Origin of the sequence: Virgibacillus tibetensis (assembly GCF_036026595.1) — a bacterium.
Taxonomy (GTDB): Bacteria; Bacillota; Bacilli; order Bacillales; family Amphibacillaceae; genus Virgibacillus_P; species Virgibacillus_P tibetensis.
The window spans coordinates 1-57,671 of the sequence record NZ_JARZFX010000015.1; the positions used below are offsets into that span (position 1 = coordinate 1).

Sequence of the window (57,671 nt, forward strand, 5' to 3'; positions counted from 1 at the left end):
ACCCTAGTATTGTGGTAACAGCAATACCGCCTGTTAGGCACATGTACACCGAGGGTGTATAGAACGAAGCAGGACGGGGTGATGACACACCCCTTAACTAAAGACTAGTACAAAACAGAAATGGACTGCGAACGGTTTGGTACTTTAGAATCCCATTGCTTCAGCTGTGGGAGTGTCAAAAGCATTAGAAAGCAATATAGATAAAAACGTAGTAATCGGTACTCATGGTAATATAATGGTGTTAATTATGAACTATTTCGATAATCAATATGGATTTGATTTTTGGGAGGAACTCGAAATGCCAGATATCTATAAACTATCATTTAACGAAAAGAAACTTATAGATGTTCAAAGGATATGGGGAATAGCCTCATGATGTCCAGAGACAAGAGAAGTAAGGACTTCATGGTAAAACGAATTTAAATAAAGTCACAAAAAAATTATGACTATTATTGTCTATTATCTCCCTTAACCCTTGCCTCTACAATGTCTCGAAATTAAATTATCTCTCTCCTTACACAATAACAACGTTCTTTAAATAAAAATAACATTCCTTGTACCGAAGATTTCCTGACGTGAATCAGCTGAATACTGCCATTAGAATTTACCACCCTTGACATGTTATTTACCACCAATTGCCACGGAATTTACCATCGATTGCCAATATATTTACCACAATTACCTGGAAGCCCTACGGGTATCATTTTGAGAGCTGTAAGGTTTTTTGACCCTTCAAATTAAACCAGGTATTGGAATACTAGATTCCAATACCTGGTTATTTCATACCGATCTTTTATTTGCTAATTCCCTATTAATTATCTCTATACCCCACCGAACAAGTTCATCAATATCTAAATCCTCGTTCTCTGTGTAGATACATGGGGGCAACAGTTTATCTATTATTTCGTACATCACTTCATTAGGTAAATAATTATGAAAAAAGTACTTTGCTATACGATTTTCAACTTCTTCTGGGATCATTTATACACCGCCAGACCATGACGTTCTCTCATTGAGACTTCTCCATCTATCATAATTTGATAGGAATCGTGGATAATACGATCTAAAATTGCTTCGGCAATAGTCTCGTTTCCTAATTTCACATGCCATCCATTGGGATCGATTTGTGAACAGAAAATAGTTGAAGCTACTTTATGACGAGATTCAGTTATTTCTAATAATATAGCTGCCTCATCCGATGTTAAATTCGTAAGTAACCACTCATCTAGTATTAGTAAATCGACTTTCGTATACTTTTTTAATGATTTTCCGATAACTTCCGTCAGCTGCTAGTTTTGCGAGCGACAATTCATCTAGTAATTCTGGTAAGCGGATATATTTTACTTTATAGTATTGCCGGCAGGCAGCTATTCCAAATGCAGTGGCCAAGAATGTCTTTCCTGAACCTGTTGGTCCTTTTAGTATAATATTATGGCTGTCATGTATATAAGTACAGCTGGCCAGCTTTAATATAAGCTCTTTATCTAGTTTGCGATCATTATGATATTCTATATCTTCGATAGATGGATTTGAATTTAAAAATGTTGCTGATTTTATTAAGCGTTGAAGCTTATTGTTTCGGCGACGAGATTGTTCTATGTCAACAAGTAAAGAAAAGCGATCTTCAAAACTCATCTTTTGAAACTCTTTGTTCGACGCCTGCTCTTTATACGCTTCAGCCATACCACTTAATTTCATTTCGTGTAGTTTTGACAACGTCTGTTCATTCATCATTTAGTTTACCTCCATAATATGCAGCTCCACGTGTGAAACCATAGCTATTTTTGTTTATTTCCGTTTTGCGTTTTAGCTCTTGCTCCGCATCATTCTTTTTATTATTCTTTAATATGGTTTGAATGCCTTTAACGGTCGGTCGTTTAGTCATTGAAATAATCATCTTACATGCACGTTCAATTTCATATTTTGAATAACGACGTTCAGACTTTTTTAGTGAGAATATAGATTGTACTGCTAGTTTTTCAGTTTGAGAGGCGTCAAGAATATATTGAACGACGTTCAATGTTGATGGACCAATACTCTCAGCCCATTCGTTCGCAGCCTCAGGTGTTTGATCTACAAACAATTTATGATTATCAGGCATATGATCATGAATGCTGGATAATTGACCAAATTTCCCATATAATCTTTTGTGAGAAGCTATTCGCATATGATTAAAATAAACTTCAACTAAATCATCTGTGAGCCTTACTTCCACTTCTCGATTGATGTATTCGTATGGAACCGAATAAAACATACTTTCGACAGATACGTGGTAATCAGGGCGTACTTTCACATTATTCCACTTAGACATTTTGTAAGGCGTGATTGGAAGGGTAGAAAGGGCGAATTTCTCCTCTTCTTCAAACGCTGACAAGCGACAACCTTTCTTTCGGGTAAAAGGTCGTTGATTAAATTCTTCTAATTTAATCCAAACTTCTTCATTCAATTCATCAATACTGAAGCATTGAGTATTCCTTAATGCTGCGATAATCCATGTAGAAATAACACCAACAGCTCCTTCGACATTTCCCTTATCTTTTGGTGAACGCACACGTGCAGGCATCACCACAGTATTATAGTAATCTGCCATTTCCCTATAAGTCGGATTAAGAATTAACTCCTTCAAAGTATGTTTTGTCACACCAGTCTTCAGATTATCAGGAACAATGATTTGTGTAACGCCACCAAAGTACTCAAATGCATGGTTGTGAACAGTTATCCATGAATGTAAATCCATTGATAAGGTAGCTTCCGCATATGATAATTGGCTACATGGCAAGGTAGCCACGAATACGTAGGCCTTTACCTTCTCCCCAGTATCTCTATCAACGATAAAAGCTGTTGAACCTGCCCAATCAACCTCCATGATTTCAGCTGGCTTCCTTCGAATACGTAACGTAGCTTTATACTTGTCCGCATAGTTACTGTAGTGGCGGGCAAAACTGCGATATGAGTATGGTATCTTTTCATTCGCTCGGCATTCAGCTTCATATTCATGGTGAAGAAGTGAAAGAGTCACATTCGGTTTCGCTAACTCTTCATGAATATAATCAAAGTTCAAAGGTTGCCTACCAGAACCCTCCATAGTCTTTTCCGGAAAGAGAAATTCTTCAATCCACTGATCCGTCATTTCCTCCTCTAAGGGACATCTTAATCCCTTCTTTTTAGCCCTCTCAATAACTTCTGTGACCTTGGGACGGGAGTTACCCGTACTTGAGGCGATACCTCTTAGACTGATTTTGTCGTGATATAATTCCAAAATCTTCCGATAATGAATCAAACAAAAAACCTCCTATATAAAAGTGTCACACCACCATAGGTGTGCTCACTAATTATATAAGAGGTTTGAGTTGGTAAACAGCTTGGCAATCGGTGGTAAATTTCGTGTCATTCAGTGGTAAATAATATGGCAGAGGTGGTAAATTTCAGTGGCTGTAATCATCAGCAGCCTTTCGGTCTTTCGATAATGATTTAAGGATCAGGGCTGTTAGGCGATGGCACGGTAAAAAAAGCAAGTAAAAATCCCCCTCGACACTGTTGAGAGGGATAAACGCTATAGGGATGATTTAAGGAAGTTTATTATTGTTTTAGAAAATCAATTTCTATTTCATTTTTTCGAGGTTCACGTTTAAACAGATATTCACCATTACGAATGGATGCAAGTACTTCTGCACGTTCACGAATTGCTTCATATGCATCTTGTGCATCTAAAACGATAAAGTTAGCTGGTTTTCCTACTTCAATGCCATACTTATCGTTAACTCTCATAATGTGTGCACCGTGGTATGTTATCAGGTCAAACGCCTTATTGATTTCATCAATGTGTGTATAATGTGCTAAATGGATACCATTGTCTAGAATGTTCATCATATTTCCATTCCCTAATGGATACCAGTAATCCGCAATGGAATCTTGGGCAAATGCGACATTATTTCCATTGTTTAATAACTCTTTTACTCGTGTTAAACCACGACGTTTTGGATAATTGTCGCCACGTCCTTGTAAATGTGCGTTTTCAGTTGGACATGAAATAAAGTTAATTTGTGATTCTTTAAATAAACCTAACATTTTATTTGCATAACTGTTTTCTACAGAACCAAAGCTACATGTATGACTTGCGGTTGTGTATTTACCATAGCTTTCTTCCATAACAAGCGCGTTTAATACTTCTAAAAACCGACTATTTGGATCATCGTTTTCATCACAGTGAATATCAATCATTACGTTATATTTTATTGCCATGTTGACAATACGCTTTAATGATTCAACGCCATGTTCATATGAAATTTCAAAGTGAGGAATTCCTCCCGCTACGTCAGCACCCATTTTAAGTGCATCTTCCATTAAACGTTCTGCACCTTTATATCTGAAAAATCCTTCTTGAGGAAATGCTACAAGTTGTAATGTAACGATATCTTTCAATTCTTCACGCAGTTTAATTAAAGCTTTCATCCCTGTTAGATTGGGATCAGTAATATCTACATGTGTACGAATAAATTGAACCCCTTTACTCACTTCTTTATGAATTCCTTTAATCGCACGCTCACGTACTATTTCTTCAGTCAATGTTTTCTTATTATCACTCCAACGCTGGATACCTTCAAATAACGTACCTGAAACATTTGCATTTCCTTCGCCCAGCCCTGAAAAGATGTAATCTAAGTGTAAATGTGGATCAACATATGGTGGCAACACCAAACGGCCTTTTAGATCAATCACTTCATCAGCGCTGTTTAAATCATTACCTATTGCTTTAAACCGATTGTTTTCTACTAGAATTTCATGAGATTCTGAATCTCCGTAGATAGTCGCATTAATAAATTTTTTCATATATCATTTACTCCTTTACATTATCACTTTATACAGTTTATCAAATTGTATCAATAGAACTCATTATTTTAAAATAATATGTGTTCCTTTAACTGTTAAAAGGCACTCCAATACTAAGGATTGTAATATACCCGTAATTCATTGAAGAATAGTATTTTCTATCCGAAGCAATTATATAAGGCGTTATCCCATTCTTTAATATAAGATGAATGAAATAGATATATTTCATACTGTTAAATGGAATGTTAAAAGGAAATTACATAACCGAATTATGATTAGATTCTACCAATTGGTGGTAAGCGATGATTGTACCAAAAATTAAACAATCTATTTTAGGAGGTAGCGATTTATGAAGAAAACATTATGTGGATAACTGCACCAACTTTAGCGCTCGGACTAACAATAGGGGTCAGTGCTGGCGAGACGCAAGCAGAAGAAAGAGATGATAATACAGAGGTAAAAGTACATCAAAATGCACAGGCGGAAGTGGAAGTAGATGCAGCTAATTTCAAGGATCAAAAAGCCGTTGAAAAAATTGAGAAGATTGATAAAAAAATAACTTCCATAAACGAAGAAACACAAATTATTTCTACAACATTGGAAAATGTTGAGCTTAGTAAAGGAGAAATTAATTCTACTGAGGGAGATCTCAGTTCATTGAATAATAGATTAGATGGCGTCGAAAACCAATTATCTGGTCTAACCAATAATAAGCTTGATCCTCAGTCCTTAGAAGTATTAGAAGTAGAAGAGGAGATAGAAGAGGCACGAGGTGCAGTATATACACTTCAAAGTATTCTTAGTTCGCTTACTCCAGTAGGATAAAATCAAGAAGCAGTTGAAGAGGAAGAAGATAACGTAGAAGAACCTGCTGAAGATGGCACAGAAGAAACAGAGGAAGAGGCAGAGGAGAACATTGCTGAAATTGAAGCAGCAATCGACCAGAAGCTAAATTCCATAAGTGAAGAAGCACAAATTGTTTCTACAACATTGGAAAATGGTGAACTTACTAAAGGAGAAATTAATTCTACTGAGGGAGACCTCAATTCTTTGACTAATAGATTAGATGGCGTCGAAAACGAATTATCTGGTCTAACCAATAATAAGCTTGATCCTCAATCGCCAGAAGCATTAGAAATAGAAGAGGAGATAGAAGAGGCACGGGATGAAGTATATACACTTCAAAGTATTCTTAGTTCGCTTACTCCAGTAGAAGAAAGTCAAGAAGCAGTTGAAGAGGAAGAAGATAACGTAGAAGAACCTGCTGAAGATGGCACAGAAGAAACAGAGGAAGAAGCAGATGAAAACACTGCTGACATTGAAGCAGATATCGAAGTTAACACAGCCATCCAAATTAATGCGTAAAAGATAATTTAGAATAAGGATAAGGTGAGCATCGAGAGGTGGATCACCTTATCTTTTCTTTTGTTATGGGGATTGGGATCGGTTACGGCGGGCCGACGATCAAACAGAACGGGCTGAGAGTTCGTTAGTAGAAGAAGGACTTACCTATTTTTACAGCAATACTGATACTAGTTTAAAATCGGAGCATTTTATTTCCAAGTGTTAAAGAAATTACTAGAAAAATATATGATTTCTTAAAAAGATGATTTCTGTCCTACACAGAGGTCATTTTTTTGTAAGTTTTTTTCGGAAAGGACTGGACTTTAGGTTTGCCATCTTTATGTGGAATAATAAAATAGCAGAAGTAGAGAATAAAAGAGGGTGGATCGTGTTGCATACAGGTAAATAGAAAATTTTTTAAAATGCCTTTGGGTTTATGTAAATGCAGAGGTGTGATACAACAAACATAAGAAGGAAGGGAGATACTAATGACAAGTGGAAAAGAAATAATAGAGACTGGATGGAACTTAGACAACAGTTATGCTGGCTTGCCGGAAATATTTTTTTCCAATCTTAGTCCCAATCCTGTACGCTCACCGAAATTGATTATTTTAAATGATATGTTGGCAGCATCTCTGGGGTTGAACCGACAGGCTATTCAAAGTGAAGAAGCTGTAGAGGTTCTTGCTGGAAACCGGGTTCCCGAGGGGGCACTGCCGATTGCACAAGCTTATGCTGGTCACCAATTTGGCCATTTTAACATGCTAGGGGACGGGCGTGCTCTGTTGGTTGGCGAGCAGCTTACTCCTCAAGGTGAGCGGGTTGATATTCAGCTTAAGGGTTCTGGTAGAACGCCATATTCCCGAGGTGGTGATGGCCGAGCTACACTTGGACCGATGCTGCGTGAATACATTATCAGTGAAGCAATGCATGGGCTTGGTATTCCTACTACCCGCAGCCTGGCAGTAGTGACAACTGGTGAGTCGGTAAGGCGTGAAACCGACCTGCCTGGTGCAATCATGACCCGTATAGCTGCCAGCCATTTGCGTGTCGGTACCTTTCAATACGCTTTGAATTGGGGTACATCTGAGGATATCCAGGTCTTGGCTGACTATACTCTTAATCGCCATTTTCCAGAAGTTGAAGCTGATGATAGTCGATATCTTTCCCTGCTGCAGGAAGTGATCAAAGGCCAGGCTGTACTGATTGCCAAATGGCAGCTTGTTGGATTTATTCACGGGGTAATGAACACCGACAACATGTCCATTAGTGGAGAAACAATTGATTATGGACCTTGTGCTTTTATGAATAACTACGATCCGAAAACTGTATTTAGTTCCATTGACACCCATGGCCGTTATGCCTTTGGCAATCAACCACCTATTGCAGGATGGAATCTTGCGCGATTTGCTGAAACACTAGTGCCACTGTTGCACGAAGATCAAGAGAAGGCGGTGGAAATTGCTCAGGATGAGATTTCAAATTTCCTGGTGTTATATCGATCTGAATGGCTCAACGGAATGAGAAGGAAACTGGGAATATTTAATGAAGAAAAAGAGGACGAGTCTCTGTTTGAGGATCTCCTTCGTATAATGGAGCAGTATGCTGCTGACTATACCAATACTTTTCGTGCATTAACTTTGGGTATTCCAGAGGATTTCGTTCTGTTCGGAACCCCGGAATTTATCGAATGGCAAGAGCGGTGGCGGGCAAGGTTAGGCAGGCAGGAGGAATCAAAGGATGCATCGCATCAGTTGATGCAAAGCAGCAATCCTACAGTAATCCCCCGGAACCATCGGGTAGAAGAGGCATTAGAAGCAGCTGTAGAACGTGAAGATTACAGTGTGATGGAGCGTCTTCTTGAAGTTCTATCTAATCCTTACGACCACACAACCGGGCAGGCTGAGTATGCCGTACCGCCTGCGGAATCAACCGTTCCATATCGAACCTATTGTGGGACGTAGTGAGAAGCATTAATACAGGCAGGTCTTGCACTAAAAAAGGAGTAAAAATAGATGAGGTTGGGACAAGAGAGGGATTATTCAGGAAAATCCGAACGTTAACGCCTGAGCAAATGTACCGCTTCGGCAAAATACTTCGCTTTTTCGTGGGCACGGCTTCAGCTAACTGTGTGAAGAAGAGCACTTCACACAGTGGATCTTCAGCTCGTGCTGTTCCCACAGGAGTCTGCGTATTTTGCCTACGCTAAGTTCCGATTGTTCGGATTCTCGTTCTTCCCATTTAGTTATGTCTCGGCCTTTATCTAAAGTTATAATTTCTTCTTTTTAGCTTTTGTTCGCTTACATACTTTTTTGATTCTGTTTTTCCATCTTATGCAACGTGTGTTTCGATCCCCATTCATGCATAGCTTCTAAAATAGGTTCCAAGCTTCTGCCATATTCTGAAATGGAATACTCAACTTTTGGGGGAACCTGGGGATATACAACGCGCTCTATAATGTCTTCGTCTTCTAATTCGCGTAATTGCTTTGTCAGCATCCTCTGTGTAATGCCAGGCATACTCCGTTTCAGTTCGCTAAAACGTTTTGTGCCTTCCTGTAATAAATACAATAAAATTACAGGCTTCCATTTACCAACTAAAATCCCCAATGCATCCTCGACACGACAATATTCTGGTACTTTCTCCATTTTTATCCCCTCCATAGTATCTTTTTATATACTATACCACTTAAAAGTGCGTACTTACTATATTGTTTCATATATTCTATAATTGTATTATACAGGTTTGTTATGCTGGCTGTTAAGTAAATCGACAATAAAGCAGCAATATATATTTTTAATTGAAAGGTTGAGAAATAGATGGAAAAATATCGCATTGATCAAAGTAAAGGAATGGAATTCGGACTTTATACATTAGGAGACCATATCCCAAATCCCTTAACAGGGGAGAGGATTTCTACAGAGCAACGTATCCATGAAATAATTGAATTAGCTAAGCTGGCCGAGCAGGCAGGGGTTGATTTTTTTAGTGTAGGTGAAAGTCATCAGGAGTATTTTACAACCCAGGCACACGCTGTTGTTTTATCAGCAATTGCCCAGGCGACAGAAAAAATCAAAATAGCAAGTTCCTCTACGATTATCAGTACATCGGATCCCGTACGTGTGTTTGAGAACTTTGCGACAATTGATTTGATTTCGAAGGGCCGTGCAGAAATTGTTGCTGGGCGCGCCTCAAGAGTAGGCCTCTTTGATTTATTAGGCTATGATATTCGTGACTATGAAGAGTTATTTGAGGAAAAGTTTGATCTATTAATGCAGATTAGTGAAAAAGAGGAGGTTAACTGGAGCGGTCAATTCCGTGCTCCATTAAAAGATGCAAAAGTTATTCCGCGTCCCCTAACTGGTTCGATGCCAATTTGGCGAGCAGTTGGTGGGTCACCTGCAAGTGCCCGAAAAGCGGGTAATGCTGGTGTGCCAATGTTCCTGGCTCATTTAGGTGGACCAGCTACTGTTTTTAAACGATCCATTGATGCTTATCGCGCTGCAGCAAAAAGCAGTGGCTTTGATCCATCCGAACTGCCAATTTCAACTGCCGGGTTTTTCTATGCGGCTGATACTACACAGCAGGCGCAGCGTGAGACATATCCGTTTATTAATGAAGGGATGAAGCTGACGAACGGACAAGGCTTTCCCAAACAGCATTTTGCACAGGGAGCAGACCCGCATGATGTAATGAATATTGGCAGTCCACAACAAATAATTGAAAAAATTCTCTATCAGCATGAACTATTTGGCCATCAGCGTTTTATCGGGCAAATGGATTTTGGTGGGGTTCCATTTGATAAATTAATGAAAAACATTGAACTGATAGGAACAGAGATTTTACCAGCAATCAAGAAGTATACGAAAGGTAAGTAGGGGGTAGAGACTATGAAAATCGTCGGTATATCAGGTTCAAAAGTAGGTTCGAAAACAAGAACAGCTATGAACTATACAGTTAAATCCATCAATGAAAATTACCCGGAGGCTGACGTAACATTGATTGATTTGGCTGACTATGACGTTCAGTTTAGCGATGGTCGTAATTATTTGGATTATGAAGGTGATACAGGCTTTGTAACGAAAGCAGTTATGGAAGCTGATGCAATTATTATCGGTACACCGATTTTCCAGGCATCTATACCAGCCACGTTAAAGAACATATTTGATTTACTTCCTGTAGACGCATTTCGCGATAAAGTGATTAGTATGCTTGTTACAGCAGGTTCGCAAAAGCATTATTTAATTGCAGAACAGCAATTAAAACCAATTTTATCGTATATGAAAGCCCAAATTGTTCAAACGTTTGTTTTTATTGAAGAAAAGGATTTGCATCGAAAAGAAATTTCAAATGATGACGTCTTATTTCGTATCGACCGTTTGATTGAAAATACAATAGTGCTAACGAAAACATTTAAGGAAATTCGTGAATCAAAAGAAGCAGAATATGGTTTTTGAAATGGAAGACACCTTTGAGCAGCAGTTAAAGGTGTCTTCCATTTCTTCTCCGACTAAAAAGCTCTGATGCATATTGCACATCAGAGCTTTTTTATAGAATGGGTTAATTTTAATAAAAAGTGCTAGCATAGGTTGCCGAGATCAGCAAAAAATGGTATGCTGAATAAGTCACTGTAAAATTATGAAAACGTATAAATGTATCCAATAATATTATACCATCTAAAATTATGGAAGTCAATAAAAAAAGAGTAATTTTGAGAATGGAGTCGATTTAATGAGTCACGATACAGACAATCGCGCTACCGAACAGAATCGGGTGGATCTTGTAATTCACGAAATTAATAAAAAAGAGGAGAAGATATATTCTAAATCTGCTGGCTTAAAAGACAGCGTGATTGAGCTGCGGAAAAGCTTCTGGGAAGATGTTACTGTCAATCTGGATGAGCCTGATGACGTGATTGAAACACAGGCGAGTATTAAGCAGCAAGCAGAGTTGTTATCGGAAAGAGAAAGATTTCACGGGAAACTTGGCGAAGAATTAAAAACGTTAAAACGGCTCAAGGACTCTCCTTATTTTGGAAGGATTGATTTTATAGAAGACCCAGGAGAGGAAGAGGATCATATTTATATTGGTATTTCATCATTGATGGATAATGACGATGAAAATTTTCTGGTTTATGATTGGCGCGCTCCCATATCTAGCCTTTATTATGATTACTCACCTGGAAGGGCTGCATTTGAAACAATCGAAGGATCTGTAACAGGCGAAATTTCACTGAAGAGGCAATTTATTATAAGACAAGGTGTAATTAAAGGGATGTTCGATACAGGGGTTACGATAGGCGATCACCTTCTGCAGCAGGTACTTGGGAATAACGCAAGTACCACAATGAAGAGTATTGTAGCTACCATTCAAAAGGAACAAAATAAAATTATTAGAAATGAACGAAGTGACCTTTTAGTTGTCCAAGGCGCAGCGGGAAGTGGGAAGACATCTGCAGCCTTACAGCGTATTGCCTATTTAATGTACCGTTACCGGGAAGAATTGAATGCAGCCAATGTAGTTCTTTTTTCACCAAATCCATTGTTTACGAGTTATATTTCCAATGTACTTCCGGAATTAGGGGAAGCAAATGTGAGACAAACGACATTTTTGAATTTTTTGGAAAGAGGAATTGGCGATAAGCTTGCAATTGAGTCACCATTTCACCAAATGGAATATGTATTAACTGAAGGTAATAATGCGGAATACGAAACCCGTATGAAGAGTATTGACTATAAATCAAGCTTGAAATTTAAAGAGCTTATCGATGAATATATTTCTTATTTACATGGACAGGGGATTCGATTTAAAAATATTACTTTTCGCAAGCAAATACTTATCTCCAAAGAGAAAATAAAAGATTATTTTTATGGATTAGATGAAAGTATAGCGATACCGAATAAAATGGAACTCGTCTCAATGTGGTTGCTTAAGGAATTGCGTCACTACCAAAGGGATGAAGTAGATAAAGATTGGGTGATGGAGCAAGTTGAATTAATGGATAAAGAGGATTTTCTAAAAGCCTATTATAAATCCCAGGATATAGACGATGAAAATGACGTTGTTGTCGAGGAAGAGATTCTGCGCAAAGTGGTGGTGAATCGGTATTTCTCATCCATTAAGAAGCGTGTGAAACAACTTCAATTTGTTCATGTACTAGCAACATATCAAAAACTTTTTACGGAATGGGATCCCCAGGAAAGTCCTGAGGATTGGGAGAGTATTAGCACATTAACGGCTTCTGATCTATCCCAATGGTCTTTAACGTGGGAGGATGCAACACCTTATCTGTATTTCAAAGATAGATTGCTGGGAAATCACGCTGACCGGTCTGTTCGTCATTTGCTGATCGATGAAGCGCAGGACTACTCAGCATTTCAATATGCCTATATAAAACATATATTCCCGTATACGAGATTGACGCTGCTCGGTGATATTAACCAGGCGATATACACGTATGCTACAAAAGAAAACCCTCTCGTCCCAGCTGGAGATCAATTAAAACACGAAAGAATTACCCTGACAAAAAGCTATCGTTCCACAAAACAGATCGTTGAGTTCACTAAATACTTTGCACCTGGTGAAGAGCTGATTGAGCCTTTTAATCGGGAAGGAAGTAAACCACGACTTTTAAAACTAAATAAAAAGGAAGATTTAGTTGAAGTACTGAAGGCTAATGTGGAAAATCTTCAGAGCATAGGGTATGAAACAATTGCGATCGTATGTAAGACTTTAAAAGAAAGTGAAATTATTTTTAATCTGTTGCAGGGTAAGGTTTCGGTGAAAAAGGTTAACGAGGAAACATACACTTTTGAAAAGGGATTGTTGGTGCTTCCTGTTTATTTGGCTAAGGGGATTGAATTTGATGCAGTTATTATTCCCGACGCATCGAAGGAACAGTATGATTTGCAGTCAGACCGCACGCTATTTTATACAGCATGTACAAGAGCAATGCATGAGCTTGTCATGATAACCGAGAGCGAGCCTTGTAGCTTTATCGAAGATTGTCCAAAGGAAACATATGAAGGAAGTCTTGTATAGAAAATCAAAAAAAAGCCTATTGCGGTTAATTGACCACAATAGGCTTACTTTCTAATTAATATGTCTGTTCATATTTATTTACTTCATATAAATCAATTAACTCGACTTTAGGATTATTGTCCTTGAACCACTGGAGGGAAAATTCATTTTTAAATAAAACAATAGGATTTCCTTCTCGGTCCCGGACAAGTAAATTCCGTTCATCATAAAGAGATTCATCCAGCTGCTCTTCCTTGAGCCAACGGGGGATCCTTTCGCCAACGGACTCCAGCATGACGTCCGTATTGTATTCATTCTTCATTCGATGCTGGAATACTTCATATTGCAGCTCACCCACGGCCCCTATAATATTGGAGTCGCTGCGATGCCCTTTAAATAATTGAATGGCACCTTCTTGTACCAGCTGCTCAAGGCCTTTTCTGAACTGTTTTGATTTCATGACATTTTTTGCAGTTACTTTTTTATAGAGCTCAGGTGGGAATTGTGGCAGTTCATCATATTCAAATTGTGATTTGCCTGCTATCAATGTGTCTCCAATCCGATAAATATTCGGATCATAAATACCTATAATATCTCCTGCGTAGGCTTCTTCTACGGTATCCCTGGATGAAGCAACAAACTGCTGTGTCTGTGACAATTTAATTGGTTTATTTGATCTTGCCAATTTTACAGTCATGCCTCGTTCGAACTTACCAGAGCATACTCGAAGAAACGCTACACGATCGCGGTGTGCTGGATTCATATTAGCTTGTATCTTAAAAATAAAACCGGAAAAATCCGGGTTATCAGGCTGAATGATGCCCTCTGTCGATTTCCTTGGTGCTGGTGATGGCGCCATGGTAATAAATGTATCGAAAAAGGTTTGTAATCCGAACGGTGCAAGAGCACTACCGAAGAAGACAGGCGTTTGTTCACCTGACATAACAGATTTCATAGAGAATTCATCGCCCGCTTCATCTAGCAAAGAGAGCTCATCCTCCGTTGCTTTGTAGGTTGCCTGTGATACTAATTCTTCGTGCTCAGCGTTATCTAATTCATCGTAAGGAATAGTCGTTTCTTCCTCATTTCCGTTGTACTTGATAAATTGTTTTCCTTGGCGGTCAAATACACCTAGAAAACGTTTGCCCATCCCCACCGGCCAGTTCATTGGGTATGTCTCAATATCAAGAACTTCCTCTATTTCCTCCAAGAGTTCGAGTGGCTCTCTTCCTTCACGGTCCAGCTTATTAATAAACGTAAAAATAGGAATACCGCGCATACGGCAAACCTTGAATAACTTCTTGGTTTGAGCTTCTATCCCTTTTGTAGCATCGATAATCATGACAACACTGTCCACTGCAGTTAACGTCCGGTACGTATCTTCACTGAAATCTTCGTGTCCGGGGGTATCCAGTATATTCACCTGGAAATCCTTATAGGGAAAGTTCATTACACTTGATGTGACTGAGATGCCACGTTGTTTTTCTATTTCCATCCAGTCAGAGGTAGCGAACTTGCCGGATTTCTTTCCCTTTACTGTACCTGCGGAACGAATCAATTTTCCGAACAGCAATAAACTTTCTGTTAATGTTGTTTTCCCTGCATCAGGGTGAGATATAATTGCAAACGTTTTTCGTTTAGTTACTTCATCATGTAGACTCATAAAAATCCCTTCCATTCATTCATTTATTTAGTATGTGCCCAAAGTCATTAAGCTAATAACGGGGATTTTTGATTTACATCGGTTTAATGCTCCTTAAAAACTAATTATTTATTGATAATACCATCAAAAGATATCATGTGTACAGGTTTCCAGTCAATAAACCAATGTGGATATAGTTCTAAAATTAGGGGCTCATTTCTCATGCTGTCCCTGCCTTCATTCAGCGTTCGCTCCGCTTTTTCCTGTGTTCGGCTTGGTTAATCCCGCGTTCGGACCACTTTATCCAGCGCTTGTTCAGCTTAATCCCGCGTTCACCCCGATTTATTCAGCGATCAACCCTCTGGACGAAGTGTATCTTCCGTAGTGGTAGCTAACGATCTATTCCAGAGTTACGCCGTCTTTTATATATTTTGTGTAAAAAAATTTCGGTGGAATGATTGTAACTGCAATTATGCTTTTATACCGAGTAATCACAGGTACAGTCCCAATCTCTTAGAAAACAGACTTATTTCCACCAAGGTTGACAAGGGAATAATCAGAGATTTTGTAAGTTTACCCAGCTAACTGTTTGAACTTATTTTACTGGTGCGTAAGTTAAGTAATAACTAATCTTAGTTTCTTCTATAGTAAGTCGTTTAATTTAAATGCAAGAATAATAGTGGTAAACTTCATATTAAATGCATGTTGCAACGGAATCAGTGGGAGGACACTTCATGATGAAAAATTTTTTCCAGAAGTTTTATTATGGCTGGTTCATTGTCATTATTGCCGGGTTGGGCGTATTCTTTTCGGGCCCCGGTCAAACATATTCGAATTCACAATTCATTGATGAGTACATACGGGAATTCGGCTGGTCGCGATCTCAGGTGTCAGGACTATATTCAGCAGCCACCTTGGTTGCCGGCGTAATCATGATTTTTGTTGGAAGGTTTATTGATCGATTTGGCCAGCGAACCATGATGGTAACTGTGGGATCGGTTTTCGGTATTGCTTGTTTATTCAACAGTATTGTTTCTAGTATGTGGATGCTTGCGGTAGGATTTTTTCTCGTGCGCTTACTGGGACAAGGGAGTATGTCGCTCATTCCGAATACATTGGTCGCGCAGTGGTTTATTAAGAAAAGAGGAATAGCATTTAGTATTATGACACTAGGAAGTTTTGCAAGTGCTATGTCGTTTCCGATTATTAATACATGGTTAATTAGCACCTGGGATTGGCAATTTGCCTGGAGGTTCTGGGGAATTCTATTACTGTTTGTGTTTGTACCAATTGCTTTATTTGGAGTAAGGAACAAACCTGAAGATATAGGACTGGAACCAGATGGGCTTTCCGTAAGTAAGGGAAGAAATGTCACACCGGTTATTGGGGGTGCAATTAACGAGCCCGAACAAAATTGGACGCTCAGTGAGGCAATGAAGACGCGGGCATTCTGGGCCATTCTAGTTTGTGTTGGGATTCCGGCAATGGTAAATACAGGAATCACTTTCCATATTATTTCTATTTTCGGAACGAACGAATTAGCACCGGGAATTGCTGCAATGGTATTAAGTTTAATGGCGGTGGTTGGAATTCCAATGTCTTTTGTTTCTGGTTATATCACACAAAAGATAAGAACCAACTATTTACTTGTCGTGATTTTTATAATTGAAATTGTATTATTACTGCTGTTATTAATAGTTAATAATTTAGCTGTTGCTATTTTATTCGGCACCCTTTGGGGGGTTGCCAACGGATTTGAGAGGATAGGATTGAATGTTATTTGGCCGAATTACTTTGGGCGAAGATATATTGGAAGTATAAATGGAGTAGGTGTGACAATGGGCGTGGTGGGGTCAGCGTTTGGTCCTCTTCCTTTTGGAATTGGGTTTGATATCTTCCATAGCTACACGCCAGTATTGCTTGCCACCCTGATTTTTCCGATTATCGGGGTGTTCTGTTCCTTAATTGCCAGAAAGCCTGATAAAGCTCAACTAGCTCATTAAGGCAGAATTGATTAGAAAAAGCCCCTCCGTGTAATCCGATAAGGACACATGAAGGGGGTTCTATTAATTATTATATTCTCTCACCATTTTTAAGTCGTTCTATAAATTCATTTAGATCCTCTTTTTTAACTCTCCAGTGTCTACCAATTTTAAAACCGGGTATTTTATTTTCCTGCACCAATTTATATGTAGTCACTTCACTTAACTGCAAATACTCTGCAACCTGCGAAACGGTCATTATTTCGTTCGTCATAAACATGCCTCCAAACTGTATGCATTATTTATCATACCATAAATAACGCCTGTTTTTCTAAAATATAGAATTAATTATAAATGAATGCACTCCATTATAAATGGTTTTACCCAAAGTCATTTAATTGTACATTTTGTGAAGTTGGGTATCTAGTTGACGTTAAACAAAGATAATTGTAGAAAAACATCAATGATCGCGTTTACATGGGGTTTTGAATTCATGAAATAATATGGTATGATTCGTCTTGTTGAAAACGGGACCAGCTTTTGTGAGAGTCAAAAGCTATTATACTATAAAACTTCAAAGAGGTGCTAAATTGGATATACAAAATTTAAAGCAGGAATGGTTTGGAAATATAAGGGGAGATGTGCTGGCGGGGATAGTTGTAGCTCTTGCACTCATCCCTGAAGCAATTGCTTTCTCTATTATTGCAGGGGTAGATCCGATGGTTGGTCTTTATGCTTCATTTTGTATAGCGGTAGTCATCGCTTTTGTGGGTGGTCGCCCGGGTATGATATCTGCTGCAACAGGAGCAATGGCGTTACTTATGGTAACATTGATCGCTGATCATGGTTTACAATATTTGCTGGCAGCAACAATTTTAACGGGAATTCTACAAATTCTATTTGGTGTTTTAAAACTGGCAAAAATAATGAAATTCGTTCCACGCTCGGTAATGGTCGGATTTGTAAATGCACTTGCAATCATGATATTCACCTCACAGCTACAGCATTTTGTAGACGAAACATGGGTGATGTATTCACTTGTCGCATTAACATTGGCGATTATTTATCTATTGCCTCGTATAACAAAAGCAGTTCCATCAACGCTTGTGGCAATTGTTGTTGTTACTGCCATTGCTATCTATGGTAATATTGGCGTTGGTACAGTTGGGGACATGGGGGCAATAACACAGCAGTTACCAGTGTTTTTAATTCCTTCGATTCCATTTACGTTTGAAACATTTATGATTATACTTCCATATTCTCTTTCGTTAGCGATTGTTGGATTACTAGAATCCCTATTAACTGCTAATATCGTGGATGATATGACAGATACAGGTAGTGACAAAAACAAGGAAAGCCGTGGACAAGGGATTGCTAACGTTGTAACAGGATTCTTTGGAGGGATGGCAGGCTGTGCAATGATCGGGCAGTCTGTGATTAATGTGAAATCGGAAGGATCTGGTAGATTATCTTCCCTTGTTGCAGGTGTATTTCTCATGTTTTTAATAATCGCGCTAGGCGGGATAGTTGTTCAAATTCCAATGGCAGCACTGGCTGGTGTCATGATTATGGTTGCTATTAGTACCTTTGACTGGTCATCGGTGAAAAACCTGAACAAACTTCCAAGAACGGATGCCATTGTTATGGTAACAACTGTTGGAATTGTATTAGTTACACATGATTTATCAAAAGGTGTATTGGCTGGCGTATTGCTAAGTGCTATCTTCTTTGCAGCAAAGATCTCCAAAGTAGCAGTCACTGAAGAACTCGTATTACGGGAACAGAAAAAACTTTATCGCATAGAGGGTCAGCTGTTCTTTGCTTCAGTAAGTGATCTTCCGGACAAATTTAATTTTGAGGATTCTGTAAAAGAAGTAGAGATTGACTTAACTTACGCACATTTATGGGATGACTCAGCAATTGGTGCTTTGGATAAAATTGAAATGAAATTTGAACAGAATAACATAAAAGTAGTGTATTCGGGGCTAAACAATGAAAGCATGCATTTGAAAAAGCGTATAGGTGGCTTATCAAAAGCATCAGGACATTAATTTTATAATTTTAATTGATAAGTGAATAAAATCCGTTCATAGAGGTGAAAGCTGTGTATAATAAAATACTTTTAGCAAGCGATGGTTCCGAGCACTCTATCAGATCTGCCAAACATGCTATAGAGTTGGCAAAGAATTTTAATGGGACAATAGAGGTTGTCTACGTAATAGATGGGCAAAGCTCCAAAAATGATGTCCTGCAGAGTGCAAGTAAATATGAGATTGAATTAAAAAGGAAAGAAAAAATTAAAGCCGTTCTCGATTTACTGGGTGAAAGCTCAGTAGAATATGAGGTAAAGCTACTTCACGGAGAGCCTGGACCTACACTTATAGAATTTGCTAATGCAAATAACTTTGACTGTCTTGTCATAGGAAGCCGTGGGCTAAATAAGTTGCAAACGATGATTTTGGGTAGTGTGAGTCATAAAGTGGCAAAACATGTAGAATGCCCTGTACTCATTGTAAAGTAATTATAAAGGACTGTTTTCGTCTCTAATTTGAGGCGAGAGCAGTCCTTTTGATTGTTTATCACTATAACTGTATATAACATATTATAATTGAGTTTAATTTAAGTGTTTATAGAATAAATGAGTTATACTATATATAATAGACGATATAATATAAGTGGTGAAAAAATGAAATTAACGGATACAGGAGAAAGAGTAATTCCCGAAAAAATGAAAATCACAAATGGATTATTGCTTGAACACATTGCTAGGTATCATTTTGCTGCCAATTATGTTCACGGTCGTGTACTTGATTTTGCAAGTGGCTCAGGGTATGGAAGCCATATTATTGCGAAGTTATGTAAAGATAAAGTAAATGAAGTTATCGGGATTGATGTTGATAAGGAGTCGGTGAACTACGCTAAAGGAACGTACTATCATCCGCTAACAACCTATCTAAATGGAGATGTTACAGATCCGCGCTTACCGGAAGAGTTAGGGGAGTTTGATTGTATTCTCAGTTTCGAGACAATTGAACATGTCTCCGAAGAGAAAAAGTTTATGGCTAACCTTTATAATCTATTAAAGCCAGGGGGTTTATTAATCCTGTCAACTCCTTTTGGTAAAGGAAGAGGTGTGCCATGTGGGTCTCCTTTTCATGTTCATCAGCTGACAGTCAATGAATTTAAAAATCTATTTAATGATTATTCAGCTACATCTTTTTATTTTCAAAAAGGGGTCTTAATTGAGCCGGCCGATTTTAATACAGATAAACACCATCCACTGGGTATTGCTGTATGCAGAAAATAGAGATGAGTACATAATGTAAAACCCTAAAAACGAACGTATATTGCTCATTTCAGGGCTTTTTGGATTACTTTTCTATTTTGTTTGATTGTATGCGCCATGCTTTACTGGGCCTACAAATTGGTTCAGTTTCCAGCCATGAGCAATTGCGGCAGCAGTAAATTCTTTTGCGGCGATAGTTGCTTCCTTAACGGATTTACCTTTAGCCAGGTTTGCTGTGATGGCTGCAGCAAAAGTACAGCCTGCGCCGTGTGTATAAGTTGTATCTACTTTAGCATTCTCCAGGAGTAAGAACTCACTTCCATCATAAAAAAGATCAACAGCTTTTTCATGATCCAGCGCTTTTCCACCTTTAATAACTACATTTTTTGCACCAAGTTCCAGAATTTTTTCTGCTGCATTTTTCATACCATCAATTGTTTTAATTGGTCCAGTCTTAGCTAACTGTCCAGCTTCGAACAGGTTGGGTGTCGTAATTATTGCAAGTGGTAAAAGCAGCTCACGCATTGCATTTGTATTTTCCGGCTGCAGCACTTCATCTTCTCCCTTACATACCATGACAGGATCTATAACAACCTTATCCAGGTTATACGCAGCAATTTTCTTGGCGCCGAGTTCAATTATATCAACCGATCCCAGCATGCCTGTTTTCATTGCATCAATGCCAACAGAAAGAATCGTGTTTAATTGTTTTTCTACGATTGCCACATTAATTGGGTCTACACTATGACTCCAGTTGTTATTCGGGTCCATGGTGACGATTGATGTAAGTGCAGTCATGCCGTATACGTCATTTTCCTGAAACGTCTTTAAGTCTGCCTGTATACCTGCGCCTCCGCTTGAATCAGACCCCGCAAGTGTTAACGTTTTATTCATAGTCATACTAATTCCTCCAATTGTAGCCTTCTGTAATTTATTTTCACTATTAGAATATAACAAATTTCGCGTAAATTAAAGAATAAAATCTTCTGTATACGCGATCCAAGCTAGTTTTCCGGTGTAGCGTATTGTTCTAATTCAAAACTGACATTATAATGGAAAAGCAGATGTTAGAAAATAAAATTTATTTTATTTCATATTGGAATTGTGCCTGTACCTGAGATTCCTCGGTACAAAAGCATAGCGATATTTCAGTGAAGCGTTTTGTGATTACTCGTCTCCGCCGAAAACATCTGTATACCAATTATTACTTAAATAGTTCGAAAGGGTGGCACCAATGCAAAATATAACATTTGAGAATATTTCTATACCTGGCCATGTTGAGTTCGAGAACAAACTATATCGGCATTACCATTATCCGAAAATGCTAAGTATGTATGATAGTAATTTTATTGAATTTAAGGTTGTGCCTTCTCTGTTTGAATTTAAAGAAGCTGCCATTTATTTGAGGGAATTTCATCTAAAAAAAGGTCAAACACATGTGAAATTTTATTTTCCAGATAATGAAAAGCTGAACGAGAAACTCATTAACTATTTGAAGGAAGCAGATTATGAATATGGATACAACGAATTATACGCTATTCACCCAAACGACTTCCCTATAGTAGACAAGCATCCGTATGTAGAAATAAAAGAAGTCACTAGTGAAAATCTGGATCTATTTCTTCAATTACAGTATGAGCAGGATTTAAAGTTTGGGGAAGAATTTGCAAAAGAGAAGGTTGGTCTGCATAAACAACATTTTAAGGATCCGAGTGTTTTACAGCTTATGGCTTTTTACAAGGGGGCTCCTGCAGGATCAGTAGATATATTTATTCGGGAGAATACAGTGGAAATTGATAGCTTAAATGTTCTTGTTGATCATCAAAGAAAGGGAATAGGTGGCAGGCTTCAACAATATGTTATGGAGAGATTTCCAAGCAAAATGGTGATCTTAGTAGCTGATGGGGATGACACACCGAGAGAAATGTATAGAAAACAAAACTACACGTATCTTGGATTCAAGTATGAAATACAAAAAATCTATCAAGAATAGTTAGAAAAGTAGATGGGAGGTGCACATTCATGTTAATCAAAGATTCATACACTTTTAATGTTTGAGGGTTAGGAAGAAGAAGCAATGGACTTTTATGCAAGTAAATCCAGACTAATATATAATAATATTTTTAGAAACATCCATTTTTTATTGCTTTGGGGTGTTTCTTCGTATTTGAAATGCTTTTTGCCAGTTCTGTTGTTTGCAGCAAAGCTTCATGAGCTTTAGCTTCCTCATATGTCGGAGGATGATCACGCATGCTTAATGAAACTTTACTGACTTTCCTTCGTGTTGAATTCTATTGTTCGAGCACTAATTTCCCTGAATAATTTCGGGGAAGTCTGTCCAGGTTACGATACGGTCCATATCCAAATCCTGATTATAAGACTGATCCTTAACGATTAGTTTTACTGGTTCACCAGTAAGTGTGTTTAGCACCGCAGGCTTATCATCAACATAATAATCAAGTTTCAATTGCTGAATTATATTTATTTTTTCATCGTCTTTCATTCCATAGAAGAACCGTTCATCCTGGATAGGGAATCCTTGCTGTTTCATCCAATCTTTCGTTCTTTCACCATGTTCCTTGGGTCTGGCTGTTATATAGTAGATTTCATGACCTTGATTATACAGTTCCTGCAATGTTTCAACAGCCCCTGTGAAAGGTGGACAGGTGGTAAAGTAAATCTCTTCCAATGAACTGTTCCACATCTCTTTACCCTGGTCTTCTGTTAAGCCAAATGGTTCGTGAATTTCCACTTTTTTAATTGCATGGAAAACATCCAGTGAAAGATCTTTGTTTAGTTTCTGCTTATACAGGGAGAAAGCATGCTCTCTCAAGTTAATTAATGTGTCGTCAATATCAAAACCGAATTTCATTTTTTCATCCCTCGTTAAATTAATTTTTATTCAGCGTTGGTTAGCGATTAATCAGTGAAATCAGCTGTTTATTCAGTGTTTTGTACGATTATAGCAGTGTTCAAGGTGGTTTTATCAGCGACTTCCCGCAATATATCAGCAATCACATTTATCAGTAAATCGGATAGCCGGTAAATTTGAAATCCGGGCCTATTTTTGTAATATCTGTATCCGTCAGCTCCACAGCATCATTCATCTGATCGATGCCGGTGCCTTCTAAGAAGGTTGGCGCATGTTGGCCGCCGATTAGCTTCGGTGCAAAATATAGAACGACCTTATCAATAAGTTTATTTTCCAGAAAAGAAGCATTGATAGACCCGCCCCCTTCAATTAATACAGAAGAGACTCCTTTATCACCTAACACATGCACAACATCATTTGGGTTAACAGATGTCAAACCGCTCGTTTCAAATACTGATATCCCCAGATCAATTAACAAGTTTCTTTTTTCCATATCGTAGTTTTGACTTGTAAATATCCATGTTTCAGCCTGCTTATCTGTTACAAGTTGATAATCCAGTGGTATTTTTAAAGATGAGTCAAGCACAATACGAATGGGATTTCGCCCATTTGGAATCCTTGTAGTTAATGCAGGATCGTCTTTTAGAACAGTATTAATGCCGACAAGAATCCCCATGTTTTCATTCCTTAGTAGATGGACATCATGTCTGGCTTCTTCAGAAGTGATCCACTTGCTGCTGAAGGAGTGGGTAGCAACTTTCCCATCAAGAGTTACTCCTGATTTTAAGGTGATGAATGGTTTCTTCTGTACAATAAATTTATTAAAGACTTCATTCATCTTTTGGGACTCCGCTTCACCTATTCCCACAACGACTTCTACACCCGCTGCTTCGAGTATTTTGACCCCGTTTCCTGATACAACTGGATTTGGATCGAGGGTGGCGATGACTGCCTTCTTAATGCCTGCTTCTACAATCGCTTCTGCGCAGGGCCCTGTTCTGCCGTGATGGGAGCACGGCTCGAGGGTGACAAAAATGGTGCCGCCTTTGGCATGATCACCAGCCATTTGGATAGCATGAATTTCTGCATGCGGCTCGCCAGCCTTTAAATGCGTCCCTATTCCTACTACACGATTATCATTAACAATGACCGAGCCAACTAGAGGATTTGGATCGGTTTGACCTTTCATAGCCTGTGCATTACTCAGAGCAAGCTTCATATAAAAGTCATGGTTAGTCATTTGGACAAGTACCTCCATCATCTATATGGCCTGACTTTGTGATTTTTGTCTGCAAATATTTCTCGTTATACTCAGAAACGTCACCCCATAAAGGTGTTCTGCCAGATAGATGTAAACCTGAGTTTTCCAGGGCCTTCAGTTTTTTGGGGTTGTTGGTCAGCAGGGTTACAGGCTTGGATCGTAATGTTTTAAGAACAAGAGCGGCGTCGTCATAGTTTCTGGAATCATCTACATACCCAAGAGCCTCATTTGCCTGAACGGTATCGTACCCGTTTTCTTGTAAAACATAGGCCATCGCTTTGCTGAACAGTCCAATCCCTCTACCTTCATGGTTGGCTAAGTAAAATAATGCACCAGTACCATGCTCAGTGATACGTTTCATGGATTGTTTTAATTGAAATCCGCAGTCACACCGTTTGCTTCCAAAAATATCCCCTGTATGACAGATGGAGTGCATTCGAATAAGGGCATCATCATCTTCTTCAAAATCCCCATAAACGAGAACACTCGATTGCTGATACTCTGCTAAATTTGAAGACGATAATTTATCGATTATTTTCTCGTAATCCTCCGTTACTTCGTCGTAGTTTAACCAGCAATACCACTGGAATACAATCGTTTCTCCATATAAGTTAACTGGGAGTTGGATAGGCCCCACTAGATAGATGGCGCGTTCATTTGCTTTTATTAATTGTATCTTATCTTTTAAAATAGAAAAGACTTTTGATTCAAGCTTCATTTGTTCCATTTAACTATCTCCTTCCACCTTACCTTAGTATAAATAAAGATTCCTATATCATCAATTTATCTTTCTCGGAAGCATCATAACTCTAATAAGATATTGCTTCTATAGTATGTACCTTACATTATTCTGTTTGGAAATAATACAACTAATTTATGTTGACCAGGATGGTCCAGTGGTGGTACGCTTAAATCGACCAGTGTGGTCTAAGTGGTTAGATGCATGAATAAAATGAAGCGAAAGAAGGTGGATAGCTATTACACCGCCGACATTTAATAACCTCGATGAAACTAAACAGAAACGTATTTTAAATGCGGCATTACAGGAGTTTGCAGAGAATGGATATGAGCAAGCTTCAACAAATCAAATTGTTAAACATGCTGGAATAGGAAAGGGAATGCTCTTTTATTATTTTAAAAGTAAAAAAGAACTTTATCAGTATCTAATTGATTATGCCATCAATATTATGACGAAGGAATTTCTCAGCCTGATTGATGTAAGCGAACCTGATTTCATTGATCGGCTCAGGCAGATAGCTAGTGTTAAATTAAAATTTTTCAATGAAAACCCTAGTGTTACTAATTTTATAGGATCGGTTTATTTAGCGGATGAAGTAAAGTTACCTGTACATTTGCAAAAACAGCTTACTGACTTACAATCTTATGGTTACTCGATGTTATATGAAAATATTGACCCTACATTATTCCGTGATGATATTAATGTAGATAAGGCTTTTAGACTAATACGATGGTCTATTGAAGGTTATCAGAACGAGTTGACTAATGAGTTTAAAGGAAAGCAAATTGCTTCAGTTGATTTGGATCCATACTGGGAGGAATTTTATGAGTATCTGGATGTGTTAAAAACAAGTTTCTATAAATAAGGGGGAGATTTGAATTGAGTATGCTGAAGATAACCAATTTGTCGAAAAAGTTCGGAAAGTTCACAGCTTTAGATGGGGTTAATATGGAAGTGAATGAAGGAGAAGTGTTTGGTTTCATTGGCCCAAACGGTTCTGGGAAATCCACAACTATTCGTGTGTTGCTTGGTATTTTAAAAGCAACTGAAGGTGATGTTAAAATTTTCGGCAAGGACGCTTGGAAAGATGCGGTTGACATTCACAGACGCATTGCTTATGTTCCTGGAGATGTCAATTTATGGCCAAACTTAACAGGCGGGGAAGTGATTGATCTTTTTATAAAATTACGTGGTGGCAATAATAAAAGCAGACGAGAAGAGCTGATCAAGAAATTTGATTTAGATCCATCGAAGAAATGTAGAACGTATTCAAAAGGTAATCGACAAAAAGTGGCGTTAGTTGCAGCTTTCTCATCAGGTGCAGATTTATACATTCTGGATGAACCTACGTCAGGGCTGGATCCATTGATGGAAAACGTTTTCCAGGAGTGTGTGGTGGATGCGAAGAAAGAAGGGAAGAGTGTGCTGCTTTCCAGTCACATTCTATCTGAGGTGGAGAAATTATGTGACAAAGTGGGTATTATTCGCCAGGGTCAAATCATTGAAACAGGGACACTAAGTGAGTTACGTCATTTAACACGTACAAATCTGTTTGTCGAAACAAAACAGCCAATGACTTCCTTAAGCGAATTAAAAGGGATACATGACATAGAAGAAAAAGAACAAGGTCAGGCGTTCCAAGTAGATACAGAAGAAATGGACAATGTAATGAAATACATTGCCCAATATGGAGTTATTAAATTAGAAAGCGCACCACCCAAGTTAGAGGATTTATTTATGCGGCATTATGAGGGGGCGGAAAACATTGCGGACACAGGAGCAGGAGGTGTTTCCTAATGACAGGAAACTTATTTAAGCAAACTGGTTCGCTGGCTCGGTTAATTGCAAGGCGGGATCGTATTCGAATTCCATTATGGTTGATTGGAATTACTTTCTTTACATTAATTGTACCTGTTTCTTTCATGGATTTATATGCCACGCAGACAGACAGAGATATTATGGCAGAAACGATGAAAAACCCCGCTATGACTGCAATGGTGGGACCAGGTGATTTGGATAATTATACCCTTGGTGCCATGACGTCACATCAAATGCTGCTATTAACAGCAGTTGTCGTTGGCCTGATGAGTATTTTACTGGTGACCCGTCACACAAGGGCCGATGAAGAGGATGGACGTATTGAAATGATTCGTTCTTTACCTACAGGACGCTTATCTAATTTAAGTGCAACGCTACTTGTATTATGTTTAACGAATGTGATATTGGCGTTGATCATAGGTTTTGGCTTATATGCATTAGGCATAGAAGGTATGAATCTTGGGGGCTCTCTACTATATGGTTCGGCTTTAGGTGCAACTGGTATTTTCTTTGCTGGTATAACTGCACTCTTCGCACAGCTATCTGAGAATTCCCGGGGTACAACTGGATTTTCAATAGCAATCCTGATTACTGCTTATCTAGTTCGGGCTATAGGTGATGTTGGGAATGAAACGCTGTCATGGATCTCTCCTTTGGGGTGGGTGACTCAGTCAGAGCCATACTCTAGCAATAATTGGTGGCCTATTGTATTGATGCTTGGTGTATCTATTATTCTATTTATTCTTGCAAGCTATTTAAATTCTATTCGTGATTTGGAAGCGGGGTTCTTACCTTCCAAACCAGGAAGAAAACACGCTTCTTCCTTCTTGCAGAGCCCACTAGGTCTTGCCTTAAGGCTACAACGAACCGGGACAATCGCCTGGGCTGTTGGTATGCTTCTCATGGGAATGTCTTATGGATCGGTCTTAGGTGATTTGGAATCATTCTTTGAAGGAAATGAAATGATGGAGCAAATGCTAGCTCCTGTTGAGGGGTATTCTTTAACAGAACAGTTTATTCCGATGCTATTGGTTATAATGGCGCTTCTATCAACAGTTCCTCCTGTAATGGCCATGAATAAACTATATGCAGAAGAGAAAAAGAATCGCATAGAACATTTGCTTGGTAGAGCGGTTTCGCGAAACCGTTTAATGGGTAGTCACCTGCTTATTTCCTTGGCAAATGGATTTATCATGATTTCACTTGCTACATTAGGGCTATGGGCGGCAGGAACTGCTGTTATGGAGGAAGGTTTCGACATAGGGATGATCTATGGGGCAGCACTTGTATACTATCCAGCAATAGCAATTATGATTAGCATTGCAGTGTTTCTTATAGGATTTATGCCAAAGTTGATTAGCTTAATATGGTTTTATATACTTTACTCATTTATTACGCTCTATTTAGGTGGCATATTCCAATTTCCAGAATGGGTTGGCCAACTATCCCCATTCGGACATATTCCACAACTTCCAATTGAGGAATTGGAAGTTATGCCGATTATCATTCTGACACTAGTTGCAGTTGTCTTAATCGTTGCTGGTTTTATTGGCTATAGAAACAGGGATATTGAAGGCTAGCAGGATGTAAGGTGAATACCTCCCGTTTAAACCTATGAAAAAGTTGCTTTTGCCGGCCGAGTGGTGGTGGTTGGAGAACGTGGTGTAAAATTATCAGGTGGACTAGAGGCAACGTACAAATATTGCGAGGGCATATTGTTGATGCGAATAAAGTAATTTCTATCGAGAATGGAAAAATGACAGGAAGTGGAACCCATCAGGAACTGACGTAAACCCATTGATTATACCGTGAATTCGCGGAGCAGCAGTTAACCTGAGATTACCCGTATTTAAATGAAGTTGGCTTAGAGGATGATGTGGAAATGAAAGAATATGAACAGAAAGTAAATCGTGAACTCCAAGCTTGGCGGAGAAAGGTTTTAAAACGTTCAGGTCTATTCACTCAATTATCAAAGAAAGCACAATCAAAAGTAAATGGGATGATCCCCGAAAAAGCCCATAAAGTAATAACAGATAGTATTAGAAACATGGTTAAGGCAACCTTGGTCGGCTCAACTATTACAACTAAAAAACAACAACCAATAGAAATGAGCTTGTTTGCAAGAGATGAACTTTTTAAAGAGAAGCTTACCTCATATCGTAAAACAGCAGTTATTGAAGGGGCTGGAACAGGTGCAGGGGGAATATTTCTTGGTCTTGCTGATTTCCCGTTACTGTTATCCATTAAGATGAAGTTCCTATTCGAAGCGGCTGCGATATACGGATATGATACGAAAGAGTATGAGGAGCGTCTCTTTATTCTTCATATCTTTCAGCTCGCTTTTTCAAGTGACGAAAAACGAAAAGAAACATTGCATATCATTGAGAACTGGGATAATGAGAAAGATGAATTAATAGATATGGATTGGCGTGTGTTTCAACAGGAGTATCGGGATTATATCGATTTGATTAAAATGTTTCAATTAATTCCAGGCTTAGGAGCAATTGTAGGGGCATATGCAAACCATAACCTTCTTGATACGTTAGGTGAAACGGCGCTGAATGCTTACCGTTTGCGATTTTTAACAATTAAATAATAGTGGAAACACGCCTGCTCGTCCCACCGAAAACATTTGTCCGTCGAAGCCGGACGTGGCTGTTTAATTGTAAGAATTAATTGCAGCCAAAATTTATGCTCTCCTATCTCTTGAAAAATGGCTTGAAACTCCTCAAGCCATTTTTTGCTGGAAATTATGTGATTATAGTTGATATCTAACTAGCGATTAACGTTTTGTACCTCATAAATGAAGTCGTTAAGATCATTTTATAACACTATAGGGGGATTTCCCCCACAAGATAAGGACTTTCCCTAATTACAAAAGAGGAGCTAAGTTCCTATAATGATGATAGAAGATAAAAATCAGCAAAAAAACTGGTGAAGGAGAGTTCAAATGGAAGCTACCAGCGTGGATAAAACAGTGAAAAGAACGAATTCAATAAATAATGCATTTGCATCGAAGTTTGCCAAGTCTATGTTTCTCGCAATCAGTGGTCTTGTAATTCTATCGTTTATAGGAACACGGATATTTACACATGTGGACTTAAATCTCTATGGATATATGGTAGGAACAATAGTTTTCCTTGGCGGTTTTTTCTACCGTTTTATCGCATGGGGAGAAAGACCACCAACAAAGATTTATATAAAAAAGGGAATTAAACTACTTTTCCGAAAATCAACACCAAAGACATCAGTGGAACACCTTGGTACATACAATTTTATTTGGAATAGGGGAATTTACCGATGGACCCAGCACGTATTGATCGGTTGGGGTGTCATTGTTTCATGTATGGTTACATTCCCGCTAGTGTTTGGGTGGATGTACTTTACGATGGCTGACAGTGGCTATTATACGATCGTTGCCATGGGTATAAATTTGATGACAGTCCCAGCAGATGGAGTCATTGCCTTTTTTTCCTACAATGCATTAAATTTTAGTGCCATCGCAGTAATTATTGGTGTTTGTATGGCGATGTATCGCCGGTTAAAGAATATGCAGGCAAGAGCTGAACAAAAATTTCTATATGACTTTTTGCCACTTTATCTCTTGTTATTTATAAGTATTACCGGTTTGATTTTAACGTTTATGAATGTGTTTTTACACGGAACTGGACACTACACCATGTCTCTTATTCACCAATACTCTGTTATTATCACACTAATTTATTTACCTTTTGGAAAACTTGCCCACATTCCGTTCAGACCACTTAGTGTTTTTGCAAGAAACTATCGCGAACATTATGCGGAACAGTCGATGAAGCAATGTAAGGTTTGTGGTTCTGAATTTGTGTCAACCGAGCAGACGAGTGACGTTATTGATGTACTGGAACAGAATCAGATCGAATTTAATATGAAAGACGGCTTTAATCTGGCAGAGCTTTGTCTGCCATGTCGAAGAAAGTACCGTATCTCAAGATTTTCAGGATTCGCTACACATGAAGTGCTAATCAAGGAGGCAAATCAAGATGCAAAAGGATAAATTTTTTCGGGACGTAGAGAATGTCAGGCATCCAAATGAAACACTAGTAAAAACGCACTGCAGCTACTGTGGTATGCAGTGCGGAATGAACTTACGTGTTAATACTTCAACAAATAAAATAATTGGTGTAGAACCAAGATACGACTGGCCAGTAACCCTTGGCAAAATGTGCCCTAAGGGTGTTACAGCATATCAGCAAACAAACCATGATGACCGTATCCTTAAGCCGTTGATCCGAGATGATGCTTCCTTGAAAGGTACGAAAGAAGGGTTCCGTGAAGCGAGCTGGGATGAAGCATATGATTTGATTGCCGAGAAATTTGGTAAGCTGCAAGCTGACTATGGCAAAGACAGTTTATCCGTTTTCAGCGGGGTTTCGATGACAAACGAAAAATGCTACCTTACAGGTAAATTTGCCAGAGTTGCGATGGGAACCAGATATATTGATTATAACGGGCGTTTTTGTATGTCCAGTGCTGCAGGTGGTTTCTTAAGAACATTCGGCGTTGATCGTGGATCAACGCTTCCTTGGACAGATGTTCATGAAACGGATTGCTTATTCATTGCAGGAAGCAACACGGCAGAATGCCACCCTACTTCTATGTTCCGTGTTTGGGCTGTCCAAGAGCGGGGCGGTTATCTGATCGTGGCAGACCCAAGAGAAACACCGGTTGCCAGAAGAGCTGATGTTCACTTGGATTTACGTCCGGGTACCGACCTGGCATTAGCGAATGGAATTTTACATCTATTAATTAAAAACGGCTATACAGATGAATCGTTTATTAGTGAACATACGAACGGATTTGAAGAGACCAAAGAAGTAGTAAAAGATTTCACACCGGAAGTTACGAGTATGCTGACAGGTGTAGCAGAAGAGAAAATCATAAGAGCAGCTGAGATTTACGGAAAAGCTCCTAATGCAATCGTAATGTTTGCCAGAGGGATTGAGCAGCAACAGAAAGGTGTAGATAATGTTTCTGCATATTGTAATATGGCTCTCATTACCGGTAAGATCGGCAGACCAAAAGCGGGAGTTGCGACCTTCACCGGCCAAGGTAATGGTCAGGGGGGAAGAGAACACGGACAGAAATCAGACCTTTTACCAGGCTATAGAAAGATTACCAACCCTGAACATGTAAAAGCTGTTAGTAAGGTATGGGGGATTGAGCCTGAAGAAATGCCAAAACCAGGGGTTTCTGCTTATGAAATGTTTGAATTAATGAAGGATAAAACAATTCGCGGATTGTATCTGCTTTGTTCAAATCCGGCAGTTTCTGCTCCAAATCTTAATTTTGTAAGAGGCGCATTAAAAGATCTTGATTTCATGGTATGTGCCGACTTTTATTTATCAGAGTCTGCGGAATACGCTGATGTCATTCTGCCATCGGTAACATGGTCTGAAGATGAAGGCACGGTAACTAATCTGGAAGGACGGATTATAAAAATTAATAAGGCTCAAGAACCAATTGGTGAATCAAAACCAGATTGGCAGATGCAGGTAGAGTTAGCTGAACGTCTTGGTAGAGGGAAGTACTTCTCTCATTTGAAAACAGCTAAAGATGTAGCGGATGAATTCCGGCTAGCAACAAAGGGCGGCAACGCAGATTACTATGGTGCCACATGGGATAAAATTGATAAGCAGGACGGTGTGTTTTGGCCTTGTAAAGATGAAGAGGATACCGGAACGCCCCATATGTTCCTTGACAAAAAGTTCTACCATGCCGATGAGAAAGCCAAGATCTGTGCACTTCCATATCGTCCACCGGCAGAGGAGCCATGTGAAAAATATCCTCTGCGTTTAACTACAGGTCGTGTCGTTTACCATTATCTGTCAGGTAACCAAACGAGAAGAATCAAATTTCTTAACGATATGTGCCCAGAACCATATGTAGAAGTTCATCCAGTTACTGCCGCGAAATATGGTATTAAACATGACGAAAATGTAGTTCTCTATACACGTAGAGGGAAATGTGAGTATAAAGTGAAAAGTACGGAAGCCATTCGAGAGGATACGATCTTCGTTCCGTATCATTTCGGTCACGAACAATCAATCAATCTATTAACCATCGCAGCATTGGATCCTATCTCAAAAATGCCGGAATTTAAAGTTTGTGCTGCTCAAATCGAGAAAGTTAAAACTGGGAAGGTGCTTTAAATGGAAAAGAAAAGATTATATATAGAGTTGGAAAATTGCATAGGGTGTCGCGCGTGTCTCGCTGCTTGTACACAATGCGGAGGACATGAAGAAAAGAACAGAAACTATGTGTATGATGTAAATCCATTGGTGAATCGTCAAACGATGCCACTTATGTGCTTGCATTGTGTTGATCCGGCTTGTGCAAGAAGCTGTCCGGCTCAAGCCATTCAAATACATGAAACAGGAGCAGTTTTATCTGCATTAGTTGAGAAGTGCATCGGTTGTCAAAACTGTACGATTGCTTGTCCATATGGAATCCCTAAGTTTGATGAAGAAGAGAACCTTATGTATAAATGTGACTTGTGTATTGACCGTACAAAAGATGATATTCCACCAATGTGTGCTAGTGTGTGTCCTTCCAATACGCTGCAGTGGCTCTCAGAGGAAGAGATTGAACAGAAACAGCAGCAACATGATCTTGGTAATGATAAATGGGTTACCAGCATGCCTTTCCTTGAAGGGGAAACGAATGTTAGAGTCAATCTTCCTGGAATATTGCAAGGAACAACGAAATTGTTTTAAGGAGGACCAAAGATGGCAGATGAAAATAAAAGAATACCATTTGAAGAGGATAATTATACACACAATATAGATAGAAATAATGAGCGCTCATTAGATAGACGTGGTTTCATGAAGACATTAGTTGGAGCTGCCGGTGTGTTTGCAGTCTCCAGCCTTCCATGGGGCGCAATAGCAGCAAAAGAACTTATGGGGTTGTCAAATAAAGAATATCAGCGTCTCAAAATTGCAGATGTCAAAGATGTTGCTGTAGGTGACTCGGTTGAGTTTCACTATCCAAGTGAACATGATAGTGCTGTATTAATCCGTTTGAAAAAAGATAAGTATGTAGCCTATCAAAATGCTTGTACCCACTTAATGTGCCCGGTCTATTGGGTGAAAGAACAACAAGAAATGGTCTGCCCCTGCCATCACGGGATTTTCGATGCCAATACTGGAGCTCCAACCGCTGGACCCCCAAGGCGTCCATTACCTGAGGTTATAGTAGAAGTTGATTCAGAATCCATTTATGCAGTGAGGGTGAAACGCTATGAAGCGTAGTTATGCAGGGGTCATTGGGCTGTGTATCATTTTGATGCTGGATATTGTATTTTTGCAATTATTGGTACATCAATTCTTTTATGAAAATTACGGGATGGTACTTTTGTATATGGGGTTACTTTTTGTTTTATTCCCCATTGCCGTTTTCATATACAAAAAAGAGAAAAACAAGGGGGCTAATGCGAATGGCAAGTGAAACCTATTTGGACTTTTGTTTTGTTCAAAAATCAAATGGCTCGCTGGCAGAATACGTCCAGTCCAGCTTTGAACAACTGTTTAAGCATGAGCGTCGTCTTCGATGGCATTTTGATGAAAAACAAGAGAATCATGCGGAAATTATTGTTGCTGAAGTCAAAGGAATGAGCAGATGGGCATCAGCGGAAGATTTGATTGACTACTTGGAAGAACATGCAAGCGAGAAATTCTGGAGTATTCTACAAGGCTATCAATTTCAAGTTCTTCCAGTAACGAAAGGGTGCAGTACGAATGGAAACCGTTAAATCTGAAGATCTTAAGAGGTTCATTTCAAATCCAGTACAAGTTTGTATTCATGGGAGAGAAGGAGAAGATATGGCTCCCTGGGTTAAAAGGAAAATTAATAAGGTAGAGTTATGCCCTGATAAGACACATTTACGAATTTATTTTGATAAGCATTTCTTCTTTGCCGTTCCATTAACAAGTGAAGTCGTTCAGAAGGAAACAGAATGGACTGCCTATGATGATAAAGCGAAACTCCACTATGCGATTAAAAGTGAGGGGAATTAGATGAATAATAAATTTCAACTCCCCCTGCAAACGATGAACCTTGTAGCAGGATTCATGGTATGGGTTATTCTATCGTCTTTACTGACATTTATAATTGAAGATATTCAAATTACTACACAACAGGCTGCATGGGTGACCGCTGTACCAGTAATACTCGGTTCATTATTGCGAGTTCCAATGGGATATTTAACAAATCTCTTTGGGGCAAGAATAATTTTCATAATCAGCTTTGTCCTTCTGCTGCCTCCAGTTTATTACGTCAGTATTGCAACTTCATTTGTTGATCTGCTAATCGGTGGTTTGTTTTTAGGTATTGGTGGTGCGGTCTTCTCTGTTGGTGTTACATCCTTACCTAAATACTATCCAAAGGAACGTCACGGTTTTGTAAACGGTATTTACGGAGTAGGTAACATTGGTACAGCGATAACTGCTTTTGCTGCCCCGGTAATAGCAGGACAATTCGGCTGGTCTTTTACTGTTCAGTTGTACATGGTTTTACTAGGGATACTTATCATAGCTAACTTCTTTTTCGGTGATAAAAAGGAAGTCAAAGTAAACACCCCTATGATGCAGCAAATAAAAAGTGTTTACCGAAATGAAAAATTATGGTTGTTCAGTTTATTTTATTTTTTAACATTTGGTTCTTTTGTAGCTTTTACCGTCTATTTGCCAAACTTTCTAGTTAACAACTTTGGTCTAGATAACGTTGATGCAGGCTTAAGAACAGCTGGCTTTATTGCATTAACAACATTTTTGCGCCCGGTAGGTGGTTGGCTTGCTGATCGTTTCCAGTCTCTTATTATTTTAATGTTTGTTTTCTCAGGGTTCACCCTGGCTGCACTCCTTTTATCATTTGCTCCTTCCATCCATTTGTATACAGTAGGCTGTTTCGCTATTGCTATGTCTGGCGGTATTGGAAATGGTGTTATCTTCAAGCTTGTCCCGATGTACTTTAATAAACAAGCTGGTATTGCTAATGGTATTGTATCGGCTATGGGTGGTCTAGGTGGTTTTTTCCCACCGCTTATACTAACAAGTCTTTATAGTGTAACAGGCCATTATGCTATTGGCTTCATGGCTTTATCCCAGGTTGCCCTCGCATGTTTAGTTATTGTTATATGGATGTATTATAATGACAAGCTCGCATTGTCGGACCAGGTTCTGAAGACGACCCCACTTGGTATGATGGTAACCGAAAAAAAAGGGAAAATAATAACTGTAAACCCTGCATTTACAAACCTTACAGGATACAGTGCTGAAGAAGCAATCGGTAGTACTCCCAGTATATTAAGTTCAAACAAACACTCAAAGGAATTTTATGAACATATGTGGAACAGTTTGAATGAAAAAGGTTTTTGGCAAGGTGAGATATGGAACAAAAGGAAAGATGGAGAGCTTTATCTGGAATGGCTAACGATTAATTCTATTACAGATGACTCTGGAGAAGTATCACAATACGCGGGTGTATTTAGCGATATTACCGACAAACAATAGAATTAAAGTATAACGATAAGGGGGGTAATAATGGAACCAATAGCTGTCAATCAAGCCAATACGTATATCATTCAGTCACAGGAAGAGGAGATAAAGCGCATTTCACATGATTTGCATGAAGGAATCAGTCAGAACCTGTATAGTTTATATACTGGGTTGGAGTTTTTGCAATCAGGGATTGAAGACAACACGATGAAAGAGTATGCAAAAGAGTTATCTGCTTTAATGAAACGAACGATCCAGGAAGTAAGGATGCTATCCGTAGAACTTTATCCAAACACACTGGCTGAGTTGGGGATACGGGCGGCGCTGGATAGCTATATTAAATTATTCACCTCTACTTTTGGTATTATTATAGATGTAAATACTACAGGGCAGGAATATATACTGCCCGAAACTACTGCCCTGGCAGTTTTTAGATCCTGTCAGGAAGCGATGATTAATATTGCTAAGCATGCAGATGTAACAGAAGCGGCATTTAGGTTTACATGGGAGGAAAAATCATTGACAATAGATATAGTAGATACTGGTAAAGGATTTAATGTCCAAAAAGCCATGGATAGAAATCTTTTTAAAGGAATAGCTGCTATAAAGCAAAGAATGCATAGCGAGGGTGGGGAAGCATTGATCTCTTCGGAAGAGGGGAAAGGATCCATACTTTCCCTTATACTGCCGATTAAGAGGTAAGAGGAGTGTTAGCGTGATAAAAATTTTGTTGGTGGATGATCATGCAGTAGTGCGAATGGGATTAAATGTACTGTTAAACGCTGTTCCCGATATGGAAGTTGTTGGTGAAGCATCTGAAGGTGATGAGGGAATTAAGAAAGCATTAGAGAAAATACCAGATATTGTGTTAATGGATCTAAGCATGCCGCATGGAAAAGATGGACTTTCAGCAACATCAGAGTTGAAAAAGCTACTGCCCGAGACGGCTATCTTAATTTTAACCATGCACGATGACGAAGCATATTTATTCCGCGCAATCCAAGCTGGTGCATCAGGGTGTGTATTGAAAAGCGCTCCCCATCAGGAACTGATTGAAGCAATCAGATCAGTATGCAGTGGCAATGCTTATCTTCATCCTGCCGCAACGAAGCGTTTAATGGATGAGTACTTGGGAAAGTTAAATCAGGACGGATCGGACAGCTATCAGTTAATCTCTGATAGAGAAAAGGAAGTATTAACATTAGTAGCAAAAGGATACTCAAACAAAGAAATTGCAGAGAAATTAATCATAAGTGTGAAAACAGTAGAATCCCATAAAAGCAATTTAATGGAGAAACTTCAAATGAAAACTAGGCCTGAACTGGTTTCGTACGCCTTAAAAAAAGGACTGCTCGGTTATGGTATGCAATAGGGAACATAATGATTGCGATCGAATAAGCAAACTGTTTTTATTGGAATGTGATAGATTAAGAGAAATCACGGCGTGTGACTTTACCGCTGTTGCTCTACAGCAATATAAAGGATTGGATATAAAATGGCCGTTTGTAAGTGGCAATAGAAATGATAAATACAAATATATTACTGTTCGTCTCGGCAAAGGGATAGCCGGTAAAGTTATATCCAGCAGTAGTATTATGAAGATTGATAACTTCCCTGAATCAATTGATGGCAAGTCAACAGATTATCCTATAATGTTGGCCGAAAGGTTAGTTTCGGCTTTTGCTGTACCTTTAATATGGAAAGGTATACCGAGAGGCTCTCTTTTAGTTGGATATCGTGAAGCTTGTGAATTTACAGAAAAAGATTATGATAAGATGAAGGAAATTGCACGAAGGGTGGAAAAGCTGCTGCCTGTATATTTTCTGGACTAATAGGAGGGAAGCCTGCAGTAATGAGAAACACAGACGAAATGAAACGTTCAAGTGCCGAGGCTTCTGATGAAGCTACTATTGTAGTAAATGAAACTGGTGTCATACAATCTATGAACGAGAATGCACTCCAGTTATTTCAGTTAGATGCAGAAGCCACGGGTAAAGTAATTCAAGAGCTAGTACCCGGGCTGAATAGTAACACTATGAAGCAAGGAGTCATTACCCAGCACGTTGGCAGGAACAGTAATGGCCAACAATTCCCTTTATTTCTACGTAAAAATTTATTCACCATTAATAAAATAAAATATGCTCTTCTAATCCTCCATGAAAATACAAATAGCTCCATGCCTGGAATGGAACCCCAAAAGGTACTAAATGAACTATTAGATATGAAGTACGCCCTTGATGAATCAACGATCGTAGCGATTACAGACCAAACGGGCAAAATTAATTACGTGAATGAAAAATTTTGCGAGATTTCAAAGTATACAAATGAAGAATTGATTGGCAGGGATCATCGTATTATTAATTCAGGCTATCATTCAAAAGACTTTATGCGCAATTTGTGGCGAACAATAGCAAATGGGAAAGTATGGCGGGGCGAAGTCAAAAACAGAGCAAAAGACGGGTCCCATTACTGGGTAGATACAACAATCGTGCCATTCCTGAACGATAAAGGAAAGCCACATCAATACCTTGCCATTCGAAAAGAGATTACGGAGCATAAACTTGTAGTTGATAAATTGCAAAAGTCTATACAGGAACTGGTTGATTTAAAGTTTGCTCTGGATGCATCATCAATTGTTGCAATCACAGACAAACAAGGGAAAATAACCTATGTAAATGACCAGTTTGTCCATATATCCAAATACGGACGAAAAGAGCTAATTGGCAGGACACATGCGATAATCAACTCTGGATTTCATCCAAAGTCCTTTTTTAAAGATCTCTGGAAAACCATTGGCACAGGGGAAGTGTGGAATGGAGAAATAAAAAACAAAGCAAAAGATGGTACCTACTATTGGGTCGATACAACAATTGTCCCTTTTCTGGATGGTCAAGGGAAACCCTATCAGTATCTTGCCATTCGATCAGAAATTACGAAGCGCAAGCGAATAGAAGAAGAGCTGCAGCATACAATGAACCGAATTATAAATGTGCAAGAAGAAGAGAGGAAACGCCTTTCAAGGGAAATACACGACGGAATTGGCCAAAACTTATACAGCCATTTGATAACAATTAACCGGTTATCTACGGAGGTAAATCATCCTTTGCTTGAGCAAATGCTTGAGGAAGCGACCGAGTTAATACAGGAGGTTCGTGATTTTTCCTGGGAGCTCAGACCCTCGGTATTAGATGATTTAGGACTCATTCCCGCCATTCGATCTTTTCTTAATCGGTTTTCGGAAAGTTACCACATAGATGTTTACTTTGACTGTTCTCTTTCTAATCGACTGGACAGTAATATAGAAATAACCATCTATCGGATTATCCAAGAGGCCCTTACCAACGTTCGAAAATATGCAGCCACCGATCAAGCTGCTGTCACTGTAAGAAAAGTAGAGAGCTTTATTCGAGTAACAGTAGAGGATAAAGGGAAAGGGTTTGATAGAGAACAATTATCCTCGGGTGTAGGGTTAATCAGTATGAAAGAGAGAGCTCGATCAGTCGCAGGAGAAATTCAAGTAAAATCCACTCCTGGCGAAGGAACAATTGTGGTATTAGAAATACCCACATAGGATTGAGAAAGATAACCTGGTAAAAATAGGAGAGGTAAAAGATGGTTCAAACAACCTTGCAAGATAAATTCGGTCGGCCACTTCAGGATTTACGTATATCAGTAACAGACCGTTGCAGTTTTAGATGTACGTACTGTATGCCTAAAGAAATATTTGGTAAGGATTTCAAATTCATGCCAAGAGATCAACTGTTAAGCTTTGAAGAAATAGAAAGATTAGCGAAAATATTTGTAAGCTTAGGAGTAAAAAAAATACGCCTAACTGGTGGGGAGCCTTTGCTAAGAAGGAACTTGCCTGAGTTAATAGAAAAGCTTACAGCAATCGACGGCCTGGAAGACATTGGCTTGACTACGAATGGTGCTCTGCTGGAGAAGCAAGCGGAAAAGCTGAAAGCGGCTGGGTTAGTCCGTGTTAACGTAAGCCTTGATGCATTGGATGAAAATAAATTCAAATCGATTAATGATGTCGGGGTAAGCCCAGAACACATTTTAAAAGGTGTCAAAAAAGCACAGGAAGTCGGTTTAGAAGTGAAAATGAATATGGTAGTTAAAAAAGGCCTGAATGACAATGAAATCCTTCCAATGGCTACCTATTTTAAGAAACAAGGAATTTCTTTGCGTTTTATAGAATTTATGGATGTAGGTCAAACAAATGGTTGGGATTTTAAACACGTTGTGACAAAAAAGGAGATCTTTAATGAGCTTTCACAGCATTTCCAGTTAGAACCTGTTGACCCAGCCTATCTGGGTGAAGTAGCGAAAAGGTATCGTTATAATGGAACTGAGACGGAAGTTGGTTTTATAACATCGGTTTCTGAATCCTTCTGTTCTACGTGTACAAGAGCAAGAATATCGGCAGATGGGAAGTTCTATACGTGCTTATTTGCTGCCAGTGGATTTGATTTAAAGGAACTGGTCCGATCCGGGATAACTGATGAGGAGCTGATCGCAGCATTTACACCTACTTGGACAAATCGGAGCGATAGATACTCGGATGAGCGAACAGCAGAAACAGCCAAAAATAAACCGAAAATAGAAATGTCATATATTGGGGGATAGGCGAAGCCTTCCCGATTAAGAAGAGAGGAGGGTGACACATATGAATGACCGTTATTCCAGGCAGGTTTTGTTTCAACCCATCGGCCAAGAAGGGCAACGTAAAATTCAGGAGAAGCATGTACTGATCCTAGGCTGTGGGGCATTAGGATCAGCCAATGCGGAAAACCTTGCTCGGGCAGGTATTGGAAAGCTTACTATTATAGATAGGGATTATGTAGAATCCAGCAATCTCCAAAGGCAACTGCTATTCTCAGAGAAAGATGCAATTGAACAACTGCCTAAGGTTATAGCGGCAAAGAACAGATTGAAGCAAATTAATTCTGCAGTGGAAATTGATGCCCATATCATGGATGCCACAGCTAATACGCTTGTGCGTTTACTGAATGAAGTGGATCTTGTCATAGATGCAACAGATAATTTTGATATTCGTTTTATTATGAATGATTTATTTCAGCAACAGAGTATTCCATGGATTTATGGATCCTGTGTGGGTAGTACGGGAATGAGCTATACTATTTTGCCGGATCAAACACCATGTCTGCAATGTCTGTTAAGTGCTGCCCCTCCATCTGGAGCAACCTGTGATTCTGTCGGTATTATTTCACCAGCTGTTCAAATGGTTGTAGCACATCAGACGACGGAAGCATTAAAACTTCTAGTTGAAGATGCTGATGCACTGCGTTCTCGTCTATTGACCTTTGACCTATGGAATAATCACTACCAAACGATAAATGTAGATAAGGCTAAAAGGGGCGATTGTTCCAGTTGTGGAAGTGACCCCAGCTATAGCTATCTGACATACGAATCTCAAACAAAAACAGAAATATTATGTGGCAGGGAGACAGTACAAATTAGGGCTGGACGGGAGTTTAACTTGGAAGAACTGGCATCGAGATTAGAAAAATCCGGTCCGGTCAAGACAAATACGTTTATAGTGTCCTTTGAATATAAGGCCCTTCGATTTGTATTTTTTCGAGATGGCAGAACATTAATTCACGGGACGGATTCTATTGAAAAAGCAAAAAGTGTGTATTATCAGCTTATCGGATAAATATAAGTAGCAATGAAAATACGGGCGGCTTCTCAGGTTGCTGCTGAGTCAAAGGAATGATAATAAATGATTAAAGTACTATTATTTGCTCATTTAACAGAAGAGGCGGGGAAAGATAGTATTGAAGTAGAAACAGACGAAATATCTGTTAACGATCTAAAAAAAATATTACAAGAGAAACATAACATAAAACAATTAGATCATGTAATGACAGCAATTAATGAAGAATATGCTACAAACGATGATAAGGTGAAAAGCGGTGACATTGTAGCATTAATACCGCCTGTAAGTGGAGGCTAATAATTAAACAAGGTGGCCAATATTGATATTGGTCACCTTGTTTTTATTTTGGCTGTATTAGTAAGAATTGTATTAGGATTTTGACGAACGATTGAGCTTTTAATTCTCGCAGTTGAGCTAAAAGACGACATAACTTGTTACTGGAATAACTAACCGCTACGGAAATACACTTCGCTTTTACCACTCCGGGTACAAGTGCAACATCTGATCAGTTTCACTTTGTTCGCTTTACAGTGTTTTCTTTGCCGCTGCACGGCTTCAGCCTCGGGGGATTCAGACACGTGCTGTTCTAAGCAGGAGTCGACCGTTTTGGCATGACCGCTGCACCTGGCTTCATTCAGCGATTGCTTCGCTTAATCGCTCGTTCGGCTTGGTTAATTCAGCGTTCGGACCAATTTATTCCGCGCTTGTTCAGCGTAATCCCGCGTTCACCCCTTTGAGCGTGAAAACCGTCCTATCTGGTACGTGTGCGATACGACCGCTTTGTCATGACCGCTGCACCTGCTTTCATTCAGCGATCGCTTCGCTTAATTGCGCGTTCGGCTTGGTTAATTCAGCGTTCGGACCAATTTATTCCACGCTTGTTCAGCATAATCCCGCGATCACCCCTTTGAGCGTGAAAACCGTCCTATCTGGTACGTGTGCGATACGACCGCTTTGTCATGACCGCTGCACCTGCTTTCATTCAGCGATCGCTTCGCTTAATTGCGCGTTCGGCTTGGTTAATTCAGCGTTCGGACCAATTTATTCCACGCTTGTTCAGCATAATCCCGCGTTCATCCCGGTTAATTCAGCGTTCACCTCTTTGGGCGAAGTGTATTTCCGGAGAGGCTGTTCCAGAGTTACGTTGTCTTTTATATGTTTTGGCTCAAAGACGACAAACTTTATAAACGGACGCTTCTTTAGTAAGGGTCTGCGTTATGCCCTTTTTCCACAGCTTGTTCTGGTGCTTTTTCGGAATCTTTATTGCCAAGCGGGTTTTTGCTTGATCCTTCTTTAATGGCATTTGCTAAGCCATTTCGTAAGCGACTACCATATTCTTCGTCTGCCTCTTCTGCAAGTGCAACCATTTTATCCTGAATCCGTTGATCACACTCAGCTAGATCGCCTACTAAATTTGAAATCAGCTCATTCTTTTCCCAGTCTTCAAACATCCGATATGTTTCCCCCGCTTGTTTCGTATTATTTTGACGATCAATTGATTCTCGGACGAGTTTACCTTCCACCTTGGGTGTATGCTCTAATCCAACTTGTTCAGCTTCTTTCAATCCACCAAGAATAGATGGTTCATAGTTCACATGCGGGTTTTGGCCTGGTGCTTTATCAATTTTCTGGCGCAGCTGCCCACCTTCCTGGTTTGTAGCTACCCTTTTTTTGGCTGCATTAATAGGAACCTGTAAATAATTTGCACCAACCCTATATCGTTGCGTATCTGAATAAGAAAAAGTACGTCCTTGAAGCATTTTGTCATCTGAGAAGTCGAGCCCGTCTACGAGAACGCCGGTTCCAAAGGAAGCTTGTTCTACTTCTGTAAAATAATTTTCAGGATTTTTGTTCAAAACCATTTTTCCAACTGGTAACCATGGAAACTGATCATTAGGCCACAGCTTCGTATCATCAAGTGGGTCGAAATCTAATTCCGGGTGGTCATCATCACTCATAATCTGAACGAGTAATTCCCATTCTGGATAATCTCCCTGCTCTATAGAGTCATACAAATCCTGTGTTGCATGGTTAAAGTTAGTTGCTTGAATTTCATTTGCTTCTTTGGTCGTCAGGTTTTTAATTCCCTGTTTTGGCTCCCAGTGATATTTAACAAGGACTGCTTCTCCATCTTTGTTTACCCATCTATATGTATTTACCCCTGATCCCTGCATCATTCGGTAATTTGCCGGGATTCCCCAAGGTGAATAAATAAATGTAACCATATGAAAGGACTCTGGTGAGTTTGAGCAGAAGTCAAAAAACCGCTCACTATCTTGTATATTCGTTACAGGGTCTGGTCGAAAAGCATGAATCATATCGGGAAACTTCATCGCATCACGAATAAAGAAAATCTTTAAGTTGTTTCCAACCAGATCCCAATTTCCATCTTCTGTGTAAAATTTAACTGCAAATCCACGTGGATCACGAACTGTCTCTGGAGAGTGATTACCATGTACTACGGTTGAGAATCGGACAAAGACTGGTGTCTGCTTTCCTTTATCTTGGAATACCTTAGCACGTGTATATTTAGAAATGGGGTCTTTTCCAGCCGTTCCATAGGTCTCAAAATATCCGTGGGCACCTGCACCTCTTGCATGAACAATGCGTTCGGGAATCTTCTCCCTGTCAAAATGACTGATTTTCTCAATGAAGTCATAATTCTCCAGTGTAGCAGGTCCGCGATTACCCACTGTTCGGATGCTTTGATTATTTGTAACAGGGTGGCCTTGCCGTGTTGTTAGCGTATCTTCGTTTTCTATATTTGTTTGGTTATTTTTCGATGGGTCTTGGGCCATTTAAACAATACCACCTTTCTTGGAATATCCTTTATGTTTTCCAAGAGTTACAATATTATCCTTTTTTATAAACTGAGACCATAGATCCATTTCAGTAACATATAGCAAGACTCTACCAACACAGCTGGAATTACTCGCTTTACCATGGGGCAACTACTTAGTCTTTTCACTCTTCCCTCACCTGCTGTGGCTTAGCACGCTACTGTTTCGATGTCAATTTATAGCTCAGTCTGCAGTCGTAGAAGTCCCTACTGTTACAGTAGGGTTTATTTGTTGTTGTATTTCAGTCGATGTGCCGAAGACTGGAAGTTAAGGTATCTGTATCATAAATAGTGTAGGGAATAGTTAATAACGGAGGGGAAAATATGATGAATTTTAATGAAGAGGTATATAGAAGTGTAGTGGAAGCACGTAGGGAACAGTTGAGAAAGATAACCTATGGAAAAAATACTTTCAAACGTCTTATAATTATAAAAAAGAAGAATTGGATTATGCGGCTTAGAGAAGCTTGATTTTATAATAGAGTTCCGATTCAAATAAAGGATTTTCGATGTAAATATAGAAATATGTAAAGTATGTATTAGTAGTTATTCTATTTTATAAGGGTGAGTAAAAAATGGAACTATGGGACTTATATGATATCGATCGGAATAAGCTTGGATTGACGCATTTACGTGGAATACCTTTACCAAAGGGGCGCTATCATTTAGTAGTTCATGTTTGGATACAGAACGATAAGGGGCAATTAATATTGTCTAAGCGACATCCGGATAAACACTTCGGAAACCTATGGGAGTGCACTGGTGGATCTGTATTACAAGGAGAGAATAGCTTGGAGGGTGCATTACGTGAAGTAGAAGAAGAACTTGGTATAAAGCTCTCCCCAGATTCCGGAAAACTTCTACACTCAGAAGTTAAGGAAACACATCATTTAGATTACTGGTTTTTTATATCCAACGTTGATATAAAGGATCTGGAATTACAAGCTGACGAGGTAATTGATGCTAAATGGGTAGATCAAGAAACAAACGAGAATATGATTAGATGCCATGAAACCACCCCTGCGCTAAAACATTTTTATGATCTAATAAGTAAATATCGATAAAAGTCGAGATTTGGTGAGAAGATCTATCTCGACTTTTCATATGCTTCAGCATATTTTTCAGGTTCGACAGAAAATAATTCGTAAAGTGCTTGTATGGAGTGATTCTGGACATAAGTGTTTACCATATTATAAGCGAAAGCATAACCTGCCAAATAAGGTATCCCGCTTTTAGGATCGCCAAAACATAATCTGCTTTTAAGCTGATCGTTAGTGGTATTGAGATGGTTTCTTGCTTCACTCCAATAATTTCTTTCTATTTCTTTCGTAAATGAACTCTTCCACCAGCGCGTATCACTATATAAGGATAAACTAAAATACTCTGCGGTTCCTTCCATCTTATACCATTCAGCTAGTGTAAAGGTATCAAATGTAAGTTTGTATATTGGATTGTCAGGACTTGAATGATGAGCTTCGTGTGCAATCATATATTTCAAAAAGTCCTCGTCAGGATTTGGTGGAACAGCAATGATGATATTCCCTATCCCATTTGTAAACCCATTTACCCAAGTGGATTGGTCCAACTTTTCAAACCATGGGAAGGGGAGGGCGGGAACAATAGTTATTTTCAGGTCATTATCCAGATTGATATGTTTTTTCACATTCTCTATTGTATCGCGTATTAAGCTCTCTATAATAACCGTATCCCATTCATAGGTTTTGCTTTCTTCTTCGTTCATTTTTGCGAACTTAAACAATTGGAAACGTTGAGCTAGTTGCCGCCACTCTGTCATCCATGTGTTTTTATTCACTAAAGAATTAAGCTTATTTTCTAAAGACCCTTCTGTGTTTTCCGCAATTGAGATTATCTTTGGATTTATCTGTACTATATTCACCAAGGTCAGCACTCCTATCATTTTTTCTTCTAAAATCTAAGACTATTATTCACCAATGCATTATATACATAATAGTATACACTACATTGGAGGTAGCAAATAATTATGTCTTGGCAATCACTAAGCTCCTACTGGGAATCAGTCAGTTCATATGAAAACCTTATAAATCTAGCGGCTTCGATAGGTATTTTACTGGTATTCTTACTCCTTAGAAAAGTCATCACTAGATATGTATTTACTTTTTTATTGAAAATAAGCAGAAGAACACTAAATGGCTTCTTTTCACAGCTTCGCTTATCTTTTGAAAAGCCCATTCAGCTGTTGTTTATTATAATTGGTTTGTATTTGTCTATGGGGTATTTTCCTTACCTGGAACAAACTAACCCGTTATTTCTTCATATAATAAGATCGGCCATCATCTTCATTGTTGGTTGGGGGCTGTTCAATCTATCTTCTTCATCATCCGTGCTTTTTTCAAAGGCAAATGAAAAGTATAATATTAAAATCGATACGATACTTATCCCTTTTTTTTCAAAGACTCTACGCGTTATTATAGTCGCGATTAGTCTCAGTGTCATAGCCCAGGAATTTGGTTATGATGTGAATGGTTTTGTTGCGGGCTTAGGTATAGGTGGACTTGCGTTTGCTCTTGCGGCTAAAGATGCACTGGCGAATTTATTCGGCGGAATTATTATTATCACGGAAAAACCGTTCACAATTGGAGACTGGGTTATGACACCTAGTGTCGAAGGAACTATTGAAGATATCAGCTTCCGTAGTACGAAAGTAAGAACCTTCGCTCAGGCGCTCGTGACCGTTCCAAACGCAACATTATCCAATGAATCCATTACGAACTGGAGTAAGATGGGGAAAAGGCAGATTACATTTAATTTACGACTGACGTATGAAACGCCAGTAGAAAAAATACAAATGGTGGTCAGGGAAATGGAGTATTTGCTGAAGAATCATTCGGAAATACATCAGGAGACAATTTTTGTTAACTTTGATCAATATAGAGAAAATGGTCTGGATATATTCTTATATTTCTTTACGAAAACAACGGATTGGGGAAGGTATCTAAAAGTGAGAGAAGAGATTAATTTTAATATTTTAGAGCTTCTCGAGAGTGAAGGAGTTTCTATAGCACTGCCAACACGGAGGTTGTTTATGGATTCAGAGACTGTGGAGAGCAGGGGAAATGAGTCTTTGGTTAAGCAGGAAACGTAAGGGAGTTGAGTAGATCTAACCCTAACTCCCAATGAATCGTATTGAAATTTCTTCATCAGGTGCTTTATTATAACTTTCAATTAAACCATGATTACGTATTGCTTGCTTGGTTACTGTTTTCTGTATAAATGAGACATCTATTTCCCTATGAAATGGAAATTCACTGAGGGAAATTGTGCGATCATCTTCCCAGGTAAGTTTCATTTTATCCTGACTGAAAACATCCAGCGCAGAAGGCATAGGTATTCCACTTTTAAAAAATGGATGGGTATCTTCGCCAGGTTCATTCAAGCAGATATACAATGATAAATTGTCACAGAATTGAAGGAGTTCATAATGGAAGTTGAAAAGAACTGCATCAAATTCTGTAAGTGAATCAATAATACGATGCTGACGTATTTTTTCCTGCTCCACAAATAATTGCGCATCCTCAGACATATCACTCATGAGGAATCGCTTATAATGTTCACTGCATAACAGACCTGCATAGCTATCGGCTTTTTCCACTTCATCTATGCCAGATGTGTAAAGCATAACTTTAGAAGGCGTAGGGAAATCTATAAATGAATATGGTGTTTTTTTTTGGTCATTCCAAAAAGGTTGCTTGTCTACAGGCTTCCACCCACAATCATGCTGGAAAATCGCATGGTCTACAGAATTTTTGTATTTCATACCAGGAAACAAGGAGTCCTGGCAATTGGCTATGAATTTACCTGATACCTGCGCATGATTATCCTGCTCTATCATTACAAATTCAGTATCATGTTCTCTTACGATCATTAAAGGTCACCCTTTCTGTTCTTTATACTTATAAGTTACACTACTAGTATAAGCCAAATGAATGGGGGTATAAAATCAAATGATTGTACGTGATGAGGTTATGATCCAAGCACCAACCAGCAAAGTATGGGAAGTTCTGGTCAATCCAAAATATGTGAGTCAATGGGATGAGCTTCCTGAAGACTATCCAGAAAAAAATATGACTGTTGGTAGTGAGGTAGTCTGGGATATTCCTAATGGTAACTATAGTAAAACGACTGTTATAAAAGCAGATCCAACTAAGGAACTGCAAATTGCATTATATGTCTCCAATTGGAGTGTATACCCAAAGCCAGGGGATATTGCTTACTCATATAAACTAAGTGAACAAAACGGTGAAACAAAACTATCAATTAAAATTGGGGACTTCTCCTTATTGTCTGATGGAGAAAAGTATTATGAAGCTTCGGTAGAGTTTGCTAGTGATGCAAAAGAAATCATTAAACAATTAGCAGAACAAAGTTAAATGAGGTTGAGACAAAAGAGGGATTATTCAGTAAAACTCGAATATTAACGCCTGAGCAAATGTATCGCTTCGGCAAAATACTTCGCTTTCCGTGGGCACGGCTTCAGCTAACTGTGTGAAGAAGAGCACTTCACACAGTTAGCTGAAGCTCGTGCTGTTCCCACAGGAGTCTGCGTATTTTGCCTACGCTAAGTTCCGATTGTTCGGATTCTCATTCTTCCCATTTAGTTATGTCCCAGCCTTGTATTTGTGAATAGAATAAGGAACTATAGCAATAGATATAGCATGAACTACTAGTTAGTGCAGTGACTGCGGGGTCCGGGAAAAATTCTTTCAGTATTACAGGAAATCTTTTAAAAAATATGGTACAATTTATACATTGATACAATTACAAAAAGTAACTTAGTTTCAATTTGTAATTTAATAGAAGAGGTGACTAAAATGGAGAAGATTTTTTTTGAAAAACCAACGACATTTGTTGGAGAAGTTACTATTAATGTAACAAATTTAGATAAAGCACTAACCTTTTATCAAACAATTATTGGATTTAAAATACTAAAGCAAACAGACTCTAAAGCAGTCTTAACTGCAGATGGCATAACCCCTTTGTTAACATTAATACAACCGGATGATGTTATTGCAAAAGAGGGGAAAACTACTGGCTTATTTCACTTTGCAATCCTGCTGCCGACACGTGCAGACCTTTCTGCATTTTTAAAACATATTATCCAAACAGGAACGCAATTGGGAGCATCTGATCATTATGTAAGTGAAGCGCTCTATCTTTCTGATCCAGATGGCAATGGAATTGAAGTGTACCGTGATCGACCATCTTCTGAATGGGACTGGTCAGATGATCAAGTTGCTATGGCTACAGAGCAGCTTGATGGAGAAGGTCTGCTTGCAGAGAGCAATCAAGAATGGAATGGTTTGCCGAGTGACACTGTGATGGGACACATCCACTTGCATGTAGCAGACTTGGAAAAGACCGAAGAGTTCTATACAAAAGGACTTGGGTTTAAGGTGGTTACAAAATATCCCGGTGCCCTTTTCACTTCAACTGGTAATTATCATCACCATATAGGTTTAAATGTATGGAATGGGGTAGGCGCCCCACCACCGAAGAAAAACAGCGCAGGATTGAATTGGTTTACACTTATTTATCCGGATGAAGATGCCAGAGCGAAAGTTGTTGCTCAATTAGGTCAGTTGGGTGCGAGTGTAGTGAATGAGCAGGATAGTATGGTGGTCGATGATCCATCAGGTAATTCGATTCATCTAAATGTTGGTGAGTAATTAAAACCGTGATAAATTATGGAGTTGTTGAAGGCGAGGGTGAACCCCCTCGCCTTTAACGTCATCTAGAAAATGAAAACATCAAACTATTTGCCATATGTTTCCTTACTAATATACTATCAAGTCATAGCCCTTTTTGAATGCACATTAAGAAATAGGGAATGGATAACGGTAGGAATTAACTTGAAAAGGAAGAGCAGTCTATGGCATATGTATTATTAATCATCGGTTTCGGCTTACTAATAAAAGGTGCAGATCTCCTGGTCAATGGATCTTCAAATATTGCAAGGCTGCTTCGTATCCCACCAATTATAATCGGTTTAACGATAGTTGCATTAGGGACAAGTTCTCCTGAAGCAACCATAAGTATAATTGCAGCGATAGAAGGCAGTGCTGATGTCTCACTGGGAAATATTATCGGAAGTAATATACTGAATTTAACACTTGTAGTAGGGATAGCAGCATTTATTTACCCCTTAAAAGTGGAGAGTGAGACCATTCGAAAAGAAATCCCTTTCACATTGCTTGCGAGTGTTGTACTTTTGATATTTATCAATGATATAGCACTGCAAGGAAGCACAGAAAATTTCATTACACGGAGCGATGGCCTGATTTTCCTGCTGTTATTATCTGTGTTTATGTATTATGTTATTGAAGTTGCTGTGAAAAGTCGTGGGGATATCTCTACTGGAGAGGCGCCAATAGGTATTAAATGGGGCAAGAATATATTTATCACAATAATAGGGCTGGCAGGTATTCTTTTGGGTGGAGAGATGGTTGTATCAAATGGTACGGTAATAGCTTATTCACTGGGAATGAGTGAAACATTAGTAGGGCTAACCATCATTGCAGTAGGTACATCGCTTCCTGAGGTTGTTACATCTGTTACTGCTGCGCTAAAAAAGGAAAGTGAAATTGCGCTTGGCAATATTGTGGGAAGCTGTATTTTTAATATATTGTTTGTACTAGGTGCAACTTCGGTTATTACTCCATTAGCAGTTAATAAGGAGATGGGTTTTGATGTGATAGTTATGATTCTGCTGACTGGATTGTTACTAATTTTCTCCAGAACGAACTATAAAATTAAAAAGTCAGAGGGAATAACTTTAATCGGAGTATATGTTATCTATCTAGTTTATATCATTATACGAAATTAAGGAAAAAAGAGCGTTCTGCACTTTTTAATAGTGCAGAACGCTCTACTTGTTATCTATTCCGATACCACTTCTCAGCTGCTTCAACTTCACCATAAGTCAACTGGTGACCATTACTTTCCCAATGAAGTTTTACAGTAGCATTGGCTTTTTCAAGTAATGATTTAAGATCCTCAGACTCTTGAGCGGGGCAAATTGGATCGTTTGTTCCAGCAGCTATAAATACGTCTTTACCAGAAAGATCCGGTAAGTCGATTCCCCGTCTAGGAACCATGGGGTGGTGAAGAATTGCTGCATTTAGTGCATCTTGATAATGGAATAGTAAGCTAGCAGCAATATTAGCACCATTTGAATATCCAACTGCAAGGATATTGTTACGGTCAAAATCGTATTTTTTGGCAGATTCATCAAGAAAATCATTTAATTCCTTCGTACGGAATATCAAATCTTCTTCATCAAAGACCCCTTCTGCTAAGCGTTTGAAAAAACGAGGCATTCCATTTTCTGACACATTCCCTCGGACACTTAGGACATTTGCAGTTGCATCAATTTTCTCTGCGAGTGGCAGGAGGTCTTTCTCTGTGCCTCCAGTGCCATGTAGTAATAATAAAGTTGGTTTTGATTGATCGTTTCCTTTTTTAAAAATATGTTCCATTCATGATTCTCCTTTCTTACTTTTGCCCTACTTTTTTTAATACATTAACAAGCATTTCTTTTTCATCATCTGTTATACTGGAGAAAATATTCTCGATTACTTGCTGATGTTCAGGGAAGATTTCATCCATGAGCTGTTTTCCCTCTTCAGTAATTTGAATATATACAACTCGGCGGTCTTCCTTGCAGTTCATGCGTTCCAATAAACCTTTTGTTTCTAATTTATCTATCACATAGGTTATGGATCCTGTGTTAATAAGTACGGCTTCGGATATTTGCCGAATCGTTTGTCTGCCTTTATGATAAAGGGCTTCTAAAACGGTGAAGTCTGAAATTCGCATACCATGAGCACTAATGTCTTCTTTTACCTTTTCCTGAACCGATTTAGTTGATTTCATTAATACCACAAATGCTTTTAAGGATAAGTTATCACTCATAAGAGCACTCCTATCAAGTTTAATAATTATTTTAAGTTATTTTTAATTAAGACATATTTAATTAAAGACAATTTTAGTATAGATAGAAAAAGAAGTCAATCTTTTGGCTTATTTGGATTCTTATTTGTTATATACCAGAGTTTAAACAAACGATTGATCAACATGCTGATTCTAGTTTATCGTTTATAATGCGACCCCTCGTAGTGAGGCGTTTGATTCTGGAAGGAGCAGGAGGGAAGAAAAAAAGTAAAATTTTACTTTACAATTCATTATAAATTTTATATAGTATACATACCTAATAATTCTAGGTAGGTGATAAAGATGTTTAATCGGGAGCTTGTTAAAGGAAGCACATCCCTTTTAGTGTTGCAGTTATTAAATGAACGGGATATGTATGGTTATGAGCTGGTTAAAGAAATGGATCAGCGAAGTGAGCATCACCTTCAAATGAAAGAAGGAACGTTATACCCTGCTCTGCATAAACTTGAAAAGCAGGAGTATATCGAATACTACTGGCAGCATCAGGAAAAGGGACCAGCGCGTAAATACTATCGTATCACTTCTGAAGGTATCCGTATTCTCGAGGAAAAAACGAGTGAATGGCATCGTTATGTTCAGGTCATGAACAATTTAATCGGGAGAAGTGAATCGTGAGTGTTGCTGAACAAAAATTTATTCAGGAATTAGATAAAGAGATCGGAAATCGCGCGGATAAGCAAACGATCCTGGCAGATTATGAGGCACATATCTATGAACTGCTGAACGAAGCGACTATTGATGAAGAAAATGAATATGAAGAGTTGGTTGCCAGATTAGGATCTCCTCGGGATATTGCAGAACTATGGGCACAGGAGGCGTCCATTACCCCTAAAAAAACTCAATGGTTATTTGTAGTAATCAATAGTTTATTCTTTGTTGGAGGCGTACTTTTAACTATTTTCTATAATGTCTTTCATTGGAATTGGCTTGAGGTGCTATGGGCTGGGTTAACAGAAATCACCTCCATTATTATGCTGGTCTACATATTTTTCTGGGGACTGCTGGGATATGAAATTGGAAAAGAATTTGGGCATAGTGGAAGGAAACTTCTACGGAAAACTTTCATGATTTCAGTCATTCCGAATGTATTGCTAATGTATATTATTACTTTTAAGTTAATACCTTATGAATGGTTTCAACCGCTTTTAAGCGTTCGATTTATTATATTATGTATAATCTGTACTGCGCTTTTATACCCGGTAAGTATGCTTGGTTATAAGTGGGGAAGGAAAACGTCAGTATAGTGTGCGCTGGGCTGGTAAGGATAAGGTTCAGCCCTGATTCGAGGATTTTTTTACCTATGTACATAGAATAACTAGGTAGGTACATAGGATAACGGAGTATAGGTGGGGTTATGGTGGATTTTCAGATTAGAAAAAACGATTGGTTGTTTATGCTTGTTTGCCTGGGGCTGGGTATTCTGGCAGAGCTTAGTTTTTTTCATGGAAAAATAGGCTTATCCTACCTCGTGTTTGTAGCATCCTTTTACGTAGTTCTATTCATGCGGATACGTATTTTAGTTAACCACCGAAGAATAGGGTTGCTAATTATGGTAGCTGTATGGCTACTTACTGGAAGCTATCTATTTTATGATAATGTTCTTTTCTATAATCTTAATTTATTTTTCATACCGGTTTTAATTTTTTTCCATATTGTTTTAATAACAAGTCCAAATAAACTCAGGTGGGATAATTTCCAATTTATAGCCTTGCTGAGAGCCAAGTTGTCACAAGCAGCTGCCTACATTACTACATTTTGTAAAGCTGGACTTGAAAAGTTATTTAGTAACATGAACAAACAGGCAGCCGATAATGTAAAGCGTATTGGTATTGGTCTCGCCATAGGTGTTCCGTTGCTAGTGGTTATTATAGGTTTATTGATGTCAGCAGACGCTGTTTTTCAAGAAGTTGTCCTACAATTTCCGCAGTTTTTACTTGAACTTAATTTTCTTGAAGGATTCTTTCGGGTTCTGGCAGTGATACTGCTGACACTATTGTTCTTTGGTGTACTTCAGGTATTGCATATTAGATTAAGACCGGCAGATTTCGATTTCAACAAGACCAGGAAAAGAACAAACAAACATTGGAATAGTGTTACTTCGCTAACGATTTTGGTTATGCTAAATTCCGTTTATGTCTTATTTGCAGTTATTCAATTCAGGTACTTCTTCAGCGAGGGCTTGCAAGATGGATTTACTTATGCAGAATATGCACGAAGAGGTTTTTTTGAGTTAGTCTTTGTGACCTTGATTAATTGGACAATTTTAACGAGTTGCTTAAATCTGGTAAAAGGTGTGGAAAAGAACATCCTGATGAAGATGATGTATTCATTGCTAATTGTGGCAAGCGGGGTCATGCTTGCGTCAGCTTATCAACGGTTAAGTATGTATGAAGCAGCCTACGGTTTTACAATAGCTCGGTTGTTGGCACATGCCTTCATGATTTTTCTAATGGTAATTTTTGCTTACACATTAATTCGAGTATGGATTGAGCGATTATCTCTGCTTCATTTCTACCTGATTGCCGGCTTAATTTTTTATACCATTTTAAATGTTATTAACATCGAACAGATTATTGTTGATAAAAATCTGGAACGTTATAAGCAAATAGAAAAAATCGATATTTATTATTTAAGCACTCTTTCGTATACAGGAACAGATGGATTAATAAAATTATATGAACGAAGAGAAGATTATCCAGAGTTAAAAGATATGCTGAGGGCAAAACAGGAGAGACTGAAACAGCAGGATCAGACATCCTGGCAATCATTTAACTTCACAAAGCAAAAAGTAATAGAAAAACTGCAGAATCTTGAATTGTAATAAACAGGGGGCAGTTCCCCGCAGATAAGGAGGTCATCATATGAATTATAGTATTCCAAAGCATGTTGCTATTATGATGGATGGAAATGGACGTTGGGGGAAAAAACGGGGATTAACCCGAAGTGAAGGACATTACGCTGGTGCAAAGACAATGCAGAAAATTATTGATGCCTGTATTGATTTCGATGTGAAAATACTTACTCTTTATGCATTTTCTTCCGAGAATTGGTCCAGACCTGAAGATGAAGTTAATTATTTAATGCATTTACCTGTTAAGTTTTTCAATCAAAAATTGCCTGAGTTTATGAGAAGAAATATTAACATACGAATTTCTGGAAACTTAGCCGCCCTTCCAGACCCTACAAGGGAAGCACTTATGAAGGCAGAAAAAAAGACGGGAAATAATACTGGTATTATTGTTAACTTTGCTTTCAACTATGGTGGAAGGGATGATATCCTGCAGGGAATCCGCAGAGTAATCCATGAAGTTCAAAATAACGATATGAATTTGGATATGATGGATGAAGATCTGTTTCAGCAGTACTTATACACGAAAGACTTACCTGATCCCGAGTTAGTTATTCGTACTGGCGGAGAGAAAAGAGTAAGTAATTTTCTCTTATGGCAATCATCGATGTCGGAATTATACTTTACAGATGTTTTCTTTCCCGATTTCAATAAGGAATTGCTCTATGAAGCAATTAAGGAGTATCAGAGAAGGACCACCTTGCATTTAACTGAAAATCAAAAGTGGGAGTCTACGATAAGAGGGTAGTCAGATTTAGCTAGTTGATCAGGATTCAATGGTTGGAATGAAGAGTTGCTGTAATGATAGAATAAATAAACAGATTAAGAAAGAAGGTGACCAAATGGGAGCATGTAATATTGATCATTCGTATGAAGATGTGATGAAGAAGCTGAAAAGTCAGGAAGCATTCTTGTCAGTGGAACTAAGTGTTAAATTGCATCATTTTTTAGAACGTGTTCATCCCCAGGAAACAATGAACGAATTGTTTCACCTTTTGAAGAAATATGACCTGTCTTCTAAGGAAGAGCAGGAGGAAAGAAATAATAAAATGATTTCGCTTATAAGCTGAGTAAGAGTTAAAAAACTACCATTTAATTAGATTAGATGGTAGTTTTTATATGCGTTCTACTTTTGTTTAGCAGCTTGGGTCATCTGATGCCAAATGGAGCCTTTCGCTTGTTCTCCTCCTTCAATACGGGCTAAGGCCATTTTTACCTGCATGCGCACTTCGAATTCTGGATCTTCCATTGCCTGCTGTAGTGCAGGTATAGCTGTTTCATCACCAACTTCGTATAAGAACATAGCAGCACGCCAGCGGACAATCCGACTTTTGTCTTCTAAAGTGTTTATCATTTCAGGGATTGCTTCCTTAAATCCAAGATCTGATAAACAATCACCTGCAGTTCGTCTTACGTTAATGGCTTTATCTTTCAGAGCTTTATACAAGTATGGAAGAACTTCAGTCTCTTCAATCATGCCCAAATACGCCGTTGCGAGGCGCCTTATAGAAGCTTTTCCATCATCAAGTGCTTTATCCAATACAGGAAGGTCATCTATCATTGGATCCATTCGATCTAATGCAGCATAACGATCTTTCCAGTTTGGCTGATCGAGCATCTCGAGCGTAACTTTCTTTCTGAGGGGTTGTTCCTGTGAGGGTTCATTTGTAAAAGCAAGCTTTACCAATTCAGCCACCCGTTTTGAATCATAGGTTGCATCTATTTCCTGAACAACATCCTGACCAATTTCTCCTATATCACCATAACGGGGATTTTGTTCCACCCATTTCCTCTCCATTAAGTAATTGTCGGAAGCGGCGGATGCTTCCATTGCTGCATTCATGAATCGTTCGGGTAATCCAAAACGTTCTTCGTCTTCTCCATCCTGTAATTTAACTTGCATGGGAATATTTCGGAACAGTTGAATGGATACTTTAACCTCACCAAAGGAATCATCGGTTCCCGACGTCTCCACGGCTGGC

57 protein-coding genes and 1 pseudogene (1 of these 58 running past the window's edge) are annotated in these 57,671 nt (G+C 38.7%); 41 read left to right on the plus strand and 17 right to left on the minus strand.

The window, feature by feature from the left end:
- Nucleotides 1-780: 780 nt before the first annotated feature.
- From QGM71_RS18320 to QGM71_RS18335, 4 genes and pseudogenes are all read right to left on the minus strand, one after another.
- On the minus strand, nucleotides 781-981 hold the full coding sequence (locus QGM71_RS18320; protein WP_327609019.1) for a hypothetical protein: 201 nt from the start codon (nucleotides 979-981) through the stop codon (nucleotides 781-783).
- Nucleotides 978-1,734 (minus strand): annotated as a pseudogene (istB, locus tag QGM71_RS18325) (IS21-like element helper ATPase IstB). The gene QGM71_RS18320 and the pseudogene istB overlap by 4 nt, the downstream one beginning before the upstream one ends.
- Nucleotides 1,724-3,280 (minus strand): IS21 family transposase, encoded by a 1,557-nt coding sequence (istA, locus tag QGM71_RS18330; protein ID WP_327609020.1) that lies wholly within the window; start codon nucleotides 3,278-3,280, stop codon nucleotides 1,724-1,726. Before istA ends, istB begins: the two are co-directional and overlap by 11 nt.
- 299 nt (nucleotides 3,281-3,579) lie before the next feature.
- Nucleotides 3,580-4,830, minus strand: coding sequence for an amidohydrolase family protein (locus QGM71_RS18335; RefSeq protein WP_327609021.1), 1,251 nt, complete (start codon nucleotides 4,828-4,830; stop codon nucleotides 3,580-3,582).
- Between the two features lie 363 nt (nucleotides 4,831-5,193).
- On the opposite strand from QGM71_RS18335, the gene QGM71_RS18340 reads away from it, so the two are divergent.
- The 3 genes from QGM71_RS18340 (at nucleotide 5,194) to QGM71_RS18350 (ending at nucleotide 8,138) form a co-directional block, all read left to right on the plus strand.
- Nucleotides 5,194-5,655: a hypothetical protein gene (locus QGM71_RS18340; protein WP_327609022.1), complete on the plus strand. Its 462-nt coding sequence runs from the start codon at nucleotides 5,194-5,196 to the stop codon at nucleotides 5,653-5,655.
- A gap of 225 nt (nucleotides 5,656-5,880) precedes the next feature.
- On the plus strand, nucleotides 5,881-6,195 hold the full coding sequence (locus QGM71_RS18345) for a hypothetical protein (RefSeq protein WP_327609023.1): 315 nt from the start codon (nucleotides 5,881-5,883) through the stop codon (nucleotides 6,193-6,195).
- A 467-nt stretch (nucleotides 6,196-6,662) separates the two neighbouring features.
- On the plus strand, nucleotides 6,663-8,138 hold the full coding sequence (locus tag QGM71_RS18350) for a protein adenylyltransferase SelO (RefSeq protein WP_327609024.1): 1,476 nt from the start codon (nucleotides 6,663-6,665) through the stop codon (nucleotides 8,136-8,138).
- A 336-nt stretch (nucleotides 8,139-8,474) separates the two neighbouring features.
- Here QGM71_RS18350 and QGM71_RS18355 read toward each other — a convergent pair whose 3' ends face one another.
- Nucleotides 8,475-8,822, minus strand: a complete 348-nt coding sequence (locus QGM71_RS18355; RefSeq protein WP_327609025.1) for a winged helix-turn-helix transcriptional regulator — start codon at nucleotides 8,820-8,822, stop codon at nucleotides 8,475-8,477.
- Between the two features lie 171 nt (nucleotides 8,823-8,993).
- On the opposite strand from QGM71_RS18355, the gene QGM71_RS18360 reads away from it, so the two are divergent.
- From QGM71_RS18360 to helD, 3 genes are all read left to right on the plus strand, one after another.
- On the plus strand, nucleotides 8,994-10,052 hold the full coding sequence (locus QGM71_RS18360; RefSeq protein WP_327609026.1) for an LLM class flavin-dependent oxidoreductase: 1,059 nt from the start codon (nucleotides 8,994-8,996) through the stop codon (nucleotides 10,050-10,052).
- 12 nt (nucleotides 10,053-10,064) lie between these two features.
- The gene (locus QGM71_RS18365) at nucleotides 10,065-10,631 is read left to right on the plus strand and encodes an NADPH-dependent FMN reductase (protein WP_327609027.1); all 567 of its coding nucleotides are present in this window, start codon (nucleotides 10,065-10,067) and stop codon (nucleotides 10,629-10,631) included.
- A 274-nt stretch (nucleotides 10,632-10,905) separates the two neighbouring features.
- Nucleotides 10,906-13,215: an RNA polymerase recycling motor HelD gene (gene helD, locus QGM71_RS18370; RefSeq protein ID WP_327609028.1), complete on the plus strand. Its 2,310-nt coding sequence runs from the start codon at nucleotides 10,906-10,908 to the stop codon at nucleotides 13,213-13,215.
- 55 nt (nucleotides 13,216-13,270) lie between these two features.
- Here helD and QGM71_RS18375 read toward each other — a convergent pair whose 3' ends face one another.
- Entirely contained in the window at nucleotides 13,271-14,857 is a 1,587-nt protein-coding gene (locus QGM71_RS18375) for a peptide chain release factor 3 (protein ID WP_327609029.1), read from the minus strand.
- 713 nt (nucleotides 14,858-15,570) lie between these two features.
- On the opposite strand from QGM71_RS18375, the gene QGM71_RS18380 reads away from it, so the two are divergent.
- Nucleotides 15,571-16,839 carry an MFS transporter gene (locus tag QGM71_RS18380; protein WP_407703053.1) on the plus strand — a complete coding sequence of 423 codons (1,269 nt, stop codon included), beginning with the start codon at nucleotides 15,571-15,573 and terminating at the stop codon, nucleotides 16,837-16,839.
- A 70-nt stretch (nucleotides 16,840-16,909) separates the two neighbouring features.
- On the opposite strand, the gene QGM71_RS18385 is transcribed toward QGM71_RS18380, so the two are convergent.
- Complete coding sequence (locus QGM71_RS18385; protein WP_327609030.1) at nucleotides 16,910-17,092, minus strand: helix-turn-helix domain-containing protein; 183 nt, start codon at nucleotides 17,090-17,092, stop codon at nucleotides 16,910-16,912.
- Nucleotides 17,093-17,408: 316 nt separating this feature from the next.
- On the opposite strand from QGM71_RS18385, the gene QGM71_RS18390 reads away from it, so the two are divergent.
- The 3 genes from QGM71_RS18390 to QGM71_RS18400 all read left to right on the plus strand — a co-directional run bounded on the left by QGM71_RS18390 (nucleotide 17,409) and on the right by QGM71_RS18400 (nucleotide 20,125).
- On the plus strand, nucleotides 17,409-18,869 hold the full coding sequence (locus QGM71_RS18390) for a SulP family inorganic anion transporter (protein ID WP_327609031.1): 1,461 nt from the start codon (nucleotides 17,409-17,411) through the stop codon (nucleotides 18,867-18,869).
- Nucleotides 18,870-18,922: 53 nt separating this feature from the next.
- Complete coding sequence (locus tag QGM71_RS18395) at nucleotides 18,923-19,339, plus strand: universal stress protein (protein WP_327609032.1); 417 nt, start codon at nucleotides 18,923-18,925, stop codon at nucleotides 19,337-19,339.
- A 165-nt stretch (nucleotides 19,340-19,504) separates the two neighbouring features.
- On the plus strand, nucleotides 19,505-20,125 hold the full coding sequence (locus QGM71_RS18400) for a class I SAM-dependent methyltransferase (RefSeq protein WP_327609033.1): 621 nt from the start codon (nucleotides 19,505-19,507) through the stop codon (nucleotides 20,123-20,125).
- A gap of 72 nt (nucleotides 20,126-20,197) precedes the next feature.
- Here the strand turns inward: QGM71_RS18400 and pdxK are convergent, their stop codons facing one another.
- Entirely contained in the window at nucleotides 20,198-21,004 is an 807-nt protein-coding gene (gene pdxK, locus QGM71_RS18405; RefSeq protein WP_327609034.1) for a pyridoxine/pyridoxal/pyridoxamine kinase, read from the minus strand.
- 334 nt (nucleotides 21,005-21,338) lie between these two features.
- Here pdxK and QGM71_RS18410 point away from each other — a divergent pair, with 334 nt between their 5' ends.
- Nucleotides 21,339-22,097 (plus strand): GNAT family N-acetyltransferase, encoded by a 759-nt coding sequence (locus tag QGM71_RS18410; RefSeq protein ID WP_327609035.1) that lies wholly within the window; start codon nucleotides 21,339-21,341, stop codon nucleotides 22,095-22,097.
- 312 nt (nucleotides 22,098-22,409) lie between these two features.
- On the opposite strand, the gene QGM71_RS18415 is transcribed toward QGM71_RS18410, so the two are convergent.
- From QGM71_RS18415 to QGM71_RS18425, 3 genes are all read right to left on the minus strand, one after another.
- Nucleotides 22,410-23,000, minus strand: a complete 591-nt coding sequence (locus tag QGM71_RS18415) for a 5' nucleotidase, NT5C type (protein ID WP_327609081.1) — start codon at nucleotides 22,998-23,000, stop codon at nucleotides 22,410-22,412.
- A 127-nt stretch (nucleotides 23,001-23,127) separates the two neighbouring features.
- Nucleotides 23,128-24,216, minus strand: a complete 1,089-nt coding sequence (gene ribD, locus QGM71_RS18420) for a bifunctional diaminohydroxyphosphoribosylaminopyrimidine deaminase/5-amino-6-(5-phosphoribosylamino)uracil reductase RibD (RefSeq protein ID WP_327609036.1) — start codon at nucleotides 24,214-24,216, stop codon at nucleotides 23,128-23,130.
- Complete coding sequence (locus tag QGM71_RS18425; protein ID WP_327609037.1) at nucleotides 24,209-24,964, minus strand: GTP cyclohydrolase II; 756 nt, start codon at nucleotides 24,962-24,964, stop codon at nucleotides 24,209-24,211. The genes ribD and QGM71_RS18425 overlap by 8 nt, the downstream gene beginning before the upstream one ends.
- A 298-nt stretch (nucleotides 24,965-25,262) precedes the next feature.
- Here QGM71_RS18425 and QGM71_RS18430 point away from each other — a divergent pair, with 298 nt between their 5' ends.
- From QGM71_RS18430 to moaD, 19 genes are all read left to right on the plus strand, one after another.
- Nucleotides 25,263-25,841 (plus strand): TetR/AcrR family transcriptional regulator, encoded by a 579-nt coding sequence (locus QGM71_RS18430; protein ID WP_327609082.1) that lies wholly within the window; start codon nucleotides 25,263-25,265, stop codon nucleotides 25,839-25,841.
- Between the two features lie 14 nt (nucleotides 25,842-25,855).
- Nucleotides 25,856-26,773, plus strand: a complete 918-nt coding sequence (locus tag QGM71_RS18435; RefSeq protein WP_327609038.1) for an ABC transporter ATP-binding protein — start codon at nucleotides 25,856-25,858, stop codon at nucleotides 26,771-26,773.
- Nucleotides 26,773-28,374 (plus strand): ABC transporter permease, encoded by a 1,602-nt coding sequence (locus QGM71_RS18440; protein WP_327609039.1) that lies wholly within the window; start codon nucleotides 26,773-26,775, stop codon nucleotides 28,372-28,374. The genes QGM71_RS18435 and QGM71_RS18440 overlap by 1 nt, the downstream gene beginning before the upstream one ends.
- A gap of 302 nt (nucleotides 28,375-28,676) precedes the next feature.
- The gene (locus QGM71_RS18450; RefSeq protein WP_327609040.1) at nucleotides 28,677-29,390 is read left to right on the plus strand and encodes an EcsC family protein; all 714 of its coding nucleotides are present in this window, start codon (nucleotides 28,677-28,679) and stop codon (nucleotides 29,388-29,390) included.
- A 354-nt stretch (nucleotides 29,391-29,744) separates the two neighbouring features.
- Nucleotides 29,745-30,830, plus strand: a complete 1,086-nt coding sequence (locus QGM71_RS18455) for a hypothetical protein (protein ID WP_327609041.1) — start codon at nucleotides 29,745-29,747, stop codon at nucleotides 30,828-30,830.
- Nucleotides 30,817-32,985: a molybdopterin oxidoreductase family protein gene (locus QGM71_RS18460; protein WP_327609042.1), complete on the plus strand. Its 2,169-nt coding sequence runs from the start codon at nucleotides 30,817-30,819 to the stop codon at nucleotides 32,983-32,985. The genes QGM71_RS18455 and QGM71_RS18460 overlap by 14 nt, the downstream gene beginning before the upstream one ends.
- Nucleotides 32,986-33,549, plus strand: a complete 564-nt coding sequence (locus QGM71_RS18465) for a 4Fe-4S dicluster domain-containing protein (RefSeq protein WP_327609043.1) — start codon at nucleotides 32,986-32,988, stop codon at nucleotides 33,547-33,549.
- Nucleotides 33,550-33,561: 12 nt separating this feature from the next.
- Entirely contained in the window at nucleotides 33,562-34,086 is a 525-nt protein-coding gene (locus QGM71_RS18470) for a QcrA and Rieske domain-containing protein (RefSeq protein ID WP_327609044.1), read from the plus strand.
- Entirely contained in the window at nucleotides 34,076-34,282 is a 207-nt protein-coding gene (locus QGM71_RS18475) for a hypothetical protein (protein ID WP_327609045.1), read from the plus strand. Before QGM71_RS18470 ends, QGM71_RS18475 begins: the two co-directional genes overlap by 11 nt.
- Nucleotides 34,272-34,586 carry a hypothetical protein gene (locus QGM71_RS18480; RefSeq protein WP_327609046.1) on the plus strand — a complete coding sequence of 105 codons (315 nt, stop codon included), beginning with the start codon at nucleotides 34,272-34,274 and terminating at the stop codon, nucleotides 34,584-34,586. Before QGM71_RS18475 ends, QGM71_RS18480 begins: the two co-directional genes overlap by 11 nt.
- Nucleotides 34,573-34,851 carry a hypothetical protein gene (locus QGM71_RS18485; RefSeq protein ID WP_327609047.1) on the plus strand — a complete coding sequence of 93 codons (279 nt, stop codon included), beginning with the start codon at nucleotides 34,573-34,575 and terminating at the stop codon, nucleotides 34,849-34,851. The genes QGM71_RS18480 and QGM71_RS18485 overlap by 14 nt, the downstream gene beginning before the upstream one ends.
- Nucleotides 34,852-36,345 carry a nitrate/nitrite transporter gene (locus QGM71_RS18490; protein ID WP_327609048.1) on the plus strand — a complete coding sequence of 498 codons (1,494 nt, stop codon included), beginning with the start codon at nucleotides 34,852-34,854 and terminating at the stop codon, nucleotides 36,343-36,345.
- Between the two features lie 30 nt (nucleotides 36,346-36,375).
- Entirely contained in the window at nucleotides 36,376-37,032 is a 657-nt protein-coding gene (locus QGM71_RS18495) for a sensor histidine kinase (RefSeq protein ID WP_327609049.1), read from the plus strand.
- 13 nt (nucleotides 37,033-37,045) lie between these two features.
- Entirely contained in the window at nucleotides 37,046-37,702 is a 657-nt protein-coding gene (locus QGM71_RS18500; RefSeq protein WP_327609050.1) for a response regulator transcription factor, read from the plus strand.
- Nucleotides 37,689-38,162 (plus strand): GAF domain-containing protein, encoded by a 474-nt coding sequence (locus QGM71_RS18505; RefSeq protein WP_327609051.1) that lies wholly within the window; start codon nucleotides 37,689-37,691, stop codon nucleotides 38,160-38,162. Before QGM71_RS18500 ends, QGM71_RS18505 begins: the two co-directional genes overlap by 14 nt.
- A 20-nt stretch (nucleotides 38,163-38,182) precedes the next feature.
- Nucleotides 38,183-39,901, plus strand: a complete 1,719-nt coding sequence (locus QGM71_RS18510) for a PAS domain-containing sensor histidine kinase (protein WP_327609052.1) — start codon at nucleotides 38,183-38,185, stop codon at nucleotides 39,899-39,901.
- Nucleotides 39,902-39,942: 41 nt separating this feature from the next.
- On the plus strand, nucleotides 39,943-40,959 hold the full coding sequence (moaA, locus tag QGM71_RS18515) for a GTP 3',8-cyclase MoaA (protein WP_327609053.1): 1,017 nt from the start codon (nucleotides 39,943-39,945) through the stop codon (nucleotides 40,957-40,959).
- Nucleotides 40,960-40,999: 40 nt separating this feature from the next.
- Nucleotides 41,000-42,010, plus strand: a complete 1,011-nt coding sequence (locus QGM71_RS18520; RefSeq protein ID WP_327609054.1) for a MoeB/ThiF family adenylyltransferase — start codon at nucleotides 41,000-41,002, stop codon at nucleotides 42,008-42,010.
- Between the two features lie 66 nt (nucleotides 42,011-42,076).
- On the plus strand, nucleotides 42,077-42,310 hold the full coding sequence (moaD, locus tag QGM71_RS18525) for a molybdopterin converting factor subunit 1 (protein WP_327609055.1): 234 nt from the start codon (nucleotides 42,077-42,079) through the stop codon (nucleotides 42,308-42,310).
- Between the two features lie 902 nt (nucleotides 42,311-43,212).
- Here the strand turns inward: moaD and QGM71_RS18530 are convergent.
- On the minus strand, nucleotides 43,213-44,811 hold the full coding sequence (locus QGM71_RS18530; RefSeq protein WP_327609056.1) for a catalase: 1,599 nt from the start codon (nucleotides 44,809-44,811) through the stop codon (nucleotides 43,213-43,215).
- Between the two features lie 365 nt (nucleotides 44,812-45,176).
- On the opposite strand from QGM71_RS18530, the gene QGM71_RS18535 reads away from it, so the two are divergent.
- Nucleotides 45,177-45,323: a hypothetical protein gene (locus QGM71_RS18535; RefSeq protein ID WP_327609057.1), complete on the plus strand. Its 147-nt coding sequence runs from the start codon at nucleotides 45,177-45,179 to the stop codon at nucleotides 45,321-45,323.
- A 104-nt stretch (nucleotides 45,324-45,427) separates the two neighbouring features.
- Nucleotides 45,428-45,916 carry an NUDIX hydrolase gene (locus QGM71_RS18540; protein WP_327609058.1) on the plus strand — a complete coding sequence of 163 codons (489 nt, stop codon included), beginning with the start codon at nucleotides 45,428-45,430 and terminating at the stop codon, nucleotides 45,914-45,916.
- A gap of 23 nt (nucleotides 45,917-45,939) precedes the next feature.
- On the opposite strand, the gene QGM71_RS18545 is transcribed toward QGM71_RS18540, so the two are convergent.
- Nucleotides 45,940-46,749, minus strand: coding sequence for a DUF2268 domain-containing putative Zn-dependent protease (locus QGM71_RS18545; protein ID WP_327609083.1), 810 nt, complete (start codon nucleotides 46,747-46,749; stop codon nucleotides 45,940-45,942).
- A 105-nt stretch (nucleotides 46,750-46,854) separates the two neighbouring features.
- Here QGM71_RS18545 and QGM71_RS18550 point away from each other — a divergent pair, with 105 nt between their 5' ends.
- Nucleotides 46,855-47,976: a mechanosensitive ion channel family protein gene (locus tag QGM71_RS18550; protein WP_327609059.1), complete on the plus strand. Its 1,122-nt coding sequence runs from the start codon at nucleotides 46,855-46,857 to the stop codon at nucleotides 47,974-47,976.
- 21 nt (nucleotides 47,977-47,997) lie between these two features.
- Here QGM71_RS18550 and QGM71_RS18555 read toward each other — a convergent pair whose 3' ends face one another.
- Nucleotides 47,998-48,756 carry a DUF3891 family protein gene (locus tag QGM71_RS18555; protein ID WP_327609060.1) on the minus strand — a complete coding sequence of 253 codons (759 nt, stop codon included), beginning with the start codon at nucleotides 48,754-48,756 and terminating at the stop codon, nucleotides 47,998-48,000.
- A 79-nt stretch (nucleotides 48,757-48,835) separates the two neighbouring features.
- Between QGM71_RS18555 and QGM71_RS18560 the strand changes: the two genes are divergently transcribed.
- The 3 genes from QGM71_RS18560 to QGM71_RS18570 all read left to right on the plus strand — a co-directional run bounded on the left by QGM71_RS18560 (nucleotide 48,836) and on the right by QGM71_RS18570 (nucleotide 51,714).
- Nucleotides 48,836-49,261: an SRPBCC domain-containing protein gene (locus tag QGM71_RS18560; RefSeq protein ID WP_327609061.1), complete on the plus strand. Its 426-nt coding sequence runs from the start codon at nucleotides 48,836-48,838 to the stop codon at nucleotides 49,259-49,261.
- 441 nt (nucleotides 49,262-49,702) lie between these two features.
- Nucleotides 49,703-50,557, plus strand: coding sequence for a VOC family protein (locus tag QGM71_RS18565; protein ID WP_327609062.1), 855 nt, complete (start codon nucleotides 49,703-49,705; stop codon nucleotides 50,555-50,557).
- Nucleotides 50,558-50,760: 203 nt separating this feature from the next.
- Nucleotides 50,761-51,714, plus strand: coding sequence for a calcium/sodium antiporter (locus tag QGM71_RS18570; RefSeq protein ID WP_327609063.1), 954 nt, complete (start codon nucleotides 50,761-50,763; stop codon nucleotides 51,712-51,714).
- A 49-nt stretch (nucleotides 51,715-51,763) separates the two neighbouring features.
- On the opposite strand, the gene QGM71_RS18575 is transcribed toward QGM71_RS18570, so the two are convergent.
- The gene (locus tag QGM71_RS18575; protein ID WP_327609064.1) at nucleotides 51,764-52,366 is read right to left on the minus strand and encodes an alpha/beta hydrolase; all 603 of its coding nucleotides are present in this window, start codon (nucleotides 52,364-52,366) and stop codon (nucleotides 51,764-51,766) included.
- A gap of 16 nt (nucleotides 52,367-52,382) precedes the next feature.
- Nucleotides 52,383-52,802: a MarR family winged helix-turn-helix transcriptional regulator gene (locus QGM71_RS18580; protein WP_327609065.1), complete on the minus strand. Its 420-nt coding sequence runs from the start codon at nucleotides 52,800-52,802 to the stop codon at nucleotides 52,383-52,385.
- A 321-nt stretch (nucleotides 52,803-53,123) separates the two neighbouring features.
- Here QGM71_RS18580 and QGM71_RS18585 point away from each other — a divergent pair, with 321 nt between their 5' ends.
- From QGM71_RS18585 to QGM71_RS18605, 5 genes are all read left to right on the plus strand, one after another.
- Entirely contained in the window at nucleotides 53,124-53,456 is a 333-nt protein-coding gene (locus QGM71_RS18585) for a PadR family transcriptional regulator (RefSeq protein ID WP_327609066.1), read from the plus strand.
- Nucleotides 53,453-54,085 carry an HAAS signaling domain-containing protein gene (locus tag QGM71_RS18590; RefSeq protein WP_327609067.1) on the plus strand — a complete coding sequence of 211 codons (633 nt, stop codon included), beginning with the start codon at nucleotides 53,453-53,455 and terminating at the stop codon, nucleotides 54,083-54,085. Before QGM71_RS18585 ends, QGM71_RS18590 begins: the two co-directional genes overlap by 4 nt.
- A gap of 113 nt (nucleotides 54,086-54,198) precedes the next feature.
- Entirely contained in the window at nucleotides 54,199-55,662 is a 1,464-nt protein-coding gene (locus QGM71_RS18595) for a DUF4153 domain-containing protein (RefSeq protein WP_327609068.1), read from the plus strand.
- Nucleotides 55,663-55,702: 40 nt separating this feature from the next.
- Nucleotides 55,703-56,437: an isoprenyl transferase gene (locus QGM71_RS18600; RefSeq protein WP_327609069.1), complete on the plus strand. Its 735-nt coding sequence runs from the start codon at nucleotides 55,703-55,705 to the stop codon at nucleotides 56,435-56,437.
- A gap of 94 nt (nucleotides 56,438-56,531) precedes the next feature.
- On the plus strand, nucleotides 56,532-56,759 hold the full coding sequence (locus tag QGM71_RS18605) for a hypothetical protein (RefSeq protein ID WP_327609070.1): 228 nt from the start codon (nucleotides 56,532-56,534) through the stop codon (nucleotides 56,757-56,759).
- 56 nt (nucleotides 56,760-56,815) lie between these two features.
- Here QGM71_RS18605 and QGM71_RS18610 read toward each other — a convergent pair whose 3' ends face one another.
- Nucleotides 56,816-57,671 carry the 3' portion of a conserved virulence factor C family protein gene (locus QGM71_RS18610; RefSeq protein WP_327609071.1) on the minus strand. The gene runs 278 nt beyond the window's last position, so the window shows 856 of its 1,134 coding nt (coding positions 279-1,134); its start codon lies beyond the right edge, outside the window; its stop codon occupies nucleotides 56,816-56,818.

Bases quoted from the DNA above. Each gene is read 5' to 3' on its own strand.
- QGM71_RS18320 (WP_327609019.1), bottom strand. From the start codon at position 981: ATGATCCCAGAAGAAGTTGAAAATCGTATAGCAAAGTACTTTTTTCAT.
- QGM71_RS18335 (WP_327609021.1), bottom strand. From the start codon at position 4,830: ATGAAAAAATTTATTAATGCGACTATCTACGGAGATTCAGAATCTCAT.
- QGM71_RS18340 (WP_327609022.1), top strand. From the start codon at position 5,194: ATGTGGATAACTGCACCAACTTTAGCGCTCGGACTAACAATAGGGGTC.
- QGM71_RS18350 (WP_327609024.1), top strand. From the start codon at position 6,663: ATGACAAGTGGAAAAGAAATAATAGAGACTGGATGGAACTTAGACAAC.
- QGM71_RS18355 (WP_327609025.1), bottom strand. From the start codon at position 8,822: ATGGAGAAAGTACCAGAATATTGTCGTGTCGAGGATGCATTGGGGATT.
- QGM71_RS18360 (WP_327609026.1), top strand. From the start codon at position 8,994: ATGGAAAAATATCGCATTGATCAAAGTAAAGGAATGGAATTCGGACTT.
- QGM71_RS18365 (WP_327609027.1), top strand. From the start codon at position 10,065: ATGAAAATCGTCGGTATATCAGGTTCAAAAGTAGGTTCGAAAACAAGA.
- helD (WP_327609028.1), top strand. From the start codon at position 10,906: ATGAGTCACGATACAGACAATCGCGCTACCGAACAGAATCGGGTGGAT.
- QGM71_RS18375 (WP_327609029.1), bottom strand. From the start codon at position 14,857: ATGAGTCTACATGATGAAGTAACTAAACGAAAAACGTTTGCAATTATA.
- QGM71_RS18380 (WP_407703053.1), top strand. From the start codon at position 15,571: ATGATGAAAAATTTTTTCCAGAAGTTTTATTATGGCTGGTTCATTGTC.
- QGM71_RS18385 (WP_327609030.1), bottom strand. From the start codon at position 17,092: ATGACGAACGAAATAATGACCGTTTCGCAGGTTGCAGAGTATTTGCAG.
- QGM71_RS18400 (WP_327609033.1), top strand. From the start codon at position 19,505: ATGAAATTAACGGATACAGGAGAAAGAGTAATTCCCGAAAAAATGAAA.
- pdxK (WP_327609034.1), bottom strand. From the start codon at position 21,004: ATGACTATGAATAAAACGTTAACACTTGCGGGGTCTGATTCAAGCGGA.
- QGM71_RS18410 (WP_327609035.1), top strand. From the start codon at position 21,339: ATGCAAAATATAACATTTGAGAATATTTCTATACCTGGCCATGTTGAG.
- ribD (WP_327609036.1), bottom strand. From the start codon at position 24,216: ATGACTAACCATGACTTTTATATGAAGCTTGCTCTGAGTAATGCACAG.
- QGM71_RS18425 (WP_327609037.1), bottom strand. From the start codon at position 24,964: ATGGAACAAATGAAGCTTGAATCAAAAGTCTTTTCTATTTTAAAAGAT.
- QGM71_RS18440 (WP_327609039.1), top strand. From the start codon at position 26,773: ATGACAGGAAACTTATTTAAGCAAACTGGTTCGCTGGCTCGGTTAATT.
- QGM71_RS18450 (WP_327609040.1), top strand. From the start codon at position 28,677: ATGAAAGAATATGAACAGAAAGTAAATCGTGAACTCCAAGCTTGGCGG.
- QGM71_RS18455 (WP_327609041.1), top strand. From the start codon at position 29,745: ATGGAAGCTACCAGCGTGGATAAAACAGTGAAAAGAACGAATTCAATA.
- QGM71_RS18460 (WP_327609042.1), top strand. From the start codon at position 30,817: ATGCAAAAGGATAAATTTTTTCGGGACGTAGAGAATGTCAGGCATCCA.
- QGM71_RS18465 (WP_327609043.1), top strand. From the start codon at position 32,986: ATGGAAAAGAAAAGATTATATATAGAGTTGGAAAATTGCATAGGGTGT.
- QGM71_RS18470 (WP_327609044.1), top strand. From the start codon at position 33,562: ATGGCAGATGAAAATAAAAGAATACCATTTGAAGAGGATAATTATACA.
- QGM71_RS18475 (WP_327609045.1), top strand. From the start codon at position 34,076: ATGAAGCGTAGTTATGCAGGGGTCATTGGGCTGTGTATCATTTTGATG.
- QGM71_RS18480 (WP_327609046.1), top strand. From the start codon at position 34,272: ATGGCAAGTGAAACCTATTTGGACTTTTGTTTTGTTCAAAAATCAAAT.
- QGM71_RS18485 (WP_327609047.1), top strand. From the start codon at position 34,573: ATGGAAACCGTTAAATCTGAAGATCTTAAGAGGTTCATTTCAAATCCA.
- QGM71_RS18490 (WP_327609048.1), top strand. From the start codon at position 34,852: ATGAATAATAAATTTCAACTCCCCCTGCAAACGATGAACCTTGTAGCA.
- QGM71_RS18495 (WP_327609049.1), top strand. From the start codon at position 36,376: ATGGAACCAATAGCTGTCAATCAAGCCAATACGTATATCATTCAGTCA.
- QGM71_RS18505 (WP_327609051.1), top strand. From the start codon at position 37,689: ATGGTATGCAATAGGGAACATAATGATTGCGATCGAATAAGCAAACTG.
- QGM71_RS18510 (WP_327609052.1), top strand. From the start codon at position 38,183: ATGAGAAACACAGACGAAATGAAACGTTCAAGTGCCGAGGCTTCTGAT.
- moaA (WP_327609053.1), top strand. From the start codon at position 39,943: ATGGTTCAAACAACCTTGCAAGATAAATTCGGTCGGCCACTTCAGGAT.
- QGM71_RS18520 (WP_327609054.1), top strand. From the start codon at position 41,000: ATGAATGACCGTTATTCCAGGCAGGTTTTGTTTCAACCCATCGGCCAA.
- moaD (WP_327609055.1), top strand. From the start codon at position 42,077: ATGATTAAAGTACTATTATTTGCTCATTTAACAGAAGAGGCGGGGAAA.
- QGM71_RS18530 (WP_327609056.1), bottom strand. From the start codon at position 44,811: ATGGCCCAAGACCCATCGAAAAATAACCAAACAAATATAGAAAACGAA.
- QGM71_RS18535 (WP_327609057.1), top strand. From the start codon at position 45,177: ATGATGAATTTTAATGAAGAGGTATATAGAAGTGTAGTGGAAGCACGT.
- QGM71_RS18540 (WP_327609058.1), top strand. From the start codon at position 45,428: ATGGAACTATGGGACTTATATGATATCGATCGGAATAAGCTTGGATTG.
- QGM71_RS18550 (WP_327609059.1), top strand. From the start codon at position 46,855: ATGTCTTGGCAATCACTAAGCTCCTACTGGGAATCAGTCAGTTCATAT.
- QGM71_RS18555 (WP_327609060.1), bottom strand. From the start codon at position 48,756: ATGATCGTAAGAGAACATGATACTGAATTTGTAATGATAGAGCAGGAT.
- QGM71_RS18560 (WP_327609061.1), top strand. From the start codon at position 48,836: ATGATTGTACGTGATGAGGTTATGATCCAAGCACCAACCAGCAAAGTA.
- QGM71_RS18565 (WP_327609062.1), top strand. From the start codon at position 49,703: ATGGAGAAGATTTTTTTTGAAAAACCAACGACATTTGTTGGAGAAGTT.
- QGM71_RS18570 (WP_327609063.1), top strand. From the start codon at position 50,761: ATGGCATATGTATTATTAATCATCGGTTTCGGCTTACTAATAAAAGGT.
- QGM71_RS18575 (WP_327609064.1), bottom strand. From the start codon at position 52,366: ATGGAACATATTTTTAAAAAAGGAAACGATCAATCAAAACCAACTTTA.
- QGM71_RS18580 (WP_327609065.1), bottom strand. From the start codon at position 52,802: ATGAGTGATAACTTATCCTTAAAAGCATTTGTGGTATTAATGAAATCA.
- QGM71_RS18585 (WP_327609066.1), top strand. From the start codon at position 53,124: ATGTTTAATCGGGAGCTTGTTAAAGGAAGCACATCCCTTTTAGTGTTG.
- QGM71_RS18600 (WP_327609069.1), top strand. From the start codon at position 55,703: ATGAATTATAGTATTCCAAAGCATGTTGCTATTATGATGGATGGAAAT.
- QGM71_RS18605 (WP_327609070.1), top strand. From the start codon at position 56,532: ATGGGAGCATGTAATATTGATCATTCGTATGAAGATGTGATGAAGAAG.